Raw genomic sequence first — 57,671 nt, forward strand, 5'->3', positions numbered from 1 at the left:
CGAACTCTTTTAAAATCTTGGCTATTTGCTGCGGACTGAATTTACTTTTTCTCATAATTACTGTTTAAAGTTAATATTTTTTTACACTTTTAAACAGTTCGGTTTTAAGGGGAGCTTACAGCCCCACTTTTGGTGCGCTTTTCTATGAACTTCAATTATTTTTTAAGGTTTAAAATTTCCTTTAAAAGACGATAGAAATTGTGCTCCGGGACACGGACACTTAACTGAAACTGATTGAACAGTTTCTCCTAGTACTGTTTTTTGCCTTGCATCCTTAAAAATAAGAAGTTTCATGCAGATCTTGAAATTTTAAACTATATTTGAGTGTTGTGCAACAGGCACAATGGCTATACGTAATGCGGGCAAAAGGCAAACCCCAACGGTCATTACATCTAATCCGCTCGCAATTTGTATATTAGTTGAGAAAGATAAACAAATAACAAAAGGCCCTCTTTATTTGCTATTTTTACACAAGTGCACGTAACGAAAGCATGTACAAAGCCGTTGGCAACAAGTCGTGAAATTCGTCAATTCAAAAACATCAGAGAGATAAAATTGATAATTTTGTATCTTTGAGGTAAAAAGTCAAACAGAAATGGATTTAGAAGCAAGAAAAATATCATTTGTTCAAGAATTTTTAAGACTTCAAAATGAGGAAATAGTTAGCGGACTTGAAAAATTATTACGTAAAAAGAAAGCTGAATTGACTGAAAAGAACTTCAAGCCTATGACAATGGAGCAATATAACGCAGAAATTGACCAAGCAATGGAAGACTCAAAAAATGGACGAATGATAAAAGCAACGGATTTAAAGGCTAAAATCCAAAAATGGAGTTAGAAGTTTATTGGTTAGAGCTTGCGGAAAACAAACTCGAGGATATTTACTGCTATTATTTAATTAAAGCAAGCAAAAGAGTAGCTGAAAATTTAGTTAATGGAATCGTTGACTCGACTATTGGAATTGAAAAGCAACCAGAAATAGGACAAGTTGAAACCAGCTTCGAACATAGAGAACAAGAATTTCGATATTTAGTGTTTAAGAATTATAAAATAGTTTATTGGATAAATTATGACTTTAGACGTATCGAAATAGCGAATGTTTTTGACACGAGGCAAGACCCTGATAAAATAAATGAAACGGAATAAAAAGCCAGTTGCCAATCGAGTAGACGGTCGTGAACGGTAAGCCCACGGTGCGCCTCTCACACTACCGTACCCTTCGTCTGGTGTTCAGGATAAACCATGCGGGTCGCGTATACCGCGGGTCGAAAATGATATTAACCTTTGTAATTTAGGTAGTCTCTTTTATGAAGTTTGGACTGCGTTACAATAATTCACCAAAATAAACATTACAAAGCTCTATTTCAAAAACCACTTAAAAAAGTCAATTTTATTTTGTAACTTAATGTTTTGGTAATCAATAGTATTTAAGTTATGGATACAATAAAATCTCTAAACAAGTGGGCAAACCTGCATACTTATATCCCACTGGATCTGTTACGCATCGCTTTGGGTGTGTTCTTATTTATTAAGGGCATTAATTTTATGGCGGATAGTGAAATGTTGGTCATGTTATTTAAGCCTATTGAAAGCTGGGCAGGCGGCATGCTGGCTATTCATTATGTGGCTCCTGCTCATTTTATAGGTGGTTTATTAATTGTTTTTGGCTTACTGACCCGTTGGGCCATTATCGCTCAAATCCCCATTTTAATAGGTGCTATTGCCATTAATTTTGTTGGTGAAATGGATACCAACAACCTTATATTGGCCATTGCTACTACACTTATATGTGGATTTTTCCTTTTATACGGATCGGGCAAGCACTCGCTGGATTATTATTTTAAGATGCAGCAGTAACGAATTAACTAGAATCCGATTAGAATACATAAAAACGGTCGCTGTTCAATTAACAAACCTGCCCTAAATCATGTAACAAACTAATGGTCAGTTCGATGAATTTGTGAGGGACGAACAAATTTGTATCGAAAACTATTCGCAGACAACTTCTCTATACATTTTTCGTCTTAGGTCGAAAAACACGCGATGTGACATTGTTAATCTTAAACTGGCTTCGCATTAACGCGTGGTTAATTTATTAATAGTTTCAGTGTTTTGCTGCGTTGTACCTTACCTGAAGGGGTTTCGGCGAATTTTGTGATGGTATATACATGCTTAGGGATTTCGTATTTACTTAAACCAGAAAAAAGTTGAGATGCGTTGACAGGACTTTTACCTTCAATGACTAAAATAACACGTGCTCCCAGATTTTCATCGGGTTCTGATGCTATAAAAAACCGCTGTTTGATCTTATCTTGAAGCTTGGCTTCTATTTGTTCTGGGAACAGCTTAATGCCTCCCGAATTAATGACATTGTCGTAACGCCCCAACCATTCGAACGCGGTTGGTGTATGTACCTTTACAATGTCGTTGGTAACAATAGGTACCTTTGAAAGTCGGGGTGCATTAATGACCAAACATCCCCTATTATCTTGTGCAATACTTACGTTTGGCAGCACTTTAAAACAACTATCGGCAAATGGGCCGTTAACAGGTTTGGCCGCAATATGCGTTATGGTTTCTGTCATTCCATAGGTTTCAAATGCATTGACTTTCTTTTCCATTAGTGCCTTGACCAATGTTGTTCCTACTGGTGCGCCGCCAATAATTAATGTTTTGATGGTATCTAGGTTCTCTAATGAAGCTGTTACCTGAAAGGGCGTCATGGCACAAAAGTCGTAATTGGTATTAACTGCGGCTAATGGATTCGCTTCTGGCTGTACCACATCTATTTCCAGGCCGAGCATAAGGGCACGTACCAACATCATTTTACCTGCTATAAATTCTGTTGGCAGACAGTGTAAAGCCTTTTGTCCGGGTCTTAAGTCGAAAAATTCACCTGTTGCCAATGCCGAATTGCACATGGCTTCTTTACTAAGACGGATAGGTTTAGGAACTCCGGTGGAGCCCGATGTTTTGACCTCCAAATAATCATTGTTGTCTGTCCAATCTAACAAAAACGCACCTACTTTTCTTAAGTAATCTGTTTTAGCCTTGCTATAGTTGATAGCTAAGGTTTTTAGGGATTCGAGGTTGTAATGTTTACCATCAAGACGAAAACCTTGGTGTACGTTTTTGTATGTATACATCATATTTTCATTAAGGTTTTCGTCTCAACGGTTAAAACTATTACTTTTTAATAGGAAGAATCCAGTAACTGTAATTATAGGATTTGTATGGTAATCTGTAAGCTTCCAAAGGTAAAGCTCCCCAACTGTTGATGCTTCCTAAGCCCTGTTGAAAACCATCTACGTTAAGGTATACTTCTTTTCTAGGTGTAAGATCACCTGCATGCATTTGGGTTTTATTAAGACCTGAATCAAGGTCTTCCTTGCTAAAGTTTAGTGCTGCAACTTGTAATGGCTTAGGCCCATATACTTTTAGCCCTGCCCCATTCTCTTTAGTTAGTGTCGCCCAACGTACATCCAGTTTATTTCCGGTTTCTTGCGGACGGATATAAGGGAAGTACTGATCGGCTATCGTACCGTTATACAATCCAACTTTAGCAGCATGCTGTCTATCTGAATAGGCTTCGAAAGGGCCTTTACCATACCAGCTAATGTTTATATAATCTTCTGGCAGTACCATTTCATTTCCAAATTTAAACAGATTGCTGTGTTCTCCTTTTATTGCATTAAAATCGTTGGTTACCTGCATAACACCATTACCATCAATAACAAAAGTTTGTGTGTAGGTGGCATCTCCTCCAAATATTTCCTTAATAAAGGCTACGGATATTTCGTTATCTGATAAGCGTTCTACGTGGTGGGTAAGGGTCTCTGCTTTTCCGGCTTCCTTCCACTCTGCATAACGTTTTTGGGTTCGCGCTCCATAATCATTGTCTACCGGTGCTCTCCAGAAGTTTACTTCTGGCCCTTTGTTTATTAAAGTTTCATTATGATAAGTGTAAGACGATAATTTGCCGTTTTTAGCATCAAAATGGATTTCAAAATCTGTTCCGGACACCGTTATAGTATCATTTTGGGAAACGAAGGTTACTGGCAAGTTGGCCTTACTTGGCACATTTACCTTACCATCTGTTAGCTGGAATTGCTCATAACCAACTTCATGATTTGCTTCCAATAAGGGTTCTGCAGTTTTTAAAAGCGCTTTTACATTTAAGAAGTACTCTTTTCCCGATTCTAATTCTGTTTTAAACGGTATGGTAATCGATTTTGTCTGTTGTGGTAATATATTTAAATCATTAATAGTACCGCTTTCGACATTGTTGCCGTTAGCAATCAATTCCCATTGCAGTTTATAATTACTTAGGTTTCTAAAGAAATACCAATTTTTAACATCTATGATTCCCTTTTCAAGATCCTTCGCATAAAACTTTACCTCTTGGTGGATGTGCTTAACTTCGTAAATATGCGGATTTGGTTTTCTGTCGGGTTGTACCAATCCATTATTTAAAAAATTATTGGAACTTGGCACGTCTTCTGGTCCGAAATCGCCTCCATAGGCATAAATTTCTTTACCATTCTTTACGGTTTTTAATCCTTGATCTACAAAATCCCAGATAAAGCCTCCTTGTAGCTTATCGTATTTTTCATAAAGATCCCAATACTCTTTAAAGCCTCCCATACTATTCCCCATAGCGTGTGCATATTCACATTGTATCAACGGTTTATCCCATTCATCACTTTCGGCATAGCGTTTTACTGCATCAGGTCCGGCATACATAGGCACATATAGATCGGTATTCCATTCTAAACCTGCACGTTCGTACTGTACGGGTCTTGTGTCGTCCATTTCTTTTGCTAATAAATAGGTGTTGTAAAAATTATAGCCATTACCTGCTTCGTTTCCTAAAGACCAGATGATAATTGACGGATGGTTGCGGTCACGCTTTATCATACGTTCGGTACGACTCATGTGGGCCTTAAGCCATTTTGGATTGTTGGCCAATGTTTTGGCAAGGTTATAGCCCATACCATGCGACTCTATATTAGCCTCGTCTATAACATAGATACCGTACTGATCGCACAATTCGTACCAATACGGGTCGTTAGGATAATGACAGGTGCGTACTGCATTGATGTTAAACTGCTTGAATAACTGTATGTCTTTTAACATGTCCTCTTTGGAAACCACATGACCGCGTACGGGATCGTGCTCATGTCTGTTTACACCTTTTAAAAGTACAGGTTTTCCATTTACTAATAACTGTGAATTCTTAACTTCGGATGTACGGAAGCCAATTTTTCTTTTGATAACTTCTTTTACAAGGCCTTTTTTATCTTTTAAAACGATACTCAAATTGTATAGATTTGGTATTTCGGCCGACCAAGTTTTAACATTCGGAATGTCTGTAGCAAATGCTAAAGACGCATCCTCTGAAGCACTTACTTGAAATGATTTGGTGTCTTCATAAATCGTTTCGTCGTCTGTACTTACTTGAACCGTAAGGTTACCTTTTTCTTTTTTGGAAAGTACTCCGGCCAGCTCTACGTTTAAGTTAAATGTACCATCTTTGTAATTATTGGAAAGCCCTGATTTTACTACGATATCAGACACAAATACTTTAGGTCTAGCGTATAAATAAACATCTCTTTCTATTCCTGATATTCTCCAAAAGTCCTGACATTCTAAGTAGCTGCCATCACTCCATCTGTAGACTTCAAGGGCAATAGTATTCTTTCCTGTGCGTACAAAGTCGGTTACGTTAAACTCGGCAGGTAACTTAGAGCCTTGGCTATAGCCAACTTTCTTACCGTTTATCCAGATATAGAAGGCCGATTTAACAGCTCCAAGATGAATGAACAGTTCTTTATCGTCCCAGTGGGCGGGTACGTTAAAACTTCTTTTATAGGAGCCTACGGGGTTGTATCCGTCGGGAATGTCTGGAGGATTGGGATTGGTTGGGTTAAAGGGATACTCCTGATTTGTATAAATAGGAATTCCGAAGCCTTCCACTTCCCAATTGGCAGGCACTTTAATATCGTCCCATTTACTCGTATCATAGCTCTTTTTATAAAAGTCCTGAGGTCGTAAATCTGGATTTTTTGACCAGTTAAACTTCCATACGCCATTTAAAAGCAAATAGTTCTCAGATTTTGTTATGTCGTTTTCTACTGCCAGTGCTTCCGAGTCGAAAGCAAAGAAAGAGGCTCTTGCCGGTAACTTATTCTTTTCGATCACATCTGGATTCTCAATGACCGGGTCCAAGGTTTGTGCGTGCAAACAGTTAGCCCCCAAGACCAATGTTAGGGCCATATGCTTTATAATCTGCTTCATCTCTTAAAATTTATGTGTTTAAATTTATATTTAATAAACTGTTACAACTAGGTTTGTATTTTTAATGGTAACTGTTATAGATCTATAACAAGCTTCCTAAAACGAAGTATCCCCGAGACAGCACCTCGGGGAATTCTTTTTGATAAAACTTATTTATATTGTTTGCTTAGCTTAATAAAATCTTCTGTTGTACTGTTTTCAAAAGGAATCAAATAGAAACTGTATTGGTGTCTTTCGTTTGCTTTTATCATATACTGTTCTTGTGGCTTAGCATACCAACTGTCGTCTCCTGCCACTCCGCGTTGCTCTAAGTCTATATTTAGCTGTACTAAATCTTGCTCTTTAATATCGATTGTATGCTTGCTTGAGTTTACTTCTGGAATACCATCTATTTGATAGGTCTCATCAATCTTTTGGCTACCACCATAATTGATACCATGTGTGGTATCAAAATCTTCGTTTGGCATATGCAATGCACTAATGCCAAGTCCCTTTTTAGTATTCTTAGCAACTACCAACAAACCGCTATTATCTTTATTTGATAGGGCTACCCAACGTACGTCGGTTTTATAACCGTTTTCTTGTGGACGAATGTATGGCACATATTGATCGGCTACTTTAGACTGGTATAAATCGATAAAAGCCGCAGCTTTTCTGTCTTGATAGTTTTCCCATGGCCCTCTTCCAAAATAGGTCATATTATCATACTGCTTCGGTAATTGCATACGCATACCTACACGTGGAATATCGGCAGAATAGCTGGTTTCATTTAACGTATTTTCTATAAACACCACGCCATTACTTTTGATTGTATACACCGAATTAAAGCTTGTATCTACACCTGGTAATGTATAGGTAACGTTCAAAACAACATCGCCATTATCCAAGGTACTATGTACCGTATTGGATACTTTAGAAAACAACGATGCTTTTTTCCATTCAACATTTTTTAAATGCATCTTATTTCCAAAATCGTTATCTGTTACAGCGCGCCAAAAATTAGGTTTAGGTCCCTTACCATCTTTTAGTAATTCGGTTCCCTTAAACTCATAGGATGTTAAGCGCCCTGCATCTTTATTGAATACCAGTTTTAATGCGTCTCCAGTAACAATAATGGTATTGTCTGTTTCGTTTATTTTTAGGTTTGATGTTGTTGTGTTTCCTGCTATTTCTTCTTGGTACTTTCTATCCAAGGCTATTTGTTCGTGGGCAACTTCAAAACCTTTAGGCAATAAGCCCCAGTCGGATTTGGTAATTGCCGAGATTTCTACAAAATACTCTGTATTTGCTTTAAAATCGATGCCGTTAAGGGGTACACGAATCAATTTACCTGTATGGGTGTCGATATCCAAATCTTCGAAGCTTGTTGTTTTTAGTACTTTGCCATCTGCTTTTATGTTGGCAATAAATTTAAACGCTTTTAAATTGGTGAAATCGTATAGGTTTTCTAACAACACACGCAATTCATTATGTCTGTTAAGCCCCTTATCCTTAAAATTAATAAATTCATGTGCTTTTTTAACCTCATACAAACCGGGTTGTGGTGTGCGGTCTGGGAATACAATACCGTTGTTTAAAAATGAATTGTCTGTTGGCATGTTGGTGCCGTAATCGCCCCCATATGCATAATAACGCTCTCCTTTTTCATTGGTTTTCCAAATAGACTGGTCTACCCAATCCCAAATGAAACCGCCTTGTAAATTATCGTACTGTTCTATAATATCCCAGTAGTCCTGAAAGTTTCCGGTACTATTTCCCATAGCGTGTGCATATTCACTTGGGATAAATGGTCTGTCTGTTTTAGACTTCCCAATTTCTTCGAAGCGTCTTGGCGAAGGGTATTGAGGGACAATAATATCGGTATTGGTATCCATATCGTACAAACTACCATCGTAATCCTTGTATGGACGTTCGTATTGAACTGGTCTTTTGGTTTTGTCGTTAGCCTTGATAGCGTCATAGCCCTTAAAGAAGTTCACGCCATTCCCTGCTTCGTTACCCATAGACCATATGATTACGGAAGGGTGGTTTTTGTCACGCTCAACCATACGTACCATTCTATCAACATGGGCATTTTCCCATTTTGGATTCTTAGCCAAAGAGTATTTACCGTAATACATACCATGTGATTCTATATTGGCCTCGTCCACCACATACATACCGTGTTCGTCACAAAGCTCATAAAAACGTCTTCCTCTTGGGTAATGGCTTAAACGTACGGCATTGATATTATTCTCTTTCCATAAACGGATATCCTTCATGATCATTTCCTCGGACATAACGTGTCCAGTTTCTGGATCGTTTTCCTGGGTATTAACACCTTTTAAGGTAATACGCTGACCGTTTACCAAAAGTAAGCCTTGTTTAATCTCTACGGATCGGAACCCTATTTTAACGGAAGTGGCTTCTACGGTATTGCCTTTTTTATCATTTAGCTCAAGAACTAAAGTATATAAGTTAGGGTGTTCGGCACTCCATTGCTTTACCGCATTTATGGTGCCTTTAAAAGAAATGGCTTGCTTGTTGCCCTTTTGAATTGTTAAAGCTTTCTTTCCAGATAATACTTCCTTTGAATTTGCATCCAATACTTTATAGGAAATACTTCCCTTTTGGTCTTTTAAAAGCTTATTTTCAATATCAACCGAAAGGTCTAGCACCCCATTTTTATAAGCGCCATCTAAAGTCGACACAACTTCAAAATCTTGAATGTGCAGTTTTGGTTGGGCATAAACAAACACACTACGTTCTATACCGCTTATCCTCCAAAAATCCTGACATTCTAAATAGGAACCATCGGTCCACCTGAATATTTGAATGGCTACCGTATTCTTTCCTGGTTTGGCTGCCTTAGTAATATTAAATTCGGATGGTAACTTACTTCCTTGGGAATAGCCTATATATTGTCCATTAACCCATACAAATCCTCCAGATTTCATAGCGCCAATGTGCAAGAACAGCTCTTTACCACCCCAACTTTCGTCTATGGTAAAATCTCGTCGATAGGACCCTACCGGGTTATATTCATCTGGAACATCTCCTGGATTTTTGGGATACCGTGTATCAACCAATTCCATATCGTCGGCTACCATGGCCTTGTAATCGGCAAATTCGTATTGATGATTTACATAAATAGGTATACCATAACCTTCAACCTCCCAGTTGGCAGGTACTTTAATGGTTTTCCAATTGGAAACATCTACACTTGGATCCATAAAAGTAGTTGGTCTATCTTTAGGGTTCCTTACCCAATTAAAGGCCCATTCTCCATCTAAAGACTTTTTTAAGGCATTTACATTGTTAATAGCATCATTTTCTGAATAAAATGATGAAAACGAAGCGTGTGCGTCTAACTTATTCTCGCTAATGACCTGCTCATTTTCAATATAATATTTATAATCTGTAATCGGATCTCTTTCTTGACTATACACCGAAAAGCTAATAACGCCAATACCAATAGCAACTACTCTTTTAAAATTCATGTCTTTATGATAATTTAATTAATTTAACTTAAGATGCAAAAGGTGACAAAACACATATTCAAAATATTATGTGCTCGAACAAATTTTGCGTTCCGAAATTAATGAATTTTAGAGCGAGAATGAAATTATGGAATGGGTTTTATTGCACTCTATAAACGAGTTTAAACATTCTAAAAAGAATTGAGACTATTTTTATGAATTTGATAAAACCTCCTCTATTTTTTAAGCTGAAATGTGGTTACAACAAAGCCATGATCGGAAGGATACGGTATTTTATTAGCATTAATCTTTAAAGTATCTCCCAAAAAAGCTTTATAGGACTCAGACTTCACCGCATTAAGCATTCCCCCTTTATAATAGATATAATCAATTCTATGTTCGTCTTCTTTGCCTTTTGTATCCCAAGTAATTCCTGGATGTGTTATCGGATCGGGATTAAGGGTTCTATACGTATCTACCAAGCCCATATCTTCTAATACTTTGGTTGCATACCAAGGTACTACTAAGCCGTTATGAAGGCTTTTGGTGTTTTCGCCCCAATCCAAATGTGACGGTGTGTTGAGATCGCCTCCAAAAATCATGGGAATAGCATCTGTTTGCGACGTATACTCCTTTAGATATGGTAGCACTTTTTGTATCATTTCGTACTTAGGTCCTGTTTGTTCCCAAATAAGTAATTCTTTAGACGTCATTCCCATGGTTTCTGGAGCATCATCCCAAGGCAAATAATGAAACCAATTTGAAAACAGACGGATTGTTTGATTATTAATAACCACTTCTCTTCCTCCTAAGTAAAAAGGATATTCAGTGTCTATTCGTTTACCAAATGGAAACTTAGACATGATTGATAAATTGATGCGCTTATCGTCCAGTGCAGTGCCTTTGGGAGCTATTAGGTGAAAATGATATCCTAGTGAGTCTGCAATTTTTTTTCCTGACCCATAGGTTTCAACCATAAGAATAATATCTGGGTCGATATTTTTTATGATTTCAATAACATGTGTACTCCCGTTATGAATATCATTTCCACCATGTAATATATTCCAAGCCATAACTTTAAAAGTAAAGGCTTGTGGTGGTACTTTACAGCTAAAGGCTAATAAAATTAAGATGCACCAAAAATATTTCATAGCATTTGTTTAATATGCATGAGGATAATACGTGTTTTTTAAACTTCCATCATCAAACAGCTCAATAATGGAGTATCCTGGTGGTGTTTCATGATACCAACATTTCCCAGCGGAATCTGCATCACCATCACCCCACCAATAGCCACTCATTGAACCATTACAATAATAGTTTACATCATTATAAACGGCTTGGTCTAATAAATGCATATGACCACTAATACAATGAATGTTTTTGTCTTTATGTTTATAAAACAATTTACTAATATATTTACTATCTGAATGGTTACCACCGTAAGGAATTGTGCTAACCCCTAGAATCGGATAATGGGTCATTACTAGAACATGAACCCCTTTAGGCATTTCAAGTAACTCTTTTTCTAACCAAACTCGTTGTTCTTCATCTAAAGATCCAGCATTTTTATTGTTACTGTCTAAAATTAAAAAATACCAATCTTTCTTTTTAAAACTATAGTATCGTTTAGGGATACCTAAATTTTTCACTACATATTCTTTACCATACATGGGATCAGTCTTATCTGGTGCAGCCCACCACATATCATGGTTTCCTAAGCAACTGTGCAATTCATAGCCTTTAAATTCGCTCTTTAGTTCATTCCATATACTCCATTGTTCTAATACTCGATCTCGTGTAATGTCTCCATAATCTGCAGCATATATGGTGTCTCCTCCATTTAAAAAAAAGTCTACATCGTGTGCTTTTATCTCTTTCATACAGTTTTTAAACCTATTAGGCGCATCGAGTTCAGGGCGCATATGAATATCTGTAATATGCGCTACTTTTAAAAGTCTTTTTCGTTTTTTATTGCTTGTAGTTTCTTGCGACAATACTATTGGAGACATGGCCATTAAGCCCATTGAAACTCCTATTTTTTTTAAAGCCGATCTTCTGTTTTCGCTATGCTCTTTTTTCATTGTAAAGTTAATAATTAGGATAATCTCTAATTCTAAATTGAGATTATTACCATTCCGAATTTTATATTATTTATTTTATTTTAAATGTTGCCAATACCCCTTTATGATCTGTTGGCCATTTGCCTTGTGGCAATAAAAACTTATCTAATAAAGAAGTATCTTCTGCTCCTTGCCCCCTTACAATACATCCAGATGGCCCTACAACAATAACATCTTCCAAAGTTACACGAGCATCCTCATTATAATAAATAAAGTCAATACGATCCCTATCATCGGCTTCTGGTGTCCATGTTAACTTTGACAATTCTACATGGGTATTGTAAGCTGCCCAGGTAAATCCTGGATGGGTTACTGGATTAGGGTACTTATGGCGATACGCATCCAAATAGCCTTTCTGCTGTAAAGTTACGCTATTATGCCAGGGCACAACAGTTCCATTGTGATCAAACATATCTTTGGTTGCTTCGGTCCAGTCTAAATGAGAAGGCTCGTTAAAATCGCCTGCCAGGAATACCAGATTGCCTTTTTCTTGTTCTTTCGCTGCATCGCTTACAAAAACACTGATGGCTTCATCACGTTTAGACGCTTTATTTTGTTCCAAAATTTGATCTACATCCAAAATAGGTTCTGGTAATTGCTTCCAAGTAATACCATCGTACCCTCGTGGTAAGTAACAAGCGTAATGGGTATAATCCAAATGTGCGCCGTAAACAGCCAGTTGCGTAGTCTCGTCCAGTTTAATTATACACTTTGTCAAAGAGGACGTTCCTATTGATGGCATTGAAACGATTGGATATTTTGATAGAATTGTTGAAGACTTTGCAGAGTGAAATGTATAATAATCCACACCCAATGTTTTCATTTTATCTTTTATTCTATTACTAAAAATGGTTTCATTATAATTGTTGGTTTCGCACAACATCACAATATCTGCTTCCGTTTGAAGGATAACCTCCGAAATAGCTTCAAACCCACCATTAACTGCTGTGCCTTCGTGCCACATGTTTAATGCCAATACTTTTAAAGTTCCATCAAACGCTTTCGTAATCTCTTCTTCGTTTTCCGTTTCTTCGACATATTCCTTTTTAGTTTTATCGCAGTTAAATACTGTAACTACCAAAGTAACAGCTAACAGAAATCCTATTTTTATCTTTCTCATTCGTTAATTTTATTATTGAACTCATCTTGACTTTTTCCAATTGGTTAAAAAATTGCTCTTTTGAGCCTGCTTTTCGTCATTTTCTCATTCCGTAGCCCTGCTATGCAACTTAAAAATGCCTTCCATCAAGTTCAAAATAGCTAATTTTCACTTCAATCAAAAAAGTCAAGATGAGTTCATTGTTAAATACACTGAAATTATTTTCCTAAACACCTATCCAAGTTACCAGGCCTATTCCATTTTACAAAAAAAAAGTAAAATAAGGGAGGCATATGCCTCCCTTAAAACTAATAATTCAAAAAACTAAAAATTGATTCAAACCAATTTTATATGGTCATTATTTAACTTAGGGTATTGTGATTTCTGTATCTACCGTATACCAATACACCCAATCTCCTGTTGTTTTTCCAGAAAGATAATATACCCAAAATTTAACGTTTATTTTACCTGTACAAACCTCGTATGTACCTTCCTCTGCTAATCGAAATTGATACTCATAGCCATCGCCAGCCAAACCTGCATCAAAATCATCAAAAGTTGCACTTCCAATTTTAGCACCTGCTGCAACTGGTGTTAAAGTAATTTCTAAATTGGCATTTGGAAATGATCCATAATTAGCAATATTTCCAGTAAGGGACAGCACATTACCATTGATACTTCCGGTAAGTGTATTGCCATTTTCATTAACTAATTGGGTTCCAAAAACTTCAATGTCTTCTGGACACTCATCATCAACGATTGTAAATACCATAGCCTTATTGGATTGGTTCACAATCCCAACACCTATATCAATATTCGGATTACTTACACTTTCAATTGAAATATCCAAACTTAAGTCTTCTGCTCCATCTAATAAATTATCAATAATCTCAATTGTAAACGGTTCGGATTTTACTTCACCAGCCTTAAATAGAACGGTTTTGGAATCGATATTATAATCAACCCCTTCTTGAGCCGTACCTACTACAGCCAAGGTTACCGTAAAGTCCTCTTCCAATGTACTGCCGTCGTATCTTAAAAAGATGTCATGTACCCCTTCGTTTTCCAAAGCCGAATCATCTTCATTGATGAAGGACACGAACTTATACCTCTCAAAATCATAAAGGGTTGGTGTCTCTTCACAGCCTACAAACGATAGGGCTGTTACTAGAATAAATAAATATTTTAATGTTTTCATTATCTATATTTTAAAATTAGTATAGCAGTAGTTTACCACCCCATGATTTGAGTAAGATTTGGATTTAAATCAACTTGCTGTTGCGGAATAGGTCTATAATAATATTTAGGCTCTATAAATGTTCTAACAGTATTCTCTGTAACCATATTACCAGAAGTCCCTTCAGATAAGTAAATAGAAGCTCCTGCATCTCCAAAAGGCCCTGCTTTATAGTATATTAAATCTACTCCCAGGGAGTTTTGCTCTTTAGGAGAAGGAATATCTTCGCCACTGGCTATAATAGCAATATCGTCAACACCATCTCCATTCATATCGTAATTTCCTAAACCTGGGAAATACATGCCTACTGGTAAATTCTCAAATTCCTTTCCAGCTGCCCAGCGCATCATATCATCAAACCTAACACCTTCGGCTGCATATTCTACACGTCTTTCCCTTCTTATTTCATATATAACACCTTGATTACTCCCGGATACATTTGGAAACCGTGCAGCCATTACTGGATCTACATCACTGTTAGCTGCTACCATATCTAAGTCCGGAAGGCCTGCTCTAGTTCTTAAAAGGTTAATCGATGCATCCAAATCACCTTGAGCCAACTCACCTAGCTCGGCTTTTGCTTCGGCATAGGTCAATAGTGCTTCGGCATAACGATAAACGGCTACATCTACACCAGCTCCTTCTGTTGTATTATTATAGCCTTTAATTTGATGATAGCCTGTAAAATTTCGATTAAATTCAGAAATGTAAGGCGTTGAGCTTCCTGCTTGGATCCATCCTGGATAAACAAAGGTTTGTGACAACCTAGGATCTCTATCCTGAAACTCTTCAACATAAGTCATCGTATTAGCTCCAGATTGGTCTGTAAAACGTGTTCCATCAGTCATCAAATAGCTATTAATCAACGATTTTGATGGGCTTTGTTCGTAATTACCAAAGACTGTCCCATTTCCGCTAAATCGGTTCTTTTCTGTATCATACACATTAATCAATATAGCTTCTTGGATTGCTGTTAAATCTTCTGAACTAAATAAAGTATAATAATCTGTTTCAGGATTTCCTGTATTGTGTATAGAAAACTCACCTGAATCCATTAGTTCTTTGGCTGCATCCCTTGCTATTTGCAAGAAACGGTTCGCTGTACCTTCTAAGCTTAATTCTGGATGGTATTTTCTATAAGTCCCTTCGTACAAAGCTATCCTAGCTTGTAACATCACTGCTGCCCATTTGTGTATGTTTCCTAAAGCAACGTTTTCTCTAATATGCTCAGATGCAAATTGAATATCATTAATGATGCTATCTACCACAAGCGTACGTGAGTCTCTTGGCTTGTATAGGTCTTCATCTGTAGTCGATAGGGTTTTCCCATACCACGGCACATCCGAAAAGCGTTTTACCTTACTAAAATAAAATTGGGCTCTATAATACCTAGCTACCCCTTCATAGTGCCTTTTATCTTCTTCATTAATATCTGCTTTGTCAAAATTCTCTAAAAAGAAATTGATATTTCTAAGGTACGACCAGCTCCATCCGCCTCCAATATTCTCTGCTGTTGGTGTTCCCACCATCATATTCTTTATTTCAACAGCACCTGTGGTTGCCATATCATCAGTCCCTTGATCACTCAAAAACAACCCATATCCGGATAAAGAATGTAATCCATTTAAATACAGTTGTAAATGCTCCTCAGAAGTAAAATAATTCTCTTTTACAATCTGTGTTTGAGGAGGTGTCTCCAAAAAATCATCACTACAACCAACAAAGGCCAGCGTAACGATTAGTATTAATCCATATATATTTTTCATAATTTTCATTCTTTTCTATTAAAATGTAACATTTAAGCCCATGGAAAGTTTACGTTGAAACGGATAAGCATAACCTTCGGCTCCTGTAGCCTCAGGATCAACAAAACCTTTAATGTCCGACCACTCAAAAATATTCTCACCGGTAACAAAGAATCTTAATTTTGAAATGTGTAATTTATCTAACAATTTATCTGGCACAGAATACCCAACAGTTACATTTTTCAACCTTAAATAAGCAGCACTTAATAAGTACTTGGTATTAGGTATTGCTAAACCAGAACCATAGTTTCTATCAGCCAACCAACTCTGTAAAACTGGATATTCTACGTTGGTGGTATTTGCATTGGCTAATCCAGCATCGATATACGATTGCGAATGTTGTGCCATTAAAGCCGGACTATCATCTGTCGCACGATAAAAATTCAATAAATGTGGATATACATTGGCATAGGGTTGTTGGTAAGGCCCCCAGAACAAATAGTGTCTTGGATAGTAATCTCTTTTCCCTACACCTTGTAAAAACCCACTAACATCGAAGCCTTTCCACGATACATTTAAATTGAATCCATAGTTGTAACGTGGTGACGAGTTACCAATTAACTTTAAATCTTTTGGATCTAACTCCGAGTTACCTCTCAAAATCTTACCATCGCCATCCTGATCTACAAACTTAGGCCAGCCAGGCACAATGGTTAGCGCCCCCCAAGGTATGATAGCGGTCTCATCTAAGTTATCTATTTCTTCTTGATTTTTAAAGAAGCCATCACTTTCTAAGCCCCAAATTTCTCCTAATTTCTGACCTTCTCTCCATCCAGAAAACACCTTATTATCATTTTTGTATCTCGTAATGGTTGTTTGATTATCTGAGAAAACCAAAGAAGCACTAATTTCTAGAGGGCTTCCTGCAACATTGAAACTATCTGTATAATCTATAGTGGCTTCCCATCCTATTGTGCGTTGATCTGCTGAATTCTGTTGAGGAACTGATGTTCCCAATACAGCCGGCAATTCCACCCCTGGTTGTAATATGTCGTAAACGTTTCTGTAATAAGTAGCAAAGTCTGCTCTTAATAAATTATCAAAGAACCCAAACTCTACTCCAACATTTGTTGTCACAACACGCTCCCAAGTATAGTTGGTTGGATCGATATCCAACCCAGGAGCATATACTGCTTTAGGGTAATCTCCTCCAATAAGATAACCTGATTGTCCTTGTCCAAGTGGACTGTAATATCTATATAAGCCTGCATTTTGGTTTCCTAGTGATCCCCAAGACCCCTTAACCTTAAAATGGTTTACAGTTTTCTTTAGTGATTCGCTAAAGTTTTTACTAGCAATCCAAGCAGCCGATACTGATGGGAAGAACCCATAGCGCCCATACTCTGGGAATCGTGAAGAACCATCTCGTCTACCGTTAAATTCGAGTACAAGTTGTTCGTCATATATATAATTTAAACGTCCAAATATCCCTTGTACCGCCCAATCACTAAAACCATAACCTACCGTTTGGTCCCCAGAGGCTAATGCAATATTAGGAACCGAAGTAATTAAGCCTTCTCGCTGTGCCCAAAAATTCTCCCATTCATTAACTTCTTTATTATAACCTACGACCGCATTAAACTTGTGACTCCCTAAGGTTTTGTCGTATGTTGCATAGACATTGAGTACCGAATATTTATTGATTCCTATGCGCTCGTATGCGTAATCTGAGTTTTCATTTTCACGCACGTCGTTTGGCCCGTATCCAATTTGATACTTTGTTCCATCCCAGTGATCTTTATTATATTCCTTTTTAAAGGTATATTCACCTGTTAACTTCAGGTCTTTATTTAAAAAATATAAGTTTAACTTATTCGTTGTTTGTACCGTTGTATAATCAACTATTGTCTTTCCACCATCGATCATACGTGCTGCTGCTCTACCGGCATCTGTATTAGCCCAAGTACCATCAGGGTTCTTTGCTACATCGGTCGGTCTTAAATTATATACACTGGTTAAACCATAGGTAGGTGTTCTGCGCTCTGTTAAAGATAAAAACGTATTGTTCTCAAAGTCCATCCATTCATATGGTTCTACATTTACTTTAGAACGTAGGGCATCTCGCGTCCAATCATCTGTCGCTAAACGATTCAATCCATTTTCTTTTGTGTGATTGGCAGAGATGTAATAGCTAACAATATCCTTTGTTCCGCTAATCGATACATTATGATTTTCTGAATACGATACTTTATCAAAGAAGTAATCGTTCCAATTATTATCTCCCATATATTGCCAACGCGTTGGATTATTTGGATCTAATCTTACATTGGGCACGGTAGGATCATCCGATCGCGCTCTTGCCCAAGCATAGGTGTCTTCGTCATAACTTACATAGTTCCAAGGGGTATTACTGGTTGAAATATCCAACAATCTTGAGAAAATATAAGGATCTGTAATAGGGTTAGGTGTTACAGTTGGTTTCCCCCAAATAAAGGAATTGGAATAAGTTACTTTATTCTTCTTTCCTTTTTTGGTTGTTACCAATAACACCCCATAGGCTGCACGCGCTCCATAAATGGCTGCTGAAGAAGCATCCTTCAATACCGACATAGACTCCACATCATCTGGATTTAACCGCGTTAAATCTCCTGAGCTGGAAGGTACACCATCTATTACAATTAATGGACTACCCCCTGTGATTGAAGCAGCACCTCTAATATTAATGGATGCAGAACCACCCGGAGCTCCATTGGCAAAAGTTACATTTAGGTTTGCTACGGTTCCTTGTAAACTTTGTGACACATTCGCCGTAGGTCTGTCTTCCAATTTCTTCATGTCTACAGGCACAACAGCTCCCGAAATATTTTCTCGTTTTTGTGTACCAAAGCCTACCACCACTACTTCTTCCAAAGAATTAGAATCTACAGTAAGATTGATAATAAAATTGGACTTACCGCCTAAAGACACTTCTTGTGTCTTATACCCTACATAGGAAACTATTAATAGTTTATCATTTGAATCAGCTGTTAAAGAAAAGTTACCATCAAAATCGGTAGAAGTTCCTTTCGATGTTCCTTTAATTAATACTGTTGCACCCGGTAATGGTTCTTGTGTTTCTGCATCAACAACGGTTCCGGTTAAATTTCTTTCTTGAGCAAACACACTTGGGTTAATCATAAACACAAACAGTAAGGCTAATAAACTATCAGCTAATTTTCGTTTGTTTACAATACAACCCTTTGTTCTCTTGCTTGCAAGAATCAAAAAGTTTAATGTTTTCATTCGGTTTTTTTTAATTATTTGTTTGACTAGGTTAATTTGATGGCTGCTAATATATAAAAATATTTTTTGATTGAACAGTCAGTCAATTTAAATTATTATGTTATTTTTGTTAAATAATCATTAACTATGTCTTTGGTATGGTAAAAAGATCAAAAACCGTAAGGCAATACGTTAATAAAAATTAACTATGTTTGCATTATGGGTAGAAAAAGTTTAAAAAGTGTAAGACAAAAAGAGATAATATCTGCTTTCTACATTGTAGCTAAACAGGAAGGCTTAGAAAATACGTCGGTGGCCAAAGTGGCTAACGAAATGGGTATAAACACCAGTTTAATACTGCATTATTTTAAATCTAAGGATGCACTGTTATTTGGCTTGATACATTATATTTTAGAGAACTATAAGTCTCTTTACACTATAAACACTGATGAGAGTAGTGATGTTAAGCTGCTTCAAACAATTGATAATTTGTTTTCAAGAGATTGGAACAATTTAATTGATGATGGTGTTTTCTATAGCTGTTATACCCTTATTTTTAGGGATGACAATATTAAAACAGCTTTTAAAGACCTACATGATTCTCTAAGGGAATTTTTAGCAGAAATAATTGAAGATGCTAAAAAGGATGGCATCATAGATGTTACTGATTCAAAAGAAACTGCTGAGCTAATTTTTGTATTGGTTGAAGGTGCTTATTATTATCTATCGCTTTTTGATACTAATGATAAAACGTATATAGAGAAAACGGAACGCTACAAACAAGCGGCTTTACAAATGCTAAACTTTAAACAGAAACCTTCACCGTCTTCGCTTCTTAACAATTGATATCAATGCTACTACCCCAATGCACATCCACACCAAATTGGTGAACAAATTAGGCTTGTCTTTAGTATCGTAAGCACAAATTACAAGAAATAATCCTCCAAGCACATTCATTGCTTGATAGGTTATACTATTGTGCCTTAATTTATTGATGCTTAACAAAAAATAGGACACTAAGTACGAAGCAGCTCCAACCCAACCGATAAGTTCATAGTAATTCATAGGAATATTAGGTATTATTCTAAAGTTTTATACTCTTCACTACTTATTGGTTCAATCACTTTGCCAAATAATTTATCTTTCCAATTAGCCCATTTGTATTTTTTTGACATAATCAAAAGTATTAATGGATACACAACTAAAACAGGAACTATAATTTCAAGAACAGTATTTGTTGCTTGTTCTGCAGTATATTTGAAAATTGCATCTGTTTGCAATGCAGACCAGTCACTAGTTACCAAAAGTGCTGCCAAAAGGTTATTTCCTAAATGGAAGCCCAAAGCTAACTCTAGTCCATCATCCATTAGAGTCATAATGCCTAATAACAACCCTGTGCCGATATAAAACACCATGGTTATAAAACCTATTTCGGCAACTTCTGGATTTGCACTGTGAGCTATCCCAAAAAATACAGACGTTACAATTAACGGGAACCATTTATTCTTTACTAAATCGCCAATGTGTTGCATAAAATAGCCTCTAAACAAATATTCTTCGAGTCCAATTTGAAATGGAAAAAGCAACAAGCTAATAATTAACAAAATAGCAAACTTAACAGGTTGAAACTGCAACGCTATTTGAGAGGAATCAGATACATATGAAACTCCAAACAATATAAGCGTTATGACAACAATTAGGGAGAATGAAAAGAGAATTCGTCCCCAATCGACTTTTGACCTAGCGGTTGTAAGCGATAAGATACTCCTTTGATGAATATACTTCACAAAAACAAAAAGCAATCCTAATAAGAAAACAAAGGGCAAAAGGTTTACAATTAAAGATAAATTTGAAGGTATTGATTTCATTAAATCATAGGCTTTATCCAAATCCTCTTTAGAGGTAAACAAATACGCTATAAAATTTAATATAAATACTCCTGAAATTAGGATAGATGTTAAGATAAATATCCATAATTCCCTTTTTCCTTTATAAACTTGTTGTATATAATCCATTATAAATTAAAATTCCATTTTTTTAAATTATCATATCTCAATGTACCATTTTTGACTTGTAAAGGGCTTTCAAAATTATTGGTAAACAGTCCTCCCGTTCCAAGGCCTTGTGGCAATTTGCTTTGTTTTGTATAGGTATATTGTGCTATTGCATTAAGTCCAACATTACTTTCCAAAGCACTGGTTATCCACCAACCTATCTTATTTTCTTCTGCTATTGCGATCCACTCATTACTACCTTTAAACCCGCCTATTAAACTTGGTTTTAAAATGATGTACTGCGGCTTTATGGTTTGTAGTAATTCTCGCTTATTTGCTACTGGAAACACCCCTATTAACTCTTCATCTAATGCAATTGGTAAGGGGGTTGTTGCGCATAGTGCAGCCATCGCTTCCACTTGTCCCTGTTTTATGGGTTGTTCGATAGAATGCAAGTCCAATTCAGACAATCGCTTTAATTTTTCTAATGCTTCCGAAGCAGAAAATGCACCATTGGCATCTACGCGTATCTCTATTTCATTAGCAGGAAAGCTATCCCGGATGGACTTAATCAAATTGATTTCTGTATCGAAATCGATCGCACCAATCTTCATTTTAATACAGTTAAATCCAGAAGTAATTTTGTCTTCTATCTGCTGTTTCATAAAGGTATCATCACCCATCCAAATCAATCCGTTTATGGGAATGGCATCTTTACCTCTTGTAAAATTTGATGGAAATAATTCAAATGTATCCTGATTTTCTAATGACTTAAAGGCTACCTCCAATCCAAACTGGATACTGGGATATTCTATTAATTCGTTCAACAAATAATTTAAATCACAATTAATGTTATGGCAAGCCCATTGTAGTTTTTCTTCATAATCTGGTCTGTCATCAGCAGAGAGTCCTCTAAACAATCCACATTCACCAATCCCCTGCTTCCCTTTATAATTAAGTATAACAAACCACGTTTCCTTTGTTTTTAAAATACCCCGGGAGGTGCCACTGGCTTGCTTAAAATGTAATATATACTTTTTATAAGATGCTGTTATCATTTACAACTCTATAAAATCACCAATTTCCAATAGCATCAAGTCTTTGTCTTTTTCAAAAAATTTACGCTTTGCTACTTCATGGTCTATTTCTATATAACCGAAAGTATCAAAATGATAGCCTAATATTTTATCACATTGTATAAAATCACTTGCAACAATGGCATCGTCTATACCCATGGTAAAATTATCGCCAATAGGGAGAATGGCAAGGTCTAATTTAGTTTGTATGGGAATTAGTTTCATATCAAAGGTCAAAGCTGTATCGCCTGCGATATAAATGTTTTTATGTTCTCCCTTAATTACAAAGCCACCTGGTTGACCGCCATAGCTACCATCGGGAAATGAAGACGTATGGATGGCATTTACATATTTAACAGTACCAAATTCAAAATCCCATTGCCCTCCATGGTTCATAGGGTGTCCTTCAATGCCCTGTTTTTCAAAATGTGATACAATTTCAAAATTAGAAACAACAACAGCTCCTGTGCGCTTTGCAATAGTTTCCACATCCAGTATATGGTCTTGATGTGCATGTGTTACAAGGATATAATCGGATTTAAGTGAATTTATATCAATACCAGATGCTTTCGGATTCCCAGTAATAAAAGGGTCTACAAGAATATTAACATCGTTAACCTGTATTCCCAAACTTGCGTGACCATAAAATGTTATTTTCATGAGTTCGTTTGTTTTTTTATTCCAATATTAAAAATTTCTTTTCTAAACCTCCACTAATGGTTATAAAACGTTCTGCATTAAAGATACCATAAAATGGCAAATAATATTTATTCTTTTTATTATCTTGAATTTTATTATACTTTACATCTCCTGCTTCGTTATAAGTAATATCATAAAGGGCGGAAGACTCAAATAATCCCTTAGAAACTTTTACCCGACCATCTTCCTTTTCCTTTAAATTTTTACCCGAATTAAGTATTACATGTAGCTCTCCTTTTTTTACAAAAGCATTATATGATGGCGCTCCAGAACGTTTAAAAATACTTCTACCCCATTCTAAAGTCCCTTCAGTATTAAACTTTAAAACCAATATATCATCGTAATGGTAAACGGTTTGCCAATAACCGCCCCCGTTCATTCCTGTAGCAACATAAACATTTGTTACAAAAAATTCTTCTGCTAATAAATAGGTATTCCCTTGCTTATCATTTAAAACATAATCTATATAATAACTAGACAATTCTTTATCCTTCTTCTTTTCTGATGCGTCCTTACTATATAAATCTTTGTATACATCCTCTGGTAAGAAAACAGATTTGCTCTTGCTAACTTTAAGCATTTCTGTGTCGACATCATAGCGTAAAACACCTTTTATATTGTTTACCTTTTTCTCTGAATAAAATCCTAATAGTCTTAATTTACTCTCACTATTCGAAAAAACCAAGGACTTGATATGTTCATCTTGGTTAATTTCTACAACAGTTGACGCTACTACATCTTGAGTGACTTTATTCAAAACAAAGTCATAATTACTTTTTCCTTCTTTTTTTTGAGCCCTTCCTTCTTGATACAATTTCCCTAGAGAGAATACATTCGCAGCATTATCAATAAAAATATCGTTAGGTTCATAAAACTTCTTTGTATTCTCTTGATATGCTTTTGTGTAAACTATGGCTAAATCTGCTGAATTATAGACTCTAACGGTATAGGAATTTGAATGCTTTTTTACATTATCTGTTGAAATAACAAAATAAGCACCATCATTAGAAATTGCAAATCCTGTTTGACGCTTGTTAGCTCCAGAAAACAACTTCTGATTCCTTTCAACATCCGCTTTAAATAGTTCCGTTTTTGTATGAGTGCCGTTTTCAATATTAAACTCATAACAAAATAAAATGCGTTCTTTTTTTGAAGGAGCGAATACTGTAAAAACTTTCATAAAGCTACCATATGCCAACTGACCGCAATATTCTTCTTTTCGTTCTATTGCAACCAATTTATTTTGAACTCTATCTAACGATTCATTAAACACATCAAACATTAGGTTTCTGGAGCTATTTCTAACAACACCCAACAACCCTGATCCCGATTTATGCATTGTTATGACTTCACTAGATTTTACTTTATCATGAAATTCTAGACTCTCTAAAACGTTCAATCCCGTTTTATCTTGGGCAAAACTCCCAAAGATTACAACTAGAAAAATAAAAACTGGCAGTAGTTTTCTCATAAAATTTTATAACGTATTATAACAGATAGCCAATCCCCATTAAAACAGCCAGCAACACCGTTGTTAAAGCTAATTTCTTTAATTCCGGATCTAATCGTTTGGGTTCTGTATTGTGCTTTACAGTTAGAAGGTGCTTAACCAAAGGCATGTAAGCTATAACAAAAATTAAGTTATATGGCGATGTATAATATAAAACCCCAAATAACCCAGAAAGCACGATAGCCAAACCAACCAGTGCCTGGTGATATAACTTGGCATTCTTAGCCCCCAACCTAACCGCTAAAGTTATTTTATTGGATTTTTTATCGGATTCTATATCTCTCATGTTGTTTAAATTGAGTACTCCAGCACTTAAAAGCCCAATGGTACATGCCGGTAAAAACACAACATGGTCTATTGTCCTTGCATATAGCACATAACAACCAACAACACTAATTAACCCAAAAAATATAAAAACAAAAAGATCCCCCAGTCCTCTATAGCCATAAGCATTATGCCCCATAGTATATCGAATGGCGGCCACAACACAAGCAATGCCCAGTAAAAAGAATATTAAGGTTAAAAAAAAATGGCGCACCCCAAAAGCACAGAAAATAAGAAAAAATGCCAAACCTATAGATATTAGAACATTAATCTTAATGGCTTGAAACATACTTTCTGGTGATATCTTACCACTTTGTATGGCACGTTCGGGACCTATTCTATCGTCATTGTCGGTACCCTTTACACCGTCACCATAATCGTTTGCTAAATTAGATAGTATCTGTAAGCTTAAAGTAGTTAAAATAGCAAGAACAAAAATGTTCCATTTAAAAACACCGTTATATTCAGCAAAACATGAAGCTAAAATGATTCCGGAAATAGATAATGGTAGCGTTCTTAAACGCATTGTAGAAATCCAAAGAGAGAGTTGCTTCATTTATGGTATCCATTTTTTTTCAAAATTAGGCTTACGCTTTTCCAAAAAGGCATTTCGTCCCTCCTTAGCTTCATCGGTCATATAGGCTAATCTGGTAGCTTCACCTGCAAACACTTGCTGGCCAACCATGCCATCATCTGTTAAGTTCATGGCAAATTTCAACATTTTTATTGATGTTGGTGACTTCGCTAATATTTCCTGAGCCCATTGGTAAGCCGTTGCCTCCAATTCGTCATGGGGAATAACAGCATTTACCATACCCATTTCGTAAGCTTCTTGAGCAGAATAATTTCGGCCCAAGAAAAATATTTCCCTAGCTTTTTTCTGTCCGACCATTTTTGCCAGATAGGCAGAACCATAGCCGCCATCAAAACTTGTTACATCGGCATCAGTTTGCTTAAAAATAGCGTGCTCCTTACTGGCTAAAGTCAAATCGCATACCACATGCAAACTATGGCCACCTCCTACAGCCCAACCGGGCACCACAGCAATAACAGCCTTAGGCATAAAGCGTATTAAGCGCTGAACTTCTAAAATATTTAAGCGGTGGTATCCATCCTCCCCAACATAACCTTGATGCCCTCTGGCCTTTTGATCGCCGCCACTACAAAAAGAATAAACTCCATCTTTTGTTGAAGGCCCTTCTGCAGACAATAAAACTACCCCTATGTTTACATCCTCATTTGCATCGTAAAAAGCATCATACAATTCACTTGTTGTCTTTGGTCTAAAGGCATTTCTAACGTTTGGTCGGTTAAATGCTATTCTGGCAACACCATTACATTTTTTATATGTAATGTCTTCATATTCCTTAGCCGTTACCCAATTTGCTTGCTCCATTTTCTTTATTTTAGCCAAAAATAAATTTTATTTCATAAAATAGGGACTTCATCATGAAAAATAATATACTCTGTTATATTTTAGTTTGTATATCATTAGTATCCAATGCTCAATCCTATGAATTTAAAACAATCATAGATCTTGATGCGACCGAAGTTATTAGTCAAGGCAATACAGGAACCTGCTGGAGTTTTTCTACTTCTTCATTTTTAGAAAGTGAGATTATGCGACTTACAGGAAAGCACATAGATTTATCTGAAATGTATACTGTCCGCAATACCTACCCTAAAAAAGCCTGGAATTATGTAATGCGACAAGGCAAAGCCCAATTTAGTGAGGGCGGCTTAGCGCATGACGTTATAAACAGCGTTAGTCAACATGGATTAGTTCCTGATACTGCTTTTAAAGCCGTATTGGATGAAAAAGGCAGTTTTAACCATTCGAAACTAATTGATACACTAAAAATAACATTGAATCAGTTTATCAAGGCTCCCAAACAGTACAAATCAACTTGGCAACAAGATGTAACCAATATTTTAGACATTCAAGTTGGGGAAAACATAAGCAATTTTAATTATGATGGCATTTCATATACACCTATGTCCTTTTTAAAAATGACCAAAATAAATCCCGATGATTATATTAGCATAACTTCCTTTACCCACCAACCTTTTTACACTAATTTTATATTAAACATCCCAGACAATTTTTCGAATGGATCGTTTTATAATGTGCCACTTGATGATATGGTAAGTATTGTCAATAATGCATTAGAAAAGGGGTTTACTGTTGAACTGGACTGTGATGTAAGTGAAAAAACATTTTCTGCAAAATACGGATTAGCAATAATCCCAAATGACGGACAAGATTATTTACAGGCTTTAACTTCAATTTCTACCGAAAAAACAATTACACAAACATTAAGGCAAGAAGAATTTGAGAACTACAATACTACCGATGATCATTTAATGCACATTACTGGTTTATTAAAGGATCAAAACGGCACTACTTATTATAAAGTAAAAAACTCTTGGGGCAAAAACTCGAAACGTGTAGGCAATGATGGTTATATTTATATGAGTGTAGCTTATTTTAAATTAAAATCAATCTCTATAATGGTTCATAAAGATGCACTAAATAAGCACTTTAAAAGATGGTTACTTGACTAAAAACGCAGTCTATCTTATCATCTTGTAAGAAAAAAACGGTCAAATTCCTTGGCTTGTAGTATTTTATTTATTACTTTTGCAAAGCTATTAACCTTAACCGATGAAATATGCGTTTTAACCACATTAATTGTATTATAACGAATTAAACCCCAAAAACTATGTTATTAAAAATTACTATTTTTCTTTCGGTATTAGTAATTGTTAATTTGTTGCTCTTAAAATTTAGTTGCAACAAGACCAGTAAACCTAAAAGAGCCAGTAAAAAACCTGTTGTACTTAGACCCGAAATCACCATAAAACAGGCTGAAGGCCAGCTTGCACCAACAGGGAGTTAGTTTTACTGAAATGCTTATTACCAAACCAGTGCCCTTTGTTGGCACTTAGAGGTGAAGGGTGTCCAGATGCTAATATGTGATGCTTAGCTGTATCTATTAGCTTTACCTTTTTCTTTGCGTAACCTCCCCAAAGTAAGAAAACAATGTTTTCTTTTTCTTTACTTATAAGTTTAATAACAGCATCCGTAAAAGTCTCCCATCCTTTATTTTGATGACTTCCTGCCCGATGTGCCCGCACTGTTAATGTCGCATTTAACAGCAATACACCTTGGTCTGCCCATCGCATCAAATTACCACTCTCTGGATAAGGTATACCCATATCACTTTCTATTTCTTTAAAAATATTTTTAAGTGAGGGAGGATGTGCTATATCCTCTTTTACAGAAAAACACAAACCATTGGCTTGCCCCACGCCATGATACGGATCTTGACCGATAAGCACCACTTTTACATCCTCAAAACGACAATGTTTAAAAGCATTAAAAATTTCTTTTCTTGGAGGGTAACACGTATAAGCTCCATACTCTTGACTTATAAATCGTGTTAGGTCTTGAAAATAAGGCTTAATAAACTCAAACGCTAAATGATCTTTCCAACTTTCTTCTATCGCTACATCCATTTTTTATAATTTCTAAAAATCGAACTAAAATAATACTATCTTTAATCTTACAAAAATTGATACGATTGAAAAACTTAAAATTCCCGACCGCCCAAACAATACTATTATTAATTGCCGGCTTTGTTGCTCTTTTAACTTGGATCATTCCCGCTGGCAAATACCATACATTATCTTACAACAAAACTCAAAATACCTTTTCAAAAATAACCAGCGACGGCTCTTTTACACTTCCTGCCAGCCAAAAAACTTTGGATAGCTTACAAATAAAAATTCCTTTGGAAAAATTTACTAATGGCGATATATGGAAACCCATTAGCATTCCGCACACTTACAACCAACTAGAAGCTAACCCGCAAGGATTAGCATCCTTTATTAAATCCCCAATTAAAGGCATAATAGAAGCTGCTGACATTATCTTTTTAGTATTGATTATTGGTGGACTTATTGGCATTATGAACCATACTGGTGCCTTTGAAGCCGGTATAGCTTGGATTGCTAAAGTTTTAAAAGGAAGGGAATATTTGATTATAATTTCGGTTACTTTTTTAATCGCTATTGGTGGGACTACATTTGGACTAGCCGAAGAAACCATTGCTTTTTACCCAATTCTCATCCCCATATTTCTTGCGGCCAACTACGATGCCATGGTTGCTTTAGCTTCCATTTATATAGGCTCTAGTGTTGGCACCATGTGTTCAACAACAAATCCATTTAGCTCCATTATTGCTTCGGATGCTGCTGGCATAAACTGGACAACAGGGCTAAACTTTAGGTTGCTTATGCTTGTTTTGTGTACCACCATCTGCTTGTTCTACATTTTACGCTATGCCAGTCGCGTAAAAAAAACACCTAGTAAATCCATTATATATGACCAAAAGGAGGCCATTGAGCAACTTTTTGGCAATACAACACACTCGAGTCTTAAACTCTCAAACCGGTTACGCCTCATACTCTTTATTTTTATTATGTGCTTTGTGATTATGATCTATGGTGTTTCAAGTTTGGACTGGTGGTTTATTGAAATGACCAGCGTGTTTCTTGTTGGCGCGGTATTAATAGGTGGTATTGCAAAAATTAAAGAATTTTTATTTGTAGACATTTTCGTTAAAGGAGCCAGTGATCTATTGGGTGTAGCTTTAATCATTGGTATTGCCAGAGGGATTACTGTGCTAATGGATGACGGACTAATAAGTGACACCATATTGTATTACTCCAGTAACATTACAAATGGCATGAACAAAGGTGTCTTCACCAATGCCCTGCTGTTTGTTTTTGGCGGTCTTTCTTTCTTTATTCCTTCATCATCTGGTATGGCTGTATTAACAATGCCTATAATGGCACCATTAGCAGATGGGGTTGGTATTGGGCGCGAAATGATTGTAAACACCTACCAATATGGTATGGGGCTTTTTGCTTTTATAAACCCTACTGGGTTAATATTGGCATCGTTGGCCATAGTAAAAGTAGGTTTTGACAAATGGTTAAAGTTTGTAATGCCCTTAGTTATCATATTAACACTATTTACGATGCTAATGTTAACCATCTTTGCATATGCAAACTAAAGCGCTATACTCTTAGAGACTGTTTAAATTCCTCCTTTTGGTTTTGTTACGCCCCTTTCACCACTTTTCGTTATGAAAATCCTCATTTAGCGCTGCTAAACTCCTGTTTTAAAGCCTTAATTGGCAAAAAAATGACCTATAGCAAATTTCAAAAACGAATTTTAAACAGTCTCTTAGAAGCTTAAGCTAAAATTTTAACTAATAATTCCTTTAACAAATCTCCTTGGGGTACGGCATTGGATCCAACTCCTTTGCTCTTAACGTCAAATTCACGTAATATAGCCACCACTTCACTCACCTTTCGCATTGGATAGTTACGAGCTGCCAAAATGTATTCATTCACAAAATAGGGATTAATCTTTAATGCTGATGCTACACTTCGTGGGGATTTATCCTCTAAACCATGAAAATGAAGTAATTGGGAAAAAAAATTGAATAGCAACGAAACAGTAACGACCATTGGGTTGTCCTTAGGGTTGTCTGCAAAATATTTTACAATTTGATAAGCCTTTACTGCATTTCTCTCCCCTACGGCTTTACGTAATTCAAAATTATTGAAATCTTTACTAATACCAATATTCTGCTCAATAAGCTCTGGGGTTATCTGGCTTCCTTTTGGTAAAATAATCTGCAACTTTTCTAGCTCATTGTTTATTTTACTCAAATTGGTACCCAAAAACTCAACCAACATCTGCGCTGCTTTTGGCGTAATACTATAGTCTTTGGGTGACAACACCCGACGAATCCAATCGGCTACCTGATTTTCGTAAAGCTTTTTGCTTTCATAAACAACACCTGTTTTTTTTAATGTCTTATATAGGGTTTTTCGCTTATCTATGCTTTTATACTTGTAGTTAACAACCAAAACAGTTGAAGGTTGCGGATTGGCTACATAATCGGCCAATTTTTCAATGGTACGTGATAAATCCTGAGCTTCTTTTACCACGACCACCTGATACTCTGCCATCATTGGATACCGCTTTGCGTTACTAACAATATCATCGATAGTTATATCACGCCCATATAAAACCATTTGGTTGAATCCCTTTTCTTCCTCAGCCAACACATTATCTTCAATAAAATCCGAGATCTTATCAATGTAATAAGGTTCTTCCCCCATTAAAAAGTAAATGGGCTTTAAATTTCTGTTCTTTATGTCTGTAACTAATTGCTTTACTTCGTCCAAGATTCTTTAACATTTCAAAATAATTAACCCAAAAATCCAACAGCTAAACTAAGCTTTTAAAATTTGAGTTTTGTATGTTTATACTTTGTGACTTAACTTTGAAAACTATTATACGAGCAATACATGCAAGACCTTAACTTTCCAAAGTTTTCGTTCCGATTCAAAAGTAGCGAAAATAAAATTTCTATTTTTGATAGTATACGTAAAAAGTTTGTCATTTTACAACCCGAAGAATGGGTAAGACAACACTGCTTACATTATTTAATGCATGTAAAAAGCGTTCCAAAATCCCTTATAAATGTTGAAAAAGAGTTGGTTGTAAACGACTTAAAAAAGCGCTACGACATTGTTGTTTTTAACCCCAATGGTACAATTCATTTAATAATAGAATGTAAAGCCCCCAATATAACCATAAGCCAAAATACTTTTGATCAAATTGCACGTTACAACCTGGTTTTAAATGCAGATTACTTAATGGTTACCAATGGATTCAATCATTACTATTGTCAAATGGATTTCAAAGCCGAACGCTATATATTTTTGAAAGATATCCCTAATTACAAATTATGAAATGAGCATAAACAAATTTCATCATTGCATACCCACCAACATGATTAAATTTTTTATGCGAATTCCTGAATGTGCAGAAATTTTTAGTTTCTTCATTTTTCAGAAAACTATAAAATTTTAAACAGATGAAAATTGCCATTGTTATACTTAATTGGAACGGTAAAGCACTTTTAGAACAATTTTTACCATCCGTTATATCGCATTCAAAACAAGCGGATATCTATGTTGCAGATAATGCTTCTACTGATGACTCCATTAACTTTATAAAGCGTACATATCCCAACATAAAAATCATTAAAAACACGGTTAACGGTGGTTACGCAAAGGGTTATAACGACGCTTTAAAATGTATAGAAGCTGATATTTTTTGCTTATTGAATAGCGATGTAGAAGTGACCGAGAATTGGCTCCCTCCTATTTTGGAAATATTTAAAGAAGAATCCAGCACTGCTATTATTCAACCTAAGATTTTAGACTATAAGAGAAAGGATTATTTTGAATACGCTGGAGCCGCAGGAGGATTTATAGATAAATATGGGTATCCATATTGTAGGGGACGTATTTTTAACACCATTGAAAAGGACAATGGGCAGTACAATGATACAACGGAGATATTTTGGGCTTCAGGTGCTTGCTTATTTATTAGAAGCCATGTGTTTTTTAAGTTGAATGGATTCGATGAGCGATTCTTTGCCCATATGGAAGAGATAGACCTATGTTGGCGTGCTAAACATCTAGGATATACTATTAAATACGTTGGATTGTCTACCATTTATCATGTTGGTGGTGCGACACTTAATGCGTCAAACCCCCAAAAGACCTATCTCAACTTTAGAAACAGTTTATTTATGCTAACAAAAAATGTACACGGTAATATATTGGCTTTAATTATCATGAGATTGGCTATAGACGGATTGGCAGGCATTAAATTTCTCTTAGAACTAAAGCTTAAGCATACCTTTGCCATTGTTAAGGCACATTTCAATTTCTATAAAAATGTAAGTATTTTTTTAAAACAACGGAAAAATATTCAAAAAGATTTGAATTATTATCAAATTACATCGATTGCCTTCGATTATTTCGTAAAAAAGAACTCCTTTTACAAAAGTTTTTAAATAGTTATTAAAAATTTCCTTAAGTGTACTAAATTAAACGGTTTTTTACATACTTTTGTGCAAATTCATTAAGCCTAAATTTTAATTTCAATTAATTATGAGAAAAGTAGTATTACTTAGTTTATCAACAATATTTTTACTAAGTTCATGTGTATCTAAAAAGCAATTCACAGATCTAGAAGCTAAACACAAAGAAACGCAAGACTTACTTAATTCTGCTACCGTTAAGTTAAATTCTTGTTTAGAAGACAGAGCTTCTGCAACAGCCAGAGCAGCAGCCTTAGAAGAGCAAGTATCTGATTTACGTAAAGCAAATGACAATTTAACAGTTTTATCGGCTAAAGGTGCAAGCAACGTAGAAAAAACTTTAGAAAGTATTAAGGAAAAAGATCTTAAGATTTCTCGTTTACAAGATGCTATCACTAAAAAGGACAGTGTTACTTTAGCACTTGTTACAAGTCTTAAGCGTGAAGTAGGTATTAACGACCCAGATATTGAAGTAAATGTTGAAAAAGGAGTAGTATTTATTTCTATCGCTGATAAGTTATTATTTAAAAGTGGAAGCTACAACGTAACATCAAAAGCTAAAGACGTATTAGCTAAAGTTGCTAAAGTTGTAAATAGCAAGCCTGATTTTGAATGTATGGTTGAAGGTCATACCGACAATGTACCTTACAGAAAAGAGCCTTTATTAGACAACTGGGATTTAAGTGTTAAACGTTCTACCTCAATTATTAGAGTTTTAGAAACTTTAGATGTTAACCCAAGTCAATTAATCGCTGCTGGACGTAGCCACTATGTGCCACTAGTTGATAACGATACAGCAGAGAACAGATCAAAAAACAGACGTACCCGTATTGTAATACTTCCTAAAATTGACCAGTTTTACGACATGATCGAAAAAGAAATGAAAAATCTTGAAGCTAGTAACTAATAACTTAGCTTTATAAATAATATAAGAAGCTCAGTCATTTTGGCTGGGCTTTTTTTATGAGTTTTGAAAGCTATAATTTTAAATATTTTTTTGAAACGAACTATTCGCTCAACAAAGCAGATTTATAAAATCTCTAAACTCCCCTTTCCTTCTCTTACTACAACTGGTTTCCCCTGTGATAAATCAATAATGGTCGACGCATGGTTGTCTCCATATCCGCCATCTATTACCAAGTCTACCAAATTATCCCATTTTTCCAAAATCAGTTCAGGATCAGTTGTATACTCCAATATGCTATCTTCATCACGAATAGATGTCGAAATAATAGGGTTACCTAATTGCTTAACTATCTCCAATGCAATATTGTTTTTAGGCACCCTAATCCCCACTGTTTTTCTTTTTTTAAAAGGATTGGGTAAATTTTTAGAACCAGGTAGAATAAAAGTGTATGGTCCAGGAAGTGCCCGTTTTAAGATCTTAAAGGTAGATGTGTCTATTTGCTTAACATAATCGCTTAAATTACTTAAATCATGGCATACAAACGAAAAATTAGACTTTTCAAGCTTTACTTGCTTAATTTTAGCCACGCGTTCTAATGCCTTAACGTTTGTGATATCACAACCTAGGCCATAAACTGTATCCGTAGGATAAATTATAAGTCCGCCACGTTTTAACACATTAACAGCTTTGCTTATTTCCCTAGGGTTAGGGTTTTCTTCATATATGCGCATTAACTCAGCCATAATATATTCGTATATTTATAAATACAAATTAACTATTATTTTCCTTATGAAGTCCTTAAAATATAGTTTATTAACTATTTTGCTATTTGTAAACCTTTGCAGCTGTTCGAATGAAAAAACAGATGCAGAAATCATTGATACTTTAGACCCGTCATTATATTATGAACAGCTAGATATTGCTTATGGCCAAGATCCCGACCAAACATTCGATTTGTATTTACCTGCCAACAGATCCCAAAACACTAAAATTATAGTACTTGTTCATGGCGGCGGATGGTCAGCCGGGGACAAGAGCGAAATGAATGCAATTAAAGATTTACTACGATTGGATTTGCCTAACCTTGCTATTGTTAATATAAATTACCGCTTAGCAGATGATGATAATGCCCCATATCCAATGCAAATAAATGATATAACCAATATTGTTGAACATTTAAAGATTAACAAAGACAAATACACCATATCTAATAAACTTGGCTTTATAGGAATTAGCGCAGGTGCTCATCTAGCCTTACTCTGGAGTTATGCCTTTGATACAAAAAAACAAGTTTCTATGGTATGTAGCATCGTTGGCCCTACGAATTTTACAGATCCTGCATATCTTAATAATACGAATCCAAATTTACAAGAACTCTTGGATTCGTACGGATCCGATGCGCCTATTACCTATTTAGAGGAAGTGAGTCCCTACCATCAAGCAACAAATACTGCGCCACCAACCATTTTGTTTTATGGAGGTCAAGACCCCCTTATTCCTACTACACAGGGCACTGCATTAAGGGACAAACTACAGAGCTTGGGAGTAGCCCATGGATTTACCTTATACCCAGAAGCCGGACACGGATGGACAGGTTTAGAACTATTGGATACTTGGACAAAGCTAAAAGCCTTTATAAATACATATATTTAGAGAAAACTCTGGATAGCCAATTCATAACTTTGCAAACCAAAACCAAGAATGACTCCGGAGGCATTAGGTGAGATATAGGATTGATGACGAAATGCTTCCCTCCCAAACGTGTTGGAAATATGCACTTCTACTACCTTGGTTTCAATAGCCTTAACGGCATCGCCTATACCAACAGACGTATGAGTATACGCCCCAGCGTTTAATACAATACCATCATAACTAAATCCTACCTCGTGCAATTTATCGATGAGCTCCCCTTCTATGTTAGATTGAAAAAAGTCTATTTCAACATCAGGGAATCGTTGTTTTAAGGTTTCTAAAAAATTTTCAAACGTTAAATTCCCATAAATAGTAGGTTCGCGCTTCCCTAATAAATTTAAATTAGGCCCGTTTATTATGATTAGTTTTTTCACACGTTTAAATTTTAGTAATTAATTTATTTTATTGTAATTATAAAATTAAGAACGTGTGCAACCACTCCTTACACTCGTTCTCACATTAAAAATTTTAAACATTCCCTTTTGTGAAAAAATGCTTAAAATTTATTAATGTTCGTTTCATGCAGTAAAAGTATTAAAAATTTGGCATAAAAAAAGGAAGCCGTTAGCTCCCTTTTTATAAAAAATTCATTTAATTCTACAATTCAAATTCAACACCTAATGTAATAGTATTAAACCCTAAAGTAACTGGGCCAGCATCCATACTAACACCTCTGTATGCTGCAACAATATCAAGATTATCACTTACACCATATTGTATCCTTGGTGCATAGTAAAATCCACCATCATTTCCTTCGTCAATACCTACGGCATACCCTAAATCTACACCAAAGGCAAATTCTTCAGACACATTAAATCGTCCCGAAGCGGCCAATGGTAAAAAACTGGCATCATCTACTTTAAACCCTTCAACATCCTTTCCAAAAGAATGCGAATAACCCACAGTTGCTCCAGCTTCAATTTGATCAGATAATCCCCACAAGTAAGCAACATCCAAAGCTAGGTTAAAAGAATAACCATCACTAAAATCACCAACAACTAGACCAGCATTTACACCAACCTTTGGTTCTCCTTGGGCATTTACACTTGTAAGTCCTAATACAGCAATGGCTGCACATAAAAAAATTTTTTTCATTTTGATTGTATCTTTTAAAATTATAATGAAACAAACATAAAACTTAAATTGATATAAAAAAAGAAAAAACTACAATTTAAAACCAACTTTTCCTACGGTCATGATAAGCAGATTACTAAATATTAAAACAATACACCGTAGTTTCCCTGAAATTTAATCATAAAAATGTTGTGTAAATGTTTTACTTTTATTGCCATGAAATGGGAACATGCCCTTAAAGACTATCAGCTATATTTAAAAATAGAACGGGGTTTATCAAAAAACTCGATCGACAACTATGCGCTTGATGTTAAAAAGTTTATTGGTTTTTTAGAACAGCACAACATTAGTGTTTCTCCAATAAAAATTACCACCGAAACCGTCCAACAATTTATTTATGAAATAGCAAAAACCGTTAACGCTAGGACCCAATCGCGATTGATCTCTGGACTGCGTAGTTTTTTTAACTATTTGATTTTTGAGGATTATAGAAACGACAACCCCTTAGAACTTATAGAATCTCCTAAAATTGGTAGGAAATTACCAGATACTTTAAGTGTAGACGAAATAAACAAGCTTATCGGTGCAATTGACACCAACAAAACATTTAAAAATATACCAATTGGCAAACGCGATTATGCCATGCTTGAAACGCTTTACGGTTGTGGCTTACGCGTTAGTGAATTAATTAGCCTGAAACTTTCCGACCTATATTTTGACGAAGGTTTTATAAAAGTAACAGGAAAAGGAGACAAACAACGCTTTGTACCCATTGTTTTAGCAACCCAAGACTTTATTAACATTTATTTAAATGAGGTTAGATCAAAAATCCCCGTTCTAATGGGGCATGAAGATACCTTATTCCTAAACTATAAAGGCAAACAGCTTACCAGAGCTATGGTCTTTACCATTATTAAACGATTAGCTCAGAAAATCGGACTTAAAAAAAATATTTCTCCCCATACTTTTAGACATTCTTTTGCGACACACTTACTTCAAAACAATGCAGACCTAAGATCCATCCAGTTAATGCTAGGACATGAAAGCATAACTACTACCGAAGTCTATGTACATATGGATAACAGTCATTTAGCCAAGACAATAGCGCTATACCACCCTAGAAAATAACAACTATAAACCAAAAAAAAGTCCAGATTATTACACTGGACTTAACTTACACAAATAGTTCAACTGAACCCTCTTAAAATACTTTATTTCAGAGAAATAAAACCCAAAAAGTTTTTACTTGGCTATGTTTACAGCTCTCGTTTCCCTAATCACGGTTACCTTTACTTGACCAGGATAAGTCATATCGGTTTGGACTTTTTGAGAAATACTGAACGATAAATCAGCTGCTTTTTGATCGTCTACCTTTTCACTTTCAACAATTACCCTAAGCTCTCTACCCGCTTGAATTGCGTAAGCCTTTTTAACACCGGTAAAACCAAATGCTATATCTTCTAAATCCTTTAAACGTTGGATATAGCTATCTAACACCTGACGACGTGCCCCTGGTCTTGCTCCTGAAATGGCATCACATACTTGAATAATTGGTGCTAATAAGGATTTCATTTCAATTTCATCGTGATGCGCTCCAATGGCATTACATACATCGTCTTTCTCTCCATATTTTTCTGCCCACTGCATACCTAAGATAGCATGTGGTGTTTCCATATCTGCTTCTGCATCTGGCACTTTTCCTATATCATGGAGTAATCCGGCACGCTTTGCCAACTTAGGATTCAAGCCTAATTCGGCTGCCATGACACCACACAACTTAGCGACTTCTCGCGAGTGCTGTAATAAATTTTGACCATAAGAAGAACGGTATTTCATCCTACCAACAACCTTAATCAGCTCAGGGTGTAAATTATGGATCCCCAAATCTATAACGGTACGCTTACCTACTTCAATTATTTCTTGATCAATCTGTTTCTTTGTCTTTTGTACGACTTCCTCAATACGTGCCGGGTGTATTCTACCATCTGTTACCAATTTATGTAATGACAATCGTGCAATCTCGCGACGTACGGAATCAAAGCACGATAGTATGATAGCTTCCGGTGTATCATCTACTATAATTTCAACACCAGTTGCAGCTTCTATTGCGCGAATGTTTCTTCCTTCACGTCCTATAATACGCCCTTTAACATCATCCGATTCAATATTAAAAACAGACACACAATTATCTACCGCCTCTTCTGTTCCTATACGCTGTATCGTATTTATAATTACTTTCTTTGCGTCCTGCTCAGCTGTTAATTTAGCCTCTTCCATAGCATTTTGGATAAATGCCAATGCATCGTTTTTAGCTTCTCCTTTTAAAGACTCTACTAACTGTTCTTTGGCTTCCTCTGCCGATAAGCTTGAAATAACCTCTAACTGCTGCACTTGGTTTTTGTGCAACTTGTCTAGTTCGTCCTGTTTCTTATCAAGTACATCTAGTCTGTGATTGTAATCTTTTATTTTACTTTCTAAACTCTCATTAAGCTTCTTATTCTTTGCCAGCTCACTAGAGACTTGAGATTCTTTATCCCGAGTACGCTTTTCAGCCTCGGCCATTTTTTTGTCACGAGAGAGAATTACCTTTTCGTGCTCCGACTTAAGTTCAATAAATTTTTCCTTCGCCTGAAGAATTTTATCCTTTTTTATGGATTCGCCTTCACTTTTAGCTTCTTTTAATATTAATGAAGCCGATTTTTTAGCTTCTTTAACGAGTTTTGACGCATTATTTTTCTCTATAGTCTTAGCTATTATAAAACCTATTATGAGCCCCAGTAAAACGCCCCCACCTATTAGTATAATTGAGTTATCCATTATGTTAAATTAAATTATATATAAAAAAAGCCTACACCGGTATAAAGTTTTGTATAAACTCCTTAAAAATAAGTTTAGGGCTAACAAACTGATCAAGGATCTGCTAATAAGCACTGAAACTAATTCAGTTTATGCAGCATGCTTTTACAGCTTAAACTCACCCTTTTTAAAGAATTAATGTTGAGTTTATCAAAAAAAATAACCAATGTAGGCAGTAACTTTTGTTTATTTTAAAGAACGTTAAGAAACCAAATGTGTTTGTAACAAATCGTTTAGAGCGTTCAGTTTTTCTTCTACATGCTCGTTCACATTCGCTTTATCTATAGATTTCTGTTCAACCTGAGAAGCAAACTGCAAAGCGCACATGGCCAATACATCTTGCTTATCCCTTACAGAATAACTTTGTTCAAATTGCTTAATCATAACCTCAATTTGTTTTGCCGCCTTACGTAATCCCTCCTCTTGACTTGCTTCAATAGTTAAAGGATAGACTCTGTTGGCTATAGACAGCTTTATTTTAAGCTTTTCTGACATTGAGTTTATGTTACACTAATCAGATAATTGTGTTATACAATGATCAATCTCTCTAATTAATGCGTTTATTTTAAGCTTAGTTTCTTTTTTATTATCGTCACTACCAAGTATTGTATTTGCCATTTTTAAGGTTTCGTACTTTTCTTCCCAAGCCTTAACATGCAATATTTGGTTTTGAAGTTCTTGTTTTGAAATCTCCAGTTCTGCATTTAATTTTAAATTAGCTTGCCTTAAAAGCTCAAGTCTGTGTAGCACTTTACTAATTTTGTTTTCCAGAGAATCTACAATATCTTCAATATTACCCATTTACAAAATCCAATACTTATCACACAAAGTTAAGATACCTATGTATAAATTACAATTGTTTTCTAATAAAATTTTAAGTTTGTAATTATAGCTCATTTTCAGGCCAATGGCTTGATTTTTGTTTGTTTCTTTGCTTTTAAACTGCAAATTTTTAATTTAGCCGCAATACATTTTTATGCGATTCAACCTATTTATTTTTTTAATAGCATCAACCTTTGCTTCATCCCAAAACAGGTATCCCCAAAATTATTTTAGTAGTCCGCTAGAAATTCCCATTGTACTCGCAGGAACTTTTGCCGAACTACGATCTAATCACTTTCACTCCGGAATGGATATAAAAACACAACACCGTGAGGGCTTTAAAGTTCTTGCCGCTGCCGAAGGATATGTAAGCCGCATTAAGGTATCGCACTATGGCTATGGTAAAGCACTTTATATTACACATCCAAACGGATATACAACCGTATATGCACACTTACAGAAGTTCGCTCCAGATATAGAGACCTACGTAAAAAAGCATCAATACAACAAAGAATCCTACGAAGTTGAATTATTCCCCAAAGCCGAAACCCTTCCCATTATAAAAGGCAGTATTGTAGCATATAGTGGTAACAGTGGTGGCTCACTAGCCCCTCATTTACACTTTGAGATAAGAGACAAGTCACAACGCCCAATAAACCCTATGTTATTTGGAATAGATACCAAAGATACTACCAGTCCTATTATTAATAGTTTATATGTGTATCCCCTAGACGGAACATCCTTTGTAAACAAATCGAATACCAAACAGAAATTACGTTTAATACCAATAGGTAACGGAAACTTTACAACCGAAAACATTGAAGCCATTGGCAGTATTGGATTCGGAATTGAAACCAACGACAGACAAGATCTTGCCGCAAATAAGAATGGGGTTTACAATATTCAGACATTCTTTAATGGAACTAAAAATTTTGAATTGGATTTTAAGCAGTTTGCCTTTAATGAAACAAAACACATTAATCAGTTAATCGACTATGAGCATTATACTCAAAGCAAACAAAGTGTTCAAAAGCTTTTTCGATCCAACAACCCCCTTAGCATTTACAAATCTGTTATTAACGAGGGCATACTAACAGTTAGGGACAGTACCAGTTCTGTTTATAAAATAAAAATTTCGGATTTTAAAAATAACGATTCATGGGTTACGGTACATATATCTGGTAGTGGTAACAGTATATCAAAACCAAAAACAGCAAATACTACCCCCTACTATATTTACGCCAACCATTCAAAACAATTAAAAGAAGGTAATTTTTCTGTTAATTTTTACAACAATACATTCTACAATGATTTCTATATAGACTTTCAAGTAAGGAACGACACTTTGGCATTACATAAGGACGTTGTACCCACCCAAAAAAGCTTTACTATTAGCTATGACGCTAGCGCCTACTCAAATGAAGACAGAAAGAAACTGTATATAGCCAAACTTGTTGGCCATAAAGACTATCCATCGTATCTATATACTAAAAGAAATGGCAACAACTTAACTGCTTCTTCCAAAACACTTGGGAAATTTGCCATAGCTACAGACACAATAAAACCCAATATCACACCGTTCAACTTTAAGAACAAACAGTGGCTCAGTAAATACAGGTACTTAAAAGTAAAAATTGACGATCAAGGCTCCGGAATTTCTAATTATAGAGCTACAATAAACGGAAAGTGGATCTTAATGGAATACGATTATAAAACAAAAATGCTTACTTACGATTTTAACGATGGAATTGCTACAGACACAAAAAACAATTTAAAGGTTGTTGTTATCGATAATGTCGGAAATAGTTCTACATTTGAAGCGCTGTTTTATAGAAAATAAACTTAAAAGCCTTGAATATTAAATTCTATTTTAGAATTCTATTTTTACTAACGATTAGCTTAGGGTATTCCCAAACAGCAACTGTTAAAGGTATTATTCTTAACGAAAATAACACCCCAATAGCCAATGTTAATATTAAATCCACCACAAACGGAACACGGACCAATGAAAACGGTTTTTTCCTTTTAAAAATACCAGCTAATCAACCTGTTAAAGTTGAATTCTCTCATTTATCCTACAAAAAAGTCATTAGCACTTTTAGTTTAAAGAATGGTGAATCCCTTGAATTTAACCCTGTAATGGCTATTTCTTCAGAACAAATTGCAACAGTGGTCATTTCCGGAAAACGTCAAAAAGAAGTTGAAGGCATTATTACATTAAGCCCAGAAACGATAAGAAAAATACCAGGAGCCAATGCAGGAGTAGAAAACCTACTCCTAACTTTACCAGGCGTAAGCAACAACAATGAGTTAAGCACACAATATTCGGTTAGAGGAGGCAACTACGACGAAAATTTGGTATATGTAAACGGTATTCAAGTATACCGCCCCTTTTTAATCCGTTCCGGCCAACAAGAAGGTTTGAGTTTTATTAATGCCGATTTAATTCAAAATGTGGATTTTTCAGCTGGAGGGTTTCAAGCAAAATACGGTGATAAGTTATCTTCTGTACTGGACATCACGTATAAAACACCTTACCAATTTGAAGTTAATGCCGATTTAAGCTTGCTTGGCGGCAGTGTTTCTATTGAAAATATTAGTAAAGACTCCAAATTTACTGGAATTGCAGGTATTCGTTACCGCGATAACAGCTTATTAGTTGATGCTAAAGAAACTAAAACAAATTTCGATCCTACCTTTGCAGACCTTCAAACATATTTAACTTATAAAGTATCGGATAAGTTCCATTTAAACTTTTTAGGGAACGCTTCCCTAAATAAATATAATTACCAACCTCAAAGCCGTCAAACCAACTTCGGAACATTAAGTGACCCTCTGGCATTGGTTGTATATTATGAAGGAAGGGAAAAAGATGCGTACCAAACCCTTTTTGGCGCGTTAAGCGGGAATTATATGGTAAATGAAACCCTTAACTTAAAGTTTATAACATCTACCTACCACACTACAGAAGAAGAGTATTTCGACATCTTAGCACAATATAGCCTTGGCGAAGTAAACACCAATATAGGTGATGAAAATTTAGGAGAAGTAGAATTTAGTGAGGGCATTGGTAGCCAACTGAATCATGGTAGAAACGATCTGGACGCCCTTATTGCAACTATGGAGCACAAAGGGAATTTCAAAATAAAATCAAATAACATTGAATGGTCCGTAAAGTTCACTAATGAAGATATTCGTGACCGCTTAGTAGAATGGGAAGTTATTGATTCTGCCGGTTTTTCCATTAACCCTCCTAAGTCAAATACTATTAACGAACAACCTTACCAGCCCTACCAAGGGCCATTAGTCCCATTTCAAAATGTAAGAGCTACTAATAGCACAAAAATAAACAGACTTCAAGGTTACATCCAATGGAGTAAACGATCTACCATAGGGCAAAGTGATGTTTGGTACAATGCTGGTATTAGAGCACACAACTGGTCGGTTAAAGGCCTTCACATAGAAACGTCCAACCAAACTGTATTTAGTCCGCGTGCACAATTTGCCATAAAACCCAATTGGAACAAGGATATGTTATTTAGAATATCTGGCGGACTCTATTATCAACCACCATTTTATAGAGAATTACGAGATGCTGAAGGAGCTGTTAAACCCAATGTAAAAGCACAAAAATCGTTTCATGTGGTTACAGCAAACGAATACAGCTTTAAATTATGGGATCGTCCTTTTAAATTAACAACCGAGGCTTATTATAAACACTTAAGCAATGTTAATCCATATACCTTAGAAAATGTGCGTATTCGTTACAGTGCTAGTAATAATGCCAAAGCGTATGCGTACGGATTGGACATGCGTCTAAATGGTGAATTTGTTCCGGGCACCGAATCTTGGTTTAGTTTTGGATACCTAAAAACAGAAGAAAATATAAACAACCAAGGTTACATCTCAAGACCGACAGATCAACGTTTAAAATTTGCTGCCTTGTTTCAGGATTATGTTCCCAACATACCAAGTATGAAAATGTACCTAAACTTAGTCTATAATACAGGTGTTCCGGGTGGTTCTCCCAGCTACGCAAACCCCTACGAATACCAAAATAGGTTACCCGATTACAAGCGTGCTGACTTAGGGCTGCAATTTGTAATTGTAGACGCCAACAAACAATTCGATAGTGGTTGGAAAAAACCCTTTAAATCACTCACCTTTGGTTTTGAAATCTTTAATATATTCGACGTTCAGAATTCCATTACCAACACTTGGGTACGCGATGTTTACAGCAAACGCCAATACGCCATACCAAACTACCTAACACCTCGTGTTTTTAATGTAAGGACTACTATGAAATTTTAACCCACATAAAATGACGAAACAAATTCTTAATATCATTTTTTGTTTTGTTTTAACCATCACCACCTATTCACAAAAAACTACTTTTAAAACAGGTAGACCAACAACAAAAAACTATTACACCCAAATTAACTATAAAAATATTAATGGTAAACTAATCATTCCTGTTGTTATTAATAAGAAAACCTATCGCTTTCTTTTTGATACCGGAGCACCCAATTTAATTTCATCAACCTTAGCGAGTACTATCGGCAAAAGTAATAATCCTACGATTTCTGTTTCTGATGCAAATCTAAAGAAACAACACATGGAGCTCACTACAATACCGCTCTTAACTATTGGGGAAGTAACTTTTAAAAATACGAGTGCCCTAGTGTTCGACAGAACAAATAATCTGGTGTTCGACTGCTACGCGATTGATGGTATTATAGGGAGCAACCTCCTACGTAAATCTGTTATTCAAATCCTCCCCAAAAAACATCTTATCATTTTAACAAATAACCGCAATAAACTAGAACTAAATAAAAGCAAAAGTATTGACTTAATGTTGGAAGGTAACCAAAGTAGCCCCTATATTAACATTAAAATAAAGGGACACAAAAATGCTAATGAAAAAGTACTTATTGATACTGGAGCTAGTGGATTTTATGATATGTGCAAAACGAACTACGCCGTTTTAGAACAGCACAATGTTGTACAACCTTTTGCCACGGGCCGAGGGGCTTCAAGTATCGGCTTGTTGGGTACATCTGAAGAACAGATACAATACCAAATAAAAATACCTACTATAGAAATAGCTGGTCATGATTTCAAAAATGTATCAACTATAACCTCTAGTGATTCAAATTCCAGAATTGGTTCAGAAATTCTAAAATATGGTGCTATTACAATCAATTTTAAGGATAAACAATTCTACTTTGGAGCCTATGATTCAGAAAACGATCTCACTGAAAAACACTTTGGTTTTACGCCAACTATCAAAAACAACAAGTTAATTGTAGGTATTGTTTGGGATGATACGCTAAAAAGCAAAATAAGTAGTGGTGATGAAATATTAAAAGTAAACGACCTTAACTTTTCTGAATTGAATATTTGTGATTTAATTACCAAGGGCTCCCCTTTTAAAAATTCCAATTCCCTAGAAATAACCACAAGAAACCAAACCGGCAAAGTAACTTCTCTTAATTTGGAAAAACATAAATAACTTATTGCTATATTTTATATTTTTGACGCTTACCGCTAAAATAGCACTCCTAAATTATTAAATACTATGCACAATTCCTTAAATTCCCTATTCCGTATAAAATTTTTATTATGCGCTCTCACAATAATAATTACATCCTGCCAACAAAAAGAACCTAAAAAGATAACTAAAAAACAACCCAATGTACTTTTTATTTTAGTTGACGACTTAGGCTATAAAGACTTAAGTTGTACAGGTAGTAACTATTACGAAACGCCCAATATCGATAAAATTGCTAACGAAGGCATGGTGTTTAATCAAGGGTATGCTGCAAGTAGGGTTTGTAGTCCCTCAAGAGCGAGTATCATGACCGGAAAATTTACAGCAAGACATGGTATAACCGATTGGATTGGTGCCGCTCATGGCGAAGCTTGGCGTAAACATAACAGACATGATAAATTGCTACCAGCTAATTACGAACACGTATTACCTAAACAAGACATTACAATTGCTGAAGCTATGAAATCTGCTGGCTATAAAACATTCTTTGCTGGAAAATGGCATTTAGGAGAAGAAGGCTCCTACCCTGAAGACCATGGGTTTGACATTAACAAAGGGGGGTGGAAAGTTGGCAGCCCCAACGGTGGTTATTTTTCTCCATGGAAGAATCCGAAACTGGAAAATAAAACAAAAGGAGAAAACCTCTCCATGCGACTTGCAAAAGAAACAGCAGAGTTTATAAAAACCCATAAAGACACCACCTTTTTTGCTTTTCTATCTTTTTATGCCGTTCACGGGCCTATTCAAACTACCCAAACAAAATGGACCAAATATAGAAATAAGGCCGAAGAACAAGGCATTCAAGAGAAGGGTTATAAGATGGAACGCGTACTCCCTATAAGGCAAGTTCAAGACAACCCCATTTATGGAGGATTAGTGGAAAGCATGGATGATGCCGTAGGTCATGTTTTAAACACGCTAAAAGAATTGGGAATAGACGACAATACCATTATAGTATTTACCTCCGATAACGGAGGCGTTGCTTCTGGCGATAATTATTCTACATCCAACCTGCCTTTGCGCGGCGGAAAAGGCTATCAGTGGGAAGGCGGTATTCGTGAACCGTATTTCATAAAGGTGCCTTGGCTTAAATCAAATGGCACAACAACCAATTACCCCGTAATTGGCACCGACTTTTATCCTACTATTTTAGATTTAGCTAATATAAACTTATTACCTAATCAACATGTTGACGGTATAAGTTTAAAACCTATTTTAGAAGGTAAATCACTAACGGAAAGACCTCTATATTGGCATTACCCCCACTACGGGAATCAAGGCGGCGAACCATCATCCATTATTAGAGAAGGTAATTGGAAACTTATCCATTATTGGGAAGACGGACGCAATGAGTTGTACAATTTGCAATCGGATCCAGAAGAACAAACCAATGTTGCTAGTTCAAACCCAGATATAACCAAAAAGCTCAACGAGAAGCTTAATACTTGGTTGGATTCTGTAAAGGCCAATAAGCCTTCTAAGGATTTAGAGTATGACGAAGCCTTAGCTCAAAAACGAAAAGATTACCTTAAAAACACATTCATGCCTAAACTGGAGCAGGATCGTATGAAGGTATTATCGAAAGACTTTGAACCTAATGCAGATTGGTGGCAAAGTAAAGTTACCACCGACTAATACTCACACAAAGTCCTTTAAAACAGCAATAACATAATCGACTTCTTCTTTAGTGTTAAAAATGCTAAAGGAGAAGCGAATAGAAGGCTTTAGCAAATCATCCTCGCTTAGAATTTCGGCGAGCACATGCGAATTTTGTGAACTACCGCTCTGGCATGCACTCCCTTTAGAACAAGCAATCCCTTTTAAATCTAATTGAAACAACAACATTGCCGATTTATTAGGTGGTACAGGCAAACACACATTCACGGTTGTATAAGAACTCTTATCCATATCGGCTGACCTGCCATTAAAAATAACGCCGGGTATGTCTTGTTTTAATTTTTCAATAAAATAACCCTTAATAGCTTTTACTTTTTTACTATCTGCCTCCAAATTATCGTAAGCCAACTTTACAGAAGTTTCCAAACCTACAATGTTATGAACACTCTCGGTCCCTGCGCGAAGTCCTCGTTCCTGTTCTCCTCCAAAAATTAAAGGCTTTAATCCCGAATTCTTTCTAACAAAAGCAAACCCCACGCCCTTTGGCCCATGAAACTTATGTGCACTAGCTGCTAAAAAGTCTACTGGAACATCCTGTAAATCCATGTTGTAATGCCCTATTGATTGTACAGCATCACTATGAAACAGGGCATTATGCGCTTTACATAAATCTGCTACACGCTTTATATCCAATAAATTCCCTATTTCATTATTAACGTGCATTAAACTTACCAATGTTTTCTTAGAAGTATTAAGTAACGCTTCCAAATGTGGATAATCTATGCTACCATCATTGTTAACATCAACATAATCAAACGTTATACCGTATTCCTTCTTAAGCTGTTCCACGGTATGCAACACAGCATGATGCTCTATCTTTGATGTTATAATATGGCTAACCCCCAAATCCCTAACGGCACTCCTTAATACTAAATTATCTGCTTCGGTGCCTCCAGAAGTAAATACAATCTCACCTGCCGAAACATTCAAATAACTAGCAATCGCTTTTCTAGATTTTTCAATTAAGGTTTTAGACGATCGTCCAAAACTATGCGAAGATGAAGCATTCCCATAATTATTACTCATAACATCAACCATCGCCTTAACAACATCGTCACGCATTTGGGTAGTTGCTGCATTATCAAAATATACCGTCTTCATTAAAAAAATATTGCTGCGGAACAATAACGTCCCACATTAAAGTAATTGAATAACTGTTTTTAAACTTCAAAAATACTTGAAATAAAATTATTATCAATATGATACGTTATAAATTACAATTCCTTTATTTTTGTCAAAAAAACAAACCCAATGCGTCGATTCTTTTTAGTCTTTATTACATTAAGTTTATTGTGTTCTTATTCCTGTGATGATGGTGATATTATTACCGTAGAAATTAGTTTCGGGGATACTTTTAAAGCTTGCGGAAATAACGGCCTAGTTTTATATAAAACAAAAGACGACCCTTCGGAGTCTTTATCTCTAAGAATAGCATCGCCTAGCGGTCTAACACTCGATGATCTCTTAGAGGTTGGAGATGATAACACATTAGAAACTACCATTACATTAAGTGCTTCCAATTCGCTTAATTACAGAACTTATAGTAACGAAAAACTACCATCTAACTTGTTCTGTAACGATATTCCGCCTTCCGAAATAGATATTACAAAAGATTATGTGAGCACTGCCGGAGAAGCGATAATAACGACAACACTCATTGAAGATGACAACGATGGAATTCCTGCCGAACTGGAAGATATTAATGGTGATGGCGATCTGAACAATGACGATACCGATGGTGATGGCTTACCCAACTATTTGGATATTGATGACGATGGTGATAATATTCTAACCAAAGATGAAGGAGCCGATCCTAATGGTGATAATGTTTTTGATGATGCCTTAGATACCGATGCTGATGGCATCCCAAATTACTTAGACAGTGATGATGATGGTGATGGTATTGACACACGGGATGAAGAAAATGATTCACAAGATAACAACCCTGGAAATGATATTACAAACAGCGACATTGGACCAGATTACTTGAACAAAGATGTAGCCAATACCGAAACACCTCCTGCAACATCCTATAGAGAGCATACTATTTTTGAAAAATATATTGTTTCACTAATCATCACCAATTTTAAATTGGAACCTATTATTTCTATGGATGCTCTTGATTTTGGAACTTTAGAGCATAGCTCATTAAATACAAGTAGAAAAGAAACCCCCACTTTCAATTAATTAGGTGGCACATTTTGATAAATATAAACTTCGGTAGCCCCTAGTCCGTATTTTTGGTAATTGGCATCATAATACTTTACATTATTATACCGCCCAAATAGGTATTCCAATTCAAGTTTAAGAGTGCCCTCACCTACACCATGTATAAATACTACTTTTTGTATACGCTTAGACATTGCATATTCCAATTGCCGTCTGGCTGTGTCCAATTGAAGCGTTAACATATCATGATTCGTCATGCCCTTTGTAGATCGCACCAACTGATTTATATGCAAATCAACTTCCATCATGGGTTCGTAACGTTCCTTAGCCTTTATCTTTGGCTGCCTTTTCTTGAATTGTTGTTCCTTCTCTATAATAACAGAATCGATAGCTTTAGTGGAAAACAATTCATTTTTAAGCGTATTCCCTTTTTCACTAACAACCAATTCATCTGCCATAAAAGCGAGCAAAAATCCATCCTCAGTTTCAATTGTGATGTCCTTGCCCACTACTTGTCTTACAATACCAGTAATATCTTCATCCAATACTAAAACCCGATCCCCTACCTTAAACTTCATATACTACAATTCATCATTAACATCATCACGCTCCTCATTCCTGCCAGGAATGGTTCTACTAACCCTATAAACCCCTAACATAAGTACAACAATACCTAGAATTAGGATATACTCATTTTGATCTTCGTCAGCATTTGCATATAAGGCTATCGCAGCACCAACTATAAGTAATGCATAATTTAAAATAGTATTTTTCACACGTTTAAATTTTAGTAATTAATTGATTTTATTGTAATTATAAAATTAAGAACGTGTGCAACCACTCCCTACACTCGTTCTCTCATTAAAAATTTTAAACATTTCCTTTTGTGAAGTAATTTTTAAAATTTCTTAATGCTCGTTTCATGTAGATTATTCTTTTTATAAAGCTAAGTTTAGTATCACATAAATTTTTCACGCGTTGAAATTTTAGTAATTACACGCTATCTGTAAATTACAAAACTAATAACTTGTACAATTCATTAAAAACCCATGGAACGCCCAAATATTAGTTCAAAAATACAACATAAATCATCTTAGAAACAATAAAGCGACATTGAAGTGATTTAAACTTTTACAAATTGGCTAAAAACCTATTACTATTTTATAAATTTGAATAACTAAAAATAAATGATGCTGTATATAGAAGATTATATGCTTCCTTGCCTAAATAAAAAGCTTTTTGGAATAGAATGCATGGGCTGTGGTATGCAGCGATCCGTTTCTTTAATCCTACAGGGACATTTCACCGAAGCTTTCTATATGTATCCAGCAATATACACACTTATACTCCTTTTTGGTGTCATAGTTTTTAATACCTTCAAAAATTTCAAATACGCCAATAAAATAATTCTTACTTTAGCTATACTAAATGCCATTATCATTATTGGCAGTTTCCTAATAAAAAATTTTATAGATTAACTAAACAATAAACCCATGGAGCAACAAAAACTACCCAATTCAACACTTATTTTAGTGTTCGGTATCTTATCTATACTAACTTGCTGTTGTTACGGTTTTATTGGTTTAATACTTGGAATCGTTACCATAGTACTAGCAAATAAAGCCACGCAACTGTATACCACAAATCCCGAGCTATATACAGGTTATCAAAATGTAAAAACTGGTAAAATCTTAGCCTATATAGGTATTACCCTTAGTGCCTTGTATTTAATTTTTGTTATTTCGATGGTTATTACACTTGGGTGGGAAGCTATGCAAGATCCCGAATTGATGCAAGAACGGATGCGGGAACTCTTGGGACAGTAAAACAACTATCACCATAAAAAATAAAACCGCTCTAAAAAAGCGTAGTATGTGACATTCTAAAAACTATTCGTATCGAACCCGTTTTAGATTGAAGAACATCCCACTTTTTTATAGCGGTTTTCCCGTTTTTAAGCAATACTATTGCTTTTTTTTGAATATTCTTACTTTTCTTCACGAACCGAGGCACTTTTAAACCAGATAATTACCCCTTTAATCTGAAAAAAAACGGTTTAACTTAGTTTTTTCATAAATTTAAGAGACTGTTTAAAATTCATTTTTGAAATTTGTTATAGGTCATTTTTTTGCCAATTAAGGCTTTAAAACCGGAGTTTAGCAGCGCTAAATGAGGATTTTCATAACGAAAAGTGGTGAAAAAAGAGGCGTAACAAAACCGAAAGGTGAATTTCAAGCAGTCTCTAAGCAACTATAATCCACTCTATTATGAAAAAAACTACGCATTACTTTTTTATTGCAATACTGCTAATGATTACTTCGGCAAGTATTGCTCAAACTCCTCCTGATAATGATCTTCCATGCGATGCTATTGATTTAACCTCATCCATTAATAATAATGGAAATTGTGTCAATCAAACTTTATCTTTTAATGGATATGAGACCAACTCGAATGTAGGAAGCCCTAGTTGTGCGGCTCCCATAACTGGCGACTTATGGTATTCCTTTACAATGCCAGATACTGGAGCCATTAGAATTATTGCCTCTTTTGAGTCTAGTATTTATGACATTGCAATCGAATTATTTTATGGTGATGATTGTAATAGTTTAACTTCTTTCGATTGTGACGATAATGGAAATCCTGATCGGGCCAATAGTGAATTCTTTCCACAAATAGAAATTGTAAGACCTGCCGGAAGTAAAGTTACATTCAGAGTATGGGATCGGGATAATTCGGGAGGTGGAGATTTTAATATTTGCCTCGTAAAGATCGACGTTCCTTTAATTGCTACAAATGACGAATGTAATGCTCCTATAGACTTAAATTTAGAAACTAACTGCTCACCTGTTTTAGCTACCAACTTTCAAGCCAGCCTCTCAGCTGAAGCAAACCCTTCATGTATTAATATTGAAGGTGATGACGTATGGTTTAAAATAGATATTGACAATCAAAAATTTTATGATATAGTTATTGAAACTTCAGAAGTTACTGGTTCAGCTTTTTTCGATACAGCCATTGCGGTTTATTCTGGTTCTTGTGGTAGTTTAACCGAAGAAGGATGTGATGATGACAGCGGAACTGATGACGGATTTTCCAAAGTAACTTTAACAAACCGAAGAAATGAAACACTTTTCATAAGAGTTTTTCCCTCTACCTATGAAGACCAAATCGGGGCCTTCAATATTTGCGCCATTGCTATGGAATCTTTGGGTGTTGAAGACCTCAACATAAAGAATAATTTCGCCATGTTCCCCAACCCAGCAAAAGATATTGTTCATTTAAAATTCAATAAAATAACAAACAATAATATCGCCATTTATCTGTATGATATTCAGGGAAAAACCATTTTAAGCACTTCCAAAAGTCTTCAAAACAACCAGGTTCAACTGGATGTTTCATCTTTAATTACAGGCATGTATTTTTTAAAAACACATGATGGTCAACGTACTGTTACAAAAAAATTGATCATCAGATAAAAGCGTGTTTATGAAAGACACAATAGTAGGAATAACCTAAAAAGGGTTTATTCCTAACTATAGTGCCTGTATATAAATGATCTTAAAATTTTACAAAGTGTTTAATGGCCTTTCTTCCATTACTTAACGCCTCCAACTTAAGTAAGTACATACCTTGTTGCAAATTACCCAAATCCTTGATAGTCATGAGTCCTCTGTAAGGTTTCAAGGTATATTTCACTATGATACGTCCGTTTAAATCATATAAAACAATACTGAACGCTATATGATCATAAAGATCAGGCACTTGCATAAAAATATCCGAATTAAATGGATTCGGCCATATAGTTATCTTTTCCATTGTAAATTCATTTGTGCTTAAAGATCCGTCATCCACAAATCCATTACAATCATCATCTTTTCCATTGTCCGGTATCTCTTCTGCTCCAGGATACACAGTAATATCAGTATCATCACAGTCCGTATTATCACTTACATAACCCACCGGAGCGGAACAAACCTGAACCGTGGAGGTAGCATCGCCATATCCGTCCCCGTCCGTATCAGCGTAGAAAGTAGTCTTTACATTCTCATCAATCTGTCCATCACAATCGTTGTCGATACCATCACAGATTTCCGTGTTACCGGGATAGGCATCGGCATCCGCGTCATCACAATCGGTATTATCACTCACGTAACCATTGGGAACGCTACAAGCCTGAACCGTGGAGGCAGCATCACCATAGCCGTCACCATCGGTATCGGCATAATAGGTGGTCTTAACACCCTCGTCTATCTGGCCGTCACAGTCGTTGTCGATGCCATCACAGACTTCTGTATTACCGGGATAGGCATCGGGCTCACTGTCGTCGCAATCGGAACTGTTCGCTACATAGCCCGAAGGAACGGAACAGGCCTCCGTAGTACTGCTGGCATCACCATAGCCGTCCCCGTCCGTATCAGCGTAAAAAGTAGTCTTTACATTCTCGTCAATCTGACCATCACAATCGTTGTCCTTTCCATCACATACTTCTATGGCATCTGGATTAATATCAAAGTCGGTATCGTCACAATCGCCTTCATTTTCCGTATAACCATCGCCATCATCATCAGTATCTGCTGAACTGTCCAAAGTCCCCGGATCACAATCATCATCCTTGCCATTATCCAGTACCTCTTCGGCTGCTGGATTTACATTAGCATCCGTGTCATCACAATCGGTACTGTTCACTACATAACCCGAAGGAACGGAACAGGCCTCCGTGGTACTGCTGGCATCGCCATAGCCATCGCCATCGGTATCGGCATAATAGGTCGTCTTAACATTCTCATCTATCTGGCCGTCACAGTCGTTGTCGATGCCATCGCAGACTTCGGTATTACCGGGATAGGCATCGGGCTCACTGTCGTCACAATCGGTACTGTTCGCTACATAACCCGAAGGAACGGAACAGGCCTCCGTGGTGTTATTGGCATCGCCATAGCCATCGCCATCAGTATCGGCATAGTAAGTCGTAGTAACGCCTTCATCGGTCTGACCGTCACAATCGTTGTCCTTACCGTCACATAATTCAGAGGCATTGGGATACACCGTGTCGTCAGTATCATCACAGTCCATATTGTCGCTTACGAACCCCGAGGGAACGGAACAGGCCTCCGTGGTGTTATTGGCATCACCATAACCATCACCGTCCATATCAGCGTAAAAAGTAGTCTTTACATTCTCGTCAATCTGGCCGTCACAATCGTTGTCGATGCCATCGCAGACTTCTGTATTACCGGGATAGGCATCGGGCTCACTGTCGTCGCAATCGGAACTGTTCGCTACGTAGCCCGGGGGAACGGAACAGGCCTCCGTGGTGTTATTGGCATCGCCATAGCCGTCACCATCGGTATCGGCATAATAGGTGGTCTTTACATTCTCGTCTATCTGACCATCACAATCGTTGTCCTTTCCATCACAGATTTCTATAGCATCTGGATTAATATCAAAGTCGGTATCGTCACAATCGCCTTCATTTTCCGTATAACCGTCACCGTCATCATCGGTATCTGCCGAACTGTCCAAAGTCCCCGGATCACAGTCATCATCCTTGCCATTATCCAGTACCTCTTCGGCTCCAGGGTTTACATCGGCATCCGTGTCATCGCAATCGGAACTGTTCGCCACATAGCCCGGGGGAACGGAACAGGCCTCCGTGGTACTGCTGGCATCGCCATAGCCGTCACCATCGGTATCGGCATAATAGGTGGTCTTTACATCCTCGTCAATCAGACCGTCACAATCGTTGTCAATGCCATCGCAAACCTCCGTGTTACCGGGATAGGCATTGGGCTCACCGTCATCACAATCGGTACTGTTCGCTACATAACCAGGGGGAACGGAACAGGCTTCTGTAGTACTGCTGGCATCGCCATAGCCATCGCCATCGGTATCGGCATAATAGGTGGTCTTTACATCCTTGTCAATCAGACCGTCACAATCGTTGTCAATGCCATCGCAAACCTCTGTGTTACCGGGATAGGCATTGGGCTCATTGTCGTCGCAATCCGTACTGTTCGCTACATAACCGGAAGGAACGGAACAGGCCTGAATGGTGGATGTGGCATCGCCATAGCCATCGCCATCAGTATCTGCATAATAAGTGGTCTTAACATTTTCGTCTATCTGGCCGTCACAATCGTTGTCGATGCCATCGCAGACCTCCGTGTTACCGGGATAGGTATTGGGCTCATTGTCGTCGCAATCCGTACTGTTTGTCACATAGCCCGAGGGAGCGGAACAAGCCTGAATGGTGGATGTGGCATCGCCATAGCCGTCGCCATCGGTATCCGCATAATAGGTCGTCTTAACATTTTCGTCTATCTGGCCGTCACAGTCGTTATCCTTTCCATCACATACTTCTATAGCATCTGGATTTATATCAAAGTCGGTATCGTCACAATCGCCTTCATTTTCCGTATAACCGTCACCGTCATCATCGGTATCAGCCGAACTGTCCAAAGTCCCTGGATCACAGTCATCATCCTTGCCATTATCCAGTACCTCTTCGGCTGCTGGATTTACATTAGCATCACTGTCGTCGCAATCCGTATTGTCACTTACGTACCCCGCCGGGGCCGAACAAGCCTGAACCGTGGAGGTAGCATCGCCATAGCCGTCGCCATCAATATCTGCATAATAGGTGTTCTTAACGCCCTCATCAATCTGGCCGTCACAATCGTTGTCGATGCCATCACAGATTTCCGTATTGCCGGGATAGGCATCGGGCTCACTGTCGTCACAATCCGTACTGTTCGCTACATAGCCCGAAGGAACAGAACAGGCTTCCGTGGTACTGCTGGCATCGCCATAGCCATCGCCATCAGTATCTGCATAATAAGTCGTCTTCACACCCTCGTCAATCAGACCATCACAATCGTTGTCGATACCATCACAGATTTCCGTGTTGCCGGGATAGGCATTGGGCTCACTGTCGTCACAATCCGTACTGTTCGCTACATAACCGGAAGGAACGGAACAGGCTTGAATGGTGGATGTGGCATCGCCATAGCCGTCGCCATCGGTATCCGCATAATAGGTCGTCTTAACATTTTCGTCTATCTGGCCGTCACAATCGTTATCCTTTCCATCACATACTTCTATAGCATCAGGATTTATATCAAAGTCGGTATCGTCACAATCGCCTTCATTTTCCGTATAACCGTCACCGTCATCATCGATATCTGCCGAACTGTCCAAAGTCCCTGGATCACAGTCATCATCCTTGCCATTATCCAGTACCTCTTCGGCTGCTGGATTTACATTAGCATCACTGTCGTCGCAATCCGTATTGTCACTTACATACCCCGCTGGGGCCGAACAAGCCTGAACCGTAGAGGTAGCATCGCCATAGCCGTCGCCATCGGTATCAGCATAATAGGTGGTCTTAACACCCTCGTCTATCTGACCGTCACAGTCGTTGTCGATGCCATCACAGATTTCCGTGTTACCGGGATAGGCATCGGGCTCACTGTCGTCACAATCCGTACTGTTCGCTACATAGCCCGAAGGAACAGAACAGGCTTCTGTAGTACTGCTGGCATCGCCATAGCCATCGCCATCGGTATCGGCATAATAGGTCGTCTTTACATTTTCGTCTATCTGGCCGTCGCAATCATTGTCGATACCATCGCAGACCTCCGTATTACCGGGATAGGCATCGGGCTCACTGTCGTCGCAATCGGAACTGTTCGCTACATAGCCCGGGGGAACGGAACAGGCCTCCGTGGTACTACTGGCATCGCCATAGCCATCGCCATCAGTATCCGCATAATAGGTGTTCTTAACACCCTCGTCTATCTGGCCGTCACAATCGTTGTCGATACCATCGCAGACTTCCGTGTTACCGGGATAGGCATCGGGCTCACTGTCGTCACAATCGGTACTGTTCGCTACATAGCCCAAAGGAGCGGAACAGGCCTCCGTCGTACTACTGGCATCGCCATAGCCGTCCCCATCGGTATCGGCATAAAAGGTGGTCTTAACACCCTCGTCTATCTGGCCGTCACAGTCGTTGTCCTTACTGTCACATAATTCGAGGGCATTGGGATACACCGTGTCGTCTGTATCATCACAATCTGTGTCATCAGTCACGTAACCACTAGGAACGCTACAAGCCTGAAT

General features: G+C 36.7%; 47 protein-coding genes and 1 other RNA gene (1 of these 48 running past the window's edge). 19 read left to right on the forward strand and 29 right to left on the reverse strand.

The features are described 5' to 3' along the window. The first annotated feature begins 595 nt into the window (after positions 1 to 595). The 3 genes from JF259_RS13790 to JF259_RS13800 all read left to right on the forward strand — a co-directional run bounded on the left by JF259_RS13790 (position 596) and on the right by JF259_RS13800 (position 1,857). Positions 596 to 838 carry a hypothetical protein gene (locus JF259_RS13790; RefSeq protein WP_199116014.1) on the forward strand — a complete coding sequence of 81 codons (243 nt, stop codon included), beginning with the start codon at positions 596 to 598 and terminating at the stop codon, positions 836 to 838. Then, positions 829 to 1,146: a type II toxin-antitoxin system RelE/ParE family toxin gene (locus JF259_RS13795; RefSeq protein ID WP_199116016.1), complete on the forward strand. Its 318-nt coding sequence runs from the start codon at positions 829 to 831 to the stop codon at positions 1,144 to 1,146. Before JF259_RS13790 ends, JF259_RS13795 begins: the two co-directional genes overlap by 10 nt. A gap of 288 nt (positions 1,147 to 1,434) precedes the next feature. Beyond that, positions 1,435 to 1,857, forward strand: a complete 423-nt coding sequence (locus JF259_RS13800) for a DoxX family protein (protein ID WP_199116018.1) — start codon at positions 1,435 to 1,437, stop codon at positions 1,855 to 1,857. Between the two features lie 230 nt (positions 1,858 to 2,087). Here JF259_RS13800 and JF259_RS13805 read toward each other — a convergent pair whose 3' ends face one another. From JF259_RS13805 to JF259_RS13845, 9 genes are all read right to left on the reverse strand, one after another. Continuing rightward, positions 2,088 to 3,149, reverse strand: coding sequence for an AMP-binding protein (locus JF259_RS13805; protein WP_199116020.1), 1,062 nt, complete (start codon positions 3,147 to 3,149; stop codon positions 2,088 to 2,090). Positions 3,150 to 3,186: 37 nt separating this feature from the next. Further along, on the reverse strand, positions 3,187 to 6,297 hold the full coding sequence (locus JF259_RS13810) for a glycoside hydrolase family 2 TIM barrel-domain containing protein (protein ID WP_199116022.1): 3,111 nt from the start codon (positions 6,295 to 6,297) through the stop codon (positions 3,187 to 3,189). Between the two features lie 149 nt (positions 6,298 to 6,446). Further along, positions 6,447 to 9,776 (reverse strand): glycoside hydrolase family 2 TIM barrel-domain containing protein, encoded by a 3,330-nt coding sequence (locus tag JF259_RS13815; RefSeq protein WP_199116024.1) that lies wholly within the window; start codon positions 9,774 to 9,776, stop codon positions 6,447 to 6,449. 215 nt (positions 9,777 to 9,991) lie between these two features. Then, positions 9,992 to 10,906, reverse strand: a complete 915-nt coding sequence (locus tag JF259_RS13820; protein WP_199116026.1) for an endonuclease/exonuclease/phosphatase family protein — start codon at positions 10,904 to 10,906, stop codon at positions 9,992 to 9,994. A gap of 9 nt (positions 10,907 to 10,915) precedes the next feature. After that, entirely contained in the window at positions 10,916 to 11,839 is a 924-nt protein-coding gene (locus JF259_RS13825; RefSeq protein WP_199116028.1) for a metallophosphoesterase family protein, read from the reverse strand. A gap of 70 nt (positions 11,840 to 11,909) precedes the next feature. Then, positions 11,910 to 12,998 carry an endonuclease/exonuclease/phosphatase family protein gene (locus JF259_RS13830; protein ID WP_199116030.1) on the reverse strand — a complete coding sequence of 363 codons (1,089 nt, stop codon included), beginning with the start codon at positions 12,996 to 12,998 and terminating at the stop codon, positions 11,910 to 11,912. Positions 12,999 to 13,344: 346 nt separating this feature from the next. Then, positions 13,345 to 14,175, reverse strand: coding sequence for a Calx-beta domain-containing protein (locus JF259_RS13835; protein ID WP_199116032.1), 831 nt, complete (start codon positions 14,173 to 14,175; stop codon positions 13,345 to 13,347). A 32-nt stretch (positions 14,176 to 14,207) separates the two neighbouring features. Further along, positions 14,208 to 15,980 carry a RagB/SusD family nutrient uptake outer membrane protein gene (locus tag JF259_RS13840; RefSeq protein WP_199116034.1) on the reverse strand — a complete coding sequence of 591 codons (1,773 nt, stop codon included), beginning with the start codon at positions 15,978 to 15,980 and terminating at the stop codon, positions 14,208 to 14,210. 18 nt (positions 15,981 to 15,998) lie between these two features. Beyond that, a complete protein-coding gene (locus JF259_RS13845) occupies positions 15,999 to 19,241 on the reverse strand; it encodes a SusC/RagA family TonB-linked outer membrane protein (RefSeq protein ID WP_199116036.1) in 3,243 nt (1,080 codons plus the stop codon). A 198-nt stretch (positions 19,242 to 19,439) separates the two neighbouring features. Here JF259_RS13845 and JF259_RS13850 point away from each other — a divergent pair, with 198 nt between their 5' ends. Beyond that, positions 19,440 to 20,066: a TetR family transcriptional regulator gene (locus JF259_RS13850; RefSeq protein ID WP_199116037.1), complete on the forward strand. Its 627-nt coding sequence runs from the start codon at positions 19,440 to 19,442 to the stop codon at positions 20,064 to 20,066. On the opposite strand, the gene JF259_RS13855 is transcribed toward JF259_RS13850, so the two are convergent. From JF259_RS13855 to JF259_RS13885, 7 genes are read right to left on the reverse strand one after another with little or no spacing between them, the layout of a single operon-like run. After that, the gene (locus tag JF259_RS13855; protein ID WP_199116038.1) at positions 20,040 to 20,285 is read right to left on the reverse strand and encodes a CBU_0592 family membrane protein; all 246 of its coding nucleotides are present in this window, start codon (positions 20,283 to 20,285) and stop codon (positions 20,040 to 20,042) included. The genes JF259_RS13850 and JF259_RS13855 overlap by 27 nt on opposite strands. 14 nt (positions 20,286 to 20,299) lie before the next feature. After that, positions 20,300 to 21,235 (reverse strand): type II CAAX endopeptidase family protein, encoded by a 936-nt coding sequence (locus JF259_RS13860; RefSeq protein WP_199116039.1) that lies wholly within the window; start codon positions 21,233 to 21,235, stop codon positions 20,300 to 20,302. Next, positions 21,235 to 22,272 (reverse strand): o-succinylbenzoate synthase, encoded by a 1,038-nt coding sequence (locus JF259_RS13865; protein ID WP_199116040.1) that lies wholly within the window; start codon positions 22,270 to 22,272, stop codon positions 21,235 to 21,237. Before JF259_RS13865 ends, JF259_RS13860 begins: the two co-directional genes overlap by 1 nt. Beyond that, positions 22,273 to 22,950, reverse strand: coding sequence for a metal-dependent hydrolase (locus tag JF259_RS13870; protein WP_199116041.1), 678 nt, complete (start codon positions 22,948 to 22,950; stop codon positions 22,273 to 22,275). 16 nt (positions 22,951 to 22,966) lie between these two features. After that, positions 22,967 to 24,460: a hypothetical protein gene (locus tag JF259_RS13875; protein ID WP_199116042.1), complete on the reverse strand. Its 1,494-nt coding sequence runs from the start codon at positions 24,458 to 24,460 to the stop codon at positions 22,967 to 22,969. A gap of 16 nt (positions 24,461 to 24,476) precedes the next feature. Continuing rightward, positions 24,477 to 25,379, reverse strand: a complete 903-nt coding sequence (gene menA / locus JF259_RS13880; RefSeq protein WP_199116043.1) for a 1,4-dihydroxy-2-naphthoate octaprenyltransferase — start codon at positions 25,377 to 25,379, stop codon at positions 24,477 to 24,479. Then, positions 25,380 to 26,219, reverse strand: a complete 840-nt coding sequence (locus tag JF259_RS13885; RefSeq protein ID WP_199116045.1) for a 1,4-dihydroxy-2-naphthoyl-CoA synthase — start codon at positions 26,217 to 26,219, stop codon at positions 25,380 to 25,382. 53 nt (positions 26,220 to 26,272) lie between these two features. Here JF259_RS13885 and JF259_RS13890 point away from each other — a divergent pair, with 53 nt between their 5' ends. Next, positions 26,273 to 27,388, forward strand: coding sequence for a C1 family peptidase (locus JF259_RS13890; RefSeq protein WP_199116046.1), 1,116 nt, complete (start codon positions 26,273 to 26,275; stop codon positions 27,386 to 27,388). A gap of 288 nt (positions 27,389 to 27,676) precedes the next feature. On the opposite strand, the gene ung is transcribed toward JF259_RS13890, so the two are convergent. Beyond that, positions 27,677 to 28,342, reverse strand: coding sequence for a uracil-DNA glycosylase (ung, locus tag JF259_RS13895; protein ID WP_199116047.1), 666 nt, complete (start codon positions 28,340 to 28,342; stop codon positions 27,677 to 27,679). A gap of 65 nt (positions 28,343 to 28,407) precedes the next feature. On the opposite strand from ung, the gene JF259_RS13900 reads away from it, so the two are divergent. After that, entirely contained in the window at positions 28,408 to 29,904 is a 1,497-nt protein-coding gene (locus JF259_RS13900; protein ID WP_199116048.1) for a YfcC family protein, read from the forward strand. A gap of 181 nt (positions 29,905 to 30,085) precedes the next feature. On the opposite strand, the gene holA is transcribed toward JF259_RS13900, so the two are convergent. After that, positions 30,086 to 31,090: a DNA polymerase III subunit delta gene (gene holA, locus JF259_RS13905; RefSeq protein ID WP_199116050.1), complete on the reverse strand. Its 1,005-nt coding sequence runs from the start codon at positions 31,088 to 31,090 to the stop codon at positions 30,086 to 30,088. 123 nt (positions 31,091 to 31,213) lie between these two features. Between holA and JF259_RS13910 the strand changes: the two genes are divergently transcribed. The 3 genes from JF259_RS13910 (at position 31,214) to JF259_RS13920 (ending at position 33,709) form a co-directional block, all read left to right on the forward strand. Continuing rightward, positions 31,214 to 31,660: a type I restriction enzyme HsdR N-terminal domain-containing protein gene (locus JF259_RS13910; protein ID WP_199116052.1), complete on the forward strand. Its 447-nt coding sequence runs from the start codon at positions 31,214 to 31,216 to the stop codon at positions 31,658 to 31,660. A 125-nt stretch (positions 31,661 to 31,785) separates the two neighbouring features. After that, positions 31,786 to 32,775, forward strand: a complete 990-nt coding sequence (locus JF259_RS13915) for a glycosyltransferase family 2 protein (RefSeq protein WP_199116054.1) — start codon at positions 31,786 to 31,788, stop codon at positions 32,773 to 32,775. A 97-nt stretch (positions 32,776 to 32,872) separates the two neighbouring features. Beyond that, the gene (locus tag JF259_RS13920; RefSeq protein WP_199116056.1) at positions 32,873 to 33,709 is read left to right on the forward strand and encodes an OmpA/MotB family protein; all 837 of its coding nucleotides are present in this window, start codon (positions 32,873 to 32,875) and stop codon (positions 33,707 to 33,709) included. 122 nt (positions 33,710 to 33,831) lie between these two features. Here the strand turns inward: JF259_RS13920 and JF259_RS13925 are convergent, their stop codons facing one another. Next, on the reverse strand, positions 33,832 to 34,452 hold the full coding sequence (locus tag JF259_RS13925) for an L-threonylcarbamoyladenylate synthase (RefSeq protein WP_199116060.1): 621 nt from the start codon (positions 34,450 to 34,452) through the stop codon (positions 33,832 to 33,834). A 46-nt stretch (positions 34,453 to 34,498) separates the two neighbouring features. Between JF259_RS13925 and JF259_RS13930 the strand changes: the two genes are divergently transcribed. Next, entirely contained in the window at positions 34,499 to 35,362 is an 864-nt protein-coding gene (locus JF259_RS13930; protein ID WP_233164289.1) for an alpha/beta hydrolase, read from the forward strand. On the opposite strand, the gene aroQ is transcribed toward JF259_RS13930, so the two are convergent. Together aroQ and JF259_RS13940 are read right to left on the reverse strand one after the other, a co-directional pair. After that, a complete protein-coding gene (gene aroQ, locus JF259_RS13935) occupies positions 35,359 to 35,775 on the reverse strand; it encodes a type II 3-dehydroquinate dehydratase (protein WP_199116062.1) in 417 nt (138 codons plus the stop codon). The genes JF259_RS13930 and aroQ overlap by 4 nt on opposite strands. A 223-nt stretch (positions 35,776 to 35,998) precedes the next feature. Then, positions 35,999 to 36,496 carry an outer membrane beta-barrel protein gene (locus tag JF259_RS13940; RefSeq protein WP_199116064.1) on the reverse strand — a complete coding sequence of 166 codons (498 nt, stop codon included), beginning with the start codon at positions 36,494 to 36,496 and terminating at the stop codon, positions 35,999 to 36,001. 195 nt (positions 36,497 to 36,691) lie between these two features. Here JF259_RS13940 and JF259_RS13945 point away from each other — a divergent pair, with 195 nt between their 5' ends. Beyond that, positions 36,692 to 37,603 (forward strand): site-specific tyrosine recombinase, encoded by a 912-nt coding sequence (locus tag JF259_RS13945; protein WP_199116066.1) that lies wholly within the window; start codon positions 36,692 to 36,694, stop codon positions 37,601 to 37,603. Positions 37,604 to 37,717: 114 nt separating this feature from the next. Here the strand turns inward: JF259_RS13945 and rny are convergent, their stop codons facing one another. From rny to JF259_RS13965, 4 genes are all read right to left on the reverse strand, one after another. Beyond that, entirely contained in the window at positions 37,718 to 39,292 is a 1,575-nt protein-coding gene (gene rny / locus JF259_RS13950) for a ribonuclease Y (RefSeq protein ID WP_199116068.1), read from the reverse strand. A 55-nt stretch (positions 39,293 to 39,347) separates the two neighbouring features. After that, positions 39,348 to 39,478, reverse strand: a non-coding RNA gene (ssrS, locus tag JF259_RS13955) — 6S RNA. A gap of 54 nt (positions 39,479 to 39,532) precedes the next feature. Beyond that, complete coding sequence (locus tag JF259_RS13960) at positions 39,533 to 39,826, reverse strand: cell division protein ZapA (RefSeq protein WP_199116070.1); 294 nt, start codon at positions 39,824 to 39,826, stop codon at positions 39,533 to 39,535. Positions 39,827 to 39,841: 15 nt separating this feature from the next. Next, a complete protein-coding gene (locus JF259_RS13965; RefSeq protein ID WP_199116071.1) occupies positions 39,842 to 40,132 on the reverse strand; it encodes a hypothetical protein in 291 nt (96 codons plus the stop codon). A gap of 175 nt (positions 40,133 to 40,307) precedes the next feature. On the opposite strand from JF259_RS13965, the gene JF259_RS13970 reads away from it, so the two are divergent. From JF259_RS13970 to JF259_RS13985, 4 genes are all read left to right on the forward strand, one after another. Continuing rightward, complete coding sequence (locus tag JF259_RS13970) at positions 40,308 to 41,993, forward strand: M23 family metallopeptidase (protein WP_199116073.1); 1,686 nt, start codon at positions 40,308 to 40,310, stop codon at positions 41,991 to 41,993. A gap of 11 nt (positions 41,994 to 42,004) precedes the next feature. Further along, positions 42,005 to 44,464 carry a TonB-dependent receptor gene (locus JF259_RS13975; RefSeq protein WP_199116075.1) on the forward strand — a complete coding sequence of 820 codons (2,460 nt, stop codon included), beginning with the start codon at positions 42,005 to 42,007 and terminating at the stop codon, positions 44,462 to 44,464. A 10-nt stretch (positions 44,465 to 44,474) separates the two neighbouring features. After that, positions 44,475 to 45,665 carry a retropepsin-like aspartic protease gene (locus JF259_RS13980; RefSeq protein WP_199116077.1) on the forward strand — a complete coding sequence of 397 codons (1,191 nt, stop codon included), beginning with the start codon at positions 44,475 to 44,477 and terminating at the stop codon, positions 45,663 to 45,665. Positions 45,666 to 45,731: 66 nt separating this feature from the next. Continuing rightward, on the forward strand, positions 45,732 to 47,339 hold the full coding sequence (locus tag JF259_RS13985; protein ID WP_199116079.1) for a sulfatase: 1,608 nt from the start codon (positions 45,732 to 45,734) through the stop codon (positions 47,337 to 47,339). A gap of 3 nt (positions 47,340 to 47,342) precedes the next feature. On the opposite strand, the gene JF259_RS13990 is transcribed toward JF259_RS13985, so the two are convergent. Beyond that, positions 47,343 to 48,482: a cysteine desulfurase family protein gene (locus JF259_RS13990; RefSeq protein ID WP_199116081.1), complete on the reverse strand. Its 1,140-nt coding sequence runs from the start codon at positions 48,480 to 48,482 to the stop codon at positions 47,343 to 47,345. 150 nt (positions 48,483 to 48,632) lie between these two features. Here JF259_RS13990 and JF259_RS13995 point away from each other — a divergent pair, with 150 nt between their 5' ends. Beyond that, positions 48,633 to 49,568, forward strand: coding sequence for a hypothetical protein (locus JF259_RS13995; RefSeq protein WP_199116083.1), 936 nt, complete (start codon positions 48,633 to 48,635; stop codon positions 49,566 to 49,568). On the opposite strand, the gene JF259_RS14000 is transcribed toward JF259_RS13995, so the two are convergent. After that, a complete protein-coding gene (locus JF259_RS14000) occupies positions 49,565 to 50,128 on the reverse strand; it encodes a Smr/MutS family protein (protein ID WP_199116085.1) in 564 nt (187 codons plus the stop codon). The two genes, JF259_RS13995 and JF259_RS14000, sit on opposite strands and share 4 nt — an antisense overlap. A 3-nt stretch (positions 50,129 to 50,131) precedes the next feature. After that, positions 50,132 to 50,326: a hypothetical protein gene (locus JF259_RS14005; protein ID WP_199116087.1), complete on the reverse strand. Its 195-nt coding sequence runs from the start codon at positions 50,324 to 50,326 to the stop codon at positions 50,132 to 50,134. A gap of 411 nt (positions 50,327 to 50,737) precedes the next feature. On the opposite strand from JF259_RS14005, the gene JF259_RS14010 reads away from it, so the two are divergent. The 3 genes from JF259_RS14010 to JF259_RS14020 all read left to right on the forward strand — a co-directional run bounded on the left by JF259_RS14010 (position 50,738) and on the right by JF259_RS14020 (position 53,026). Next, positions 50,738 to 51,028, forward strand: coding sequence for a DUF2752 domain-containing protein (locus tag JF259_RS14010; RefSeq protein ID WP_317192091.1), 291 nt, complete (start codon positions 50,738 to 50,740; stop codon positions 51,026 to 51,028). A gap of 15 nt (positions 51,029 to 51,043) precedes the next feature. Continuing rightward, positions 51,044 to 51,376 (forward strand): CCC motif membrane protein, encoded by a 333-nt coding sequence (locus JF259_RS14015; protein WP_199116089.1) that lies wholly within the window; start codon positions 51,044 to 51,046, stop codon positions 51,374 to 51,376. Between the two features lie 441 nt (positions 51,377 to 51,817). Next, positions 51,818 to 53,026 carry a T9SS type A sorting domain-containing protein gene (locus JF259_RS14020; protein WP_199116091.1) on the forward strand — a complete coding sequence of 403 codons (1,209 nt, stop codon included), beginning with the start codon at positions 51,818 to 51,820 and terminating at the stop codon, positions 53,024 to 53,026. An 82-nt stretch (positions 53,027 to 53,108) separates the two neighbouring features. Here JF259_RS14020 and JF259_RS14025 read toward each other — a convergent pair whose 3' ends face one another. After that, positions 53,109 to 57,671: the 3' portion of a MopE-related protein gene (locus tag JF259_RS14025; RefSeq protein WP_199116101.1), read on the reverse strand. Its footprint extends 1,776 nt past the window's final position; 4,563 of the gene's 6,339 nt are visible here — the last part of the coding sequence; its start codon lies off the right edge, out of view — the gene reads right to left on this strand; the stop codon is at positions 53,109 to 53,111.

It is taken from the genome of Snuella sedimenti, from assembly GCF_016428595.1.
In the GTDB taxonomy this organism is placed as follows: domain Bacteria; phylum Bacteroidota; class Bacteroidia; order Flavobacteriales; family Flavobacteriaceae; genus Snuella; species Snuella sedimenti.

What these genes read in the sequence shown, in the direction of transcription:
- JF259_RS13790 (WP_199116014.1), top strand. Translation starts at nt 596, where the DNA reads ATGGATTTAGAAGCAAGAAAAATATCATTTGTTCAAGAATTTTTAAGA.
- JF259_RS13795 (WP_199116016.1), top strand. Translation starts at nt 829, where the DNA reads ATGGAGTTAGAAGTTTATTGGTTAGAGCTTGCGGAAAACAAACTCGAG.
- JF259_RS13800 (WP_199116018.1), top strand. Translation starts at nt 1,435, where the DNA reads ATGGATACAATAAAATCTCTAAACAAGTGGGCAAACCTGCATACTTAT.
- JF259_RS13805 (WP_199116020.1), bottom strand. Translation starts at nt 3,149, where the DNA reads ATGATGTATACATACAAAAACGTACACCAAGGTTTTCGTCTTGATGGT.
- JF259_RS13810 (WP_199116022.1), bottom strand. Translation starts at nt 6,297, where the DNA reads ATGAAGCAGATTATAAAGCATATGGCCCTAACATTGGTCTTGGGGGCT.
- JF259_RS13815 (WP_199116024.1), bottom strand. Translation starts at nt 9,776, where the DNA reads ATGAATTTTAAAAGAGTAGTTGCTATTGGTATTGGCGTTATTAGCTTT.
- JF259_RS13820 (WP_199116026.1), bottom strand. Translation starts at nt 10,906, where the DNA reads ATGAAATATTTTTGGTGCATCTTAATTTTATTAGCCTTTAGCTGTAAA.
- JF259_RS13825 (WP_199116028.1), bottom strand. Translation starts at nt 11,839, where the DNA reads ATGAAAAAAGAGCATAGCGAAAACAGAAGATCGGCTTTAAAAAAAATA.
- JF259_RS13830 (WP_199116030.1), bottom strand. Translation starts at nt 12,998, where the DNA reads ATGAGAAAGATAAAAATAGGATTTCTGTTAGCTGTTACTTTGGTAGTT.
- JF259_RS13835 (WP_199116032.1), bottom strand. Translation starts at nt 14,175, where the DNA reads ATGAAAACATTAAAATATTTATTTATTCTAGTAACAGCCCTATCGTTT.
- JF259_RS13840 (WP_199116034.1), bottom strand. Translation starts at nt 15,980, where the DNA reads ATGAAAAATATATATGGATTAATACTAATCGTTACGCTGGCCTTTGTT.
- JF259_RS13845 (WP_199116036.1), bottom strand. Translation starts at nt 19,241, where the DNA reads ATGAAAACATTAAACTTTTTGATTCTTGCAAGCAAGAGAACAAAGGGT.
- JF259_RS13850 (WP_199116037.1), top strand. Translation starts at nt 19,440, where the DNA reads ATGGGTAGAAAAAGTTTAAAAAGTGTAAGACAAAAAGAGATAATATCT.
- JF259_RS13855 (WP_199116038.1), bottom strand. Translation starts at nt 20,285, where the DNA reads ATGAATTACTATGAACTTATCGGTTGGGTTGGAGCTGCTTCGTACTTA.
- JF259_RS13860 (WP_199116039.1), bottom strand. Translation starts at nt 21,235, where the DNA reads ATGGATTATATACAACAAGTTTATAAAGGAAAAAGGGAATTATGGATA.
- JF259_RS13865 (WP_199116040.1), bottom strand. Translation starts at nt 22,272, where the DNA reads ATGATAACAGCATCTTATAAAAAGTATATATTACATTTTAAGCAAGCC.
- JF259_RS13870 (WP_199116041.1), bottom strand. Translation starts at nt 22,950, where the DNA reads ATGAAAATAACATTTTATGGTCACGCAAGTTTGGGAATACAGGTTAAC.
- JF259_RS13875 (WP_199116042.1), bottom strand. Translation starts at nt 24,460, where the DNA reads ATGAGAAAACTACTGCCAGTTTTTATTTTTCTAGTTGTAATCTTTGGG.
- menA (WP_199116043.1), bottom strand. Translation starts at nt 25,379, where the DNA reads ATGAAGCAACTCTCTCTTTGGATTTCTACAATGCGTTTAAGAACGCTA.
- JF259_RS13885 (WP_199116045.1), bottom strand. Translation starts at nt 26,219, where the DNA reads ATGGAGCAAGCAAATTGGGTAACGGCTAAGGAATATGAAGACATTACA.
- JF259_RS13890 (WP_199116046.1), top strand. Translation starts at nt 26,273, where the DNA reads ATGAAAAATAATATACTCTGTTATATTTTAGTTTGTATATCATTAGTA.
- ung (WP_199116047.1), bottom strand. Translation starts at nt 28,342, where the DNA reads ATGGATGTAGCGATAGAAGAAAGTTGGAAAGATCATTTAGCGTTTGAG.
- JF259_RS13910 (WP_199116052.1), top strand. Translation starts at nt 31,214, where the DNA reads ATGCAAGACCTTAACTTTCCAAAGTTTTCGTTCCGATTCAAAAGTAGC.
- JF259_RS13915 (WP_199116054.1), top strand. Translation starts at nt 31,786, where the DNA reads ATGAAAATTGCCATTGTTATACTTAATTGGAACGGTAAAGCACTTTTA.
- JF259_RS13920 (WP_199116056.1), top strand. Translation starts at nt 32,873, where the DNA reads ATGAGAAAAGTAGTATTACTTAGTTTATCAACAATATTTTTACTAAGT.
- JF259_RS13925 (WP_199116060.1), bottom strand. Translation starts at nt 34,452, where the DNA reads ATGGCTGAGTTAATGCGCATATATGAAGAAAACCCTAACCCTAGGGAA.
- JF259_RS13930 (WP_233164289.1), top strand. Translation starts at nt 34,499, where the DNA reads ATGAAGTCCTTAAAATATAGTTTATTAACTATTTTGCTATTTGTAAAC.
- JF259_RS13940 (WP_199116064.1), bottom strand. Translation starts at nt 36,496, where the DNA reads ATGAAAAAAATTTTTTTATGTGCAGCCATTGCTGTATTAGGACTTACA.
- JF259_RS13945 (WP_199116066.1), top strand. Translation starts at nt 36,692, where the DNA reads ATGAAATGGGAACATGCCCTTAAAGACTATCAGCTATATTTAAAAATA.
- rny (WP_199116068.1), bottom strand. Translation starts at nt 39,292, where the DNA reads ATGGATAACTCAATTATACTAATAGGTGGGGGCGTTTTACTGGGGCTC.
- JF259_RS13960 (WP_199116070.1), bottom strand. Translation starts at nt 39,826, where the DNA reads ATGTCAGAAAAGCTTAAAATAAAGCTGTCTATAGCCAACAGAGTCTAT.
- JF259_RS13965 (WP_199116071.1), bottom strand. Translation starts at nt 40,132, where the DNA reads ATGGGTAATATTGAAGATATTGTAGATTCTCTGGAAAACAAAATTAGT.
- JF259_RS13970 (WP_199116073.1), top strand. Translation starts at nt 40,308, where the DNA reads ATGCGATTCAACCTATTTATTTTTTTAATAGCATCAACCTTTGCTTCA.
- JF259_RS13980 (WP_199116077.1), top strand. Translation starts at nt 44,475, where the DNA reads ATGACGAAACAAATTCTTAATATCATTTTTTGTTTTGTTTTAACCATC.
- JF259_RS13985 (WP_199116079.1), top strand. Translation starts at nt 45,732, where the DNA reads ATGCACAATTCCTTAAATTCCCTATTCCGTATAAAATTTTTATTATGC.
- JF259_RS13990 (WP_199116081.1), bottom strand. Translation starts at nt 48,482, where the DNA reads ATGAAGACGGTATATTTTGATAATGCAGCAACTACCCAAATGCGTGAC.
- JF259_RS13995 (WP_199116083.1), top strand. Translation starts at nt 48,633, where the DNA reads ATGCGTCGATTCTTTTTAGTCTTTATTACATTAAGTTTATTGTGTTCT.
- JF259_RS14000 (WP_199116085.1), bottom strand. Translation starts at nt 50,128, where the DNA reads ATGAAGTTTAAGGTAGGGGATCGGGTTTTAGTATTGGATGAAGATATT.
- JF259_RS14010 (WP_317192091.1), top strand. Translation starts at nt 50,738, where the DNA reads ATGATGCTGTATATAGAAGATTATATGCTTCCTTGCCTAAATAAAAAG.
- JF259_RS14015 (WP_199116089.1), top strand. Translation starts at nt 51,044, where the DNA reads ATGGAGCAACAAAAACTACCCAATTCAACACTTATTTTAGTGTTCGGT.
- JF259_RS14020 (WP_199116091.1), top strand. Translation starts at nt 51,818, where the DNA reads ATGAAAAAAACTACGCATTACTTTTTTATTGCAATACTGCTAATGATT.